The organism is Billgrantia antri (genome assembly GCF_019430905.1).
GTDB lineage: Bacteria > Pseudomonadota > Gammaproteobacteria > Pseudomonadales > Halomonadaceae > Halomonas > Halomonas antri.
In genome coordinates this window covers 622899-679453 of record NZ_JAHYCA010000003.1, presented here as the reverse complement: position 1 = coordinate 679453, position 56555 = coordinate 622899, and the positions used below count along the sequence as shown (strand labels likewise).

Below are 56555 nucleotides of genomic sequence, written 5' to 3'. Positions count from 1 at the left end.
CAGATCGAGGAGTTGCTGTGGTTCGCCAAGGCTGCCGAGTCGTTCCGCGGCATGGAGATCAATACCGTCGCCGAGGGGCTTACCACCCACGTCTGGGAGCGCGACGTGCTGGCGCCGGCCTTCGAGGAGCTGACCGGCATTCGGGTCACCCACAACATCATCGGCGAGGGTGATGTGGTGGACAACATGCAGACCCAGATGCAGACCGGGCGCAACATCTACGACGCCTACGTCAACGACTCGGACGCCATCGGTACGCACATCCGCTACGGCACCACGATCAACCTGTCCGAGGCGATGGAGAACGAGTGGGCCGACTATACCCTGCCGACCCTGGATCTCGATGACTTCATCGGTCTGCAGTACGGCACCGGTCCCGACGGCAACCTCTACCAGTTACCCGACCAGCAGTTCGCCAATCTCTACTGGTTCCGCTACGACTGGTTCCAGCGCGAGGACCTGCAGGAGCAGTTCCGCGAGATCTATGGTTACGACCTCGGCGTACCGACCAACTGGACCGCGTACGAGGACATCGCCGAGTTCTTCACCGAGCACGTCGGCGAGATCGACGGTGAGCGGGTCTATGGCCACATGGACTACGGGCGCCGCGATCCGTCACTGGGCTGGCGCTTCCACGACTCCTGGCTCTCCATGGCCGGCATGGGCAGCCCCGGCGTGCCGTTCGGCAACCCGGTGGACGACTGGGGCATTCGCGTCGACGAACAGAGCCGTCCGGTGGGCGCCAGCGTCAGCCGCGGCGGAGCGACCAACTCACCGGCCTCGGTGTTCGCCGTGACCAAGATGGTCGAGTGGCTGGACAAGTACGCGCCGCCCGAGGCGCAGGGCATGACCTTCGGCGAGGCCGGCCCGGTGCCTGCGCAGGGCAACATCGCCCAGCAGATCTTCTGGTATACCGCCTTCACCGCCGACATGACCGACCCTGGCCTGCCGGTTACCGATGACGAGGGCAATCCCAAGTGGCGCATGGCGCCGTCGCCGACCGGGCCGTACTGGCAAGAGGGCATGAAGGTGGGTTATCAGGACGTGGGCTCCTGGACCTTCTTCGACTCCACCCCGGAGGACCGGCGCACCGCGGCCTGGCTGTTCGCCCAGTTTGCCGTGTCCAAGAGCGTGTCACTGGAGAAGCTGATGGCCGGTCTCACGCCGATTCGCGAGTCCGATATCTTCTCCGACCAGATGAGCGAGATGGCCCCCAAGCTGGGCGGTCTGGTGGAATTCTACCGTAGTCCCAACGAGTCCAACTGGACGCCGTCCTCCACCAACGTGCCCGATTACCCGCGCATGGCGCCGCTGTGGTGGCAGAACCTGGCCCCTGCGGTCAGCGGCGAGATCACGCCTCAGGAAGCGCTCGACAACCTGGCTGGTGAGATCGACAACATCATGATGCGACTGGCCCGGGCCAACGTTTTCGAAGCCTATCCGCCGGCATTGAACGAGGAGCGCGACCCGCAGGAGTGGCTGTCTCAGGAAGGCGCGCCCAAGGCGAAGCTGGATGACGAGATGCCGCAGGGAACCACCGTACCCTACGACGAGATGATGGAGGAGTGGATGGCTGCCGGTACACGTCAGTAGAGTACCCGGTCGGACTTCGCGTCCGACCCGGTCGAGGCCCGGCGTGTGCCGGGCCACGACACACCACGTGTCTCCGGTAGCCCGTCCGGGTCATTCCAGCCCCGTTCGGTGCTCGCCGAGCGGGGCTTTTGCATGCAAAAGGTCCGTACATGGAACTGCGCAGCAGCAACATCGACAAACTCGACGGTGAGGTGTTCGACGTCCTGATCGTCGGCGGCGGCATCAACGGCGCGGCCTCGGCGGCCGCTTTGGCCGGGAAGGGCGTGCGGGTCGCACTGATCGACCGAGGCGACTTCGCCGGCAGCACCAGCATGCACTCCTCCAACCTTGTGTGGGGCGGAATCAAGTACATGGAGAGCCGCGACTTCGCGCTGGTAAGAAAGCTCTGCATGAGTCGCAATCACCTGATCAGGAGCTATCCCGCCACGGTGCAGGAGATTCGCTTCCTGACCACGATCACACGAGGCTTCCGCTACCACCCACGCTACCTCTGGGCGGGCGCCTGGCTCTACTGGTTGATCGGCAATGGTTTCACCCGTATCCCGCGCTTCCTCTCGCCGGGTGCAATTCGCGATAGCGAAGCGATCATCGACACGCGCGACGCCATCGGTGGTTTCGAGTATTCCGATGCCTACCTGCATGACAACGATGCCCGCTTCGTCTTCAACTTCGTACGCGGGGCGCTCAACTACGGTGCCGTGGCGGCGAATTACGTGGAGTCGCTGGGGGCGCGACGCGAGAGCGGCGGCTGGGTGACGCAGGCACGCGATGTCGTCAGCGGACGTGAATTCGCCGTACGCTCCAAGGTCTTGATCAATGCCGCCGGCCCCTGGGTCGACGAACACAATGCGCTGACCGGTCAGGCTACGCATCACCGACACGTCTACTCCAAGGGCATCCACCTGATCGTGCCGAGACTGACCGACAACCAACGTGTACTGGCGTTCTTCGCCGACGATGGCCGGCTGTTCTTCGTCATTCCCATGGGGCCGCGCACCTGCATCGGTACCACCGATACCCGTGTCGAGCGACCCGAGGTAGTGGCCACGGAAGACGACATTCGCTTCGTGCTGGACAACATCAACAAGCGTCTAAGGCTCGACAAGCCGCTGGGCAAGGAAGACATCATCTCCATCCGCTGCGGGGTGAGGCCTCTCGCCATCCGGGCCGAAGGCGGTGGTGGGCGCGATTTTCTCCAGCTCTCGCGCAAGCATGCCATCGACCTCAACCGGCACGATGCCCACCTGAGCATCTTTGGCGGCAAACTGACCGACTGCCTCAATGTGGGCGAAGAGATCGTCGCTGCGGTGGGTGACATGGGGATCGGGGTGCCCTATCCGAAGCATCGCTGGTACGGCGAACCGCCGGAACAGGTGCGCCGTGAGTTCATGCATCAAGCGAAGTTGATGCACCTCGACGAGCTGACCGCAAGCGATGCCTCCGAGCCGCTGTCGAGCCGATTGTGGCGGCGCTACGGCACTCATGCGCTGGAAATGCTCGAGGAGATCCGCGAAGACCCGCGGCAGGCCGAGGTACTGATCGAGGGGACCGAGTACCTGCGCTGCGAGCTGTACTATGCCAAGCGGCGCGAGATGATCACGCGCCTGGAGGACTTCCTGCGGCGACGCTCCAAGATTGCGCTGGTGGTGCACGAGGAGGCGATGCGACAGTCTCCCGGTCTGCGCGAGGCCTGCAATATCCTGTTCGGTGATCAAGCCGATGCCCGGCTCGACGAATACTTTGCCACCACGCGACGCGAGAGGAGCGAGGCAGCGGCCGCCGAGGGAGCCGACCTGCCCGAGGCTTGTCCCTCGTCCGCAGCCGGGGCGCGGCAGCGAGAGTCGCATTGATGCTCGGTGGCATGGCGGTATAATCGCCCGTCAACCCAAACTGAAGGAAGACGTTAACCGTGAGCTATCTCATCGGCGTCACCGTGCTCTGGGCCTTCTCGTTCTCGCTGATCGGTGTCTATCTCGCCGGCCAGGTGGACAGCTACTTCGCGGTGCTTATGCGCGTCGGCCTGGCGGCCCTGGTGTTCCTGCCCTTCCTGCGGCCGCAGCTGCTCAAGGGGCGCCAGCGGCTGGCCCTGATGGGCCTGGGGGCCGTGCAGCTCGGCGTGATGTACATTTTCTTCTACCAGTCCTTCCTGCTGCTGTCGGTACCCGAGGTACTGCTGTTCACCATTTTCACGCCGCTCTACGTGACGCTGCTCGACGATGCCCTGTTCGGACGCTTCACGCCGTTCTACCTGCTCACTGCCGCCCTGGCGGTCATGGGAGCGGCTGTGATCCGCTACGACGGCATCGACAGTGGCTTCTGGCTGGGCTTCCTCGTGGTCCAGGGGGCCAACCTGTGCTTCGCACTGGGCCAGGTGGGCTACCGCCGCTTCTCCGTGACGCTGCCTGCCGAACTGCCACGCCATAGCGTCTTCGCCTGGTTCTATCTCGGTGCGCTGGTGGTGGTACTGCCGGCCTTTGCGCTGCTGGGCAACAGCGCCATGCTGCCGACCACGGGCGTGCACTGGGGCGTGCTCATGTGGCTGGGCCTGGTGGCCTCGGGCCTCGGTTACTTCTTCTGGAACTTGGGGGCCACCCGGGTCGATGCCGGGGCGCTGGCGATCATGAACAATGCCCTGATTCCCGCCGGGCTTCTGGTCAATCTGGTGATCTGGAACCGCGATGCCGACCTGGTGCGGTTGGCGATGGGCGGAGCGATCATCGTCGGTTCGCTGGTGCTCAACGAGTGGTGGCTGCGCCGCCGCGCACCTGCCGCTGCCTGAGTCGAGTTTGCCCGCCCTGCACCCAGCCTCCATAATGAGCGCCCATGATCCGAGAGAGCAGGGCATGCAGAAAGAGCACGACGGGTTCAAGAACATCGGCCTGATCGGCCGCCTGGGCAGCACCAAGGTGGTCGAGACCCTCAAGCGCCTGCTGCGCTTCCTCGACGAGCGCGGCTTACACGTCATCGTCGAGGACCGCACTGCCACCGTGCTGCTCGACCATGGCCATCCCGAGGCCAGCCGGCGTACCCTCGGCGAGCTCTGCGATCTGGTCATCGTGGTGGGCGGGGATGGCAGCCTGCTGGGTGCCGCCCGCACACTGTGCCATAGCGGTACATTGGTATTGGGCGTCAATCGCGGGCGACTGGGCTTCTTGACCGACATCTCCCCCGATGAGCTCGAGGAGCGTGTCGGCCAGGTGCTCGCCGGCCAGTATGAGGTCGAGGAGCGCTTCCTGCTGGATGCCGAGCTGTACCGCGACGGTACCCTGGTCGGTAATGGCGATGCCCTCAACGAAGTCGTGCTGCATCCCGGAAAGGCCGTGCGCATGATCGAATTCGAGCTGTTCATCGACAAGCAGTTCGTCTGCAGCCAGCGCAGCGACGGGCTGATCATGGCCACACCCACCGGTTCCACCGCCTATGCGCTGTCGGGGGGCGGCTCGATCATGCACCCCAAGCTGGATGTGATCGAACTGGTACCGATGTTCCCGCATACCCTTTCCAGCCGTCCCATCGTGATCGATGCCGCCAGCGAGATTCACGTACACATCGGCGAGACCAACCAGACCTATCCCCACATCAGCTGCGATGGCCAGACGCGTGCGGTGGCCAAGCCGGACGACGTGCTGGTGGTGAAGCGGAAGCCCCAGCGGGTGCAGTTGGTGCATCCTCTCGGTCATAACTTCTACGAGGTCCTGCGCAGCAAGCTGGGCTGGAGCAACCGGCTAGGGGATTGACGTGAGGCAGGCGGCGATAGAAGGCTACGATCTGATCGGCGACGTGCATGGCTGCGGCGCGACTCTCGGTGCGCTGCTAGAGAAGCTCGGATACCACCAGCGCGGTGGCGTCTACCGTCATCCACGACGCAAGGCGATCTTCCTCGGTGACCTGATCGACCGCGGTCCGCGTATTCGCCTGGCCGTTTCCATCGCCCGGCGCATGGTGGAAGAGGGCGAGGCCCACATCGTCATGGGCAACCATGAATACAATGCGCTGGCCTACTGCCATCGCGCGCCCCGCCAGCATGGGCGCGAGTGGCTGCGCGATCACTCGCCGCGACACAACCGCATTATCAAGGAAACCCTCGACCAGTACCGTGATCATCCCGCCGAGTGGGACGAGATCCTGGCCTGGTTCATGGAGATTCCGCTCTACCTGGATTTCGGCGGGTTCCGCGTGGTCCATGCCTGCTGGGACCAATCGCTGATCGATGCGCTGGAGCGCGAATGCCCGGGCGGCGTCATCGATGAGCCGTTCCTGCAACAGTCCGTGGCACCGGACACTCTGGCCTATCGTGTGCTCGATCGCTTGACCCGGGGCGTGCACCTGTCGCTGCCGAAAGGCGTGGAGATCCACTCCGGCGATGGTTTTACCCGGCATAGCTTCCGTGCCCACTTCTGGGCCCGCGACCCGCGCACCTGGGGCGATGTGATTTTCCAGCCCGACAACCTGCCCGACGATCTCGAGCAGCGCGAGCTGAGTTCGGCCGAGCGTGCGCGATTGTCGCATTACGGGCTCGACCAGCCGCCGCTGTTCATCGGTCACTACTGGTGCGAGGGCATCCCGGCGCTGCCCACGTCCAATATTGCCTGCCTCGACTACAGCGCGGTGAAGTTCGGCCGTCTGGTGGCCTACCGCTGGAGCGGCGAGCGGCGGCTAGATGCCAATCATTTCGTCTGGGTGAGGGTGCCGCAGGAAGAAGCGGCGAGGCCCAGGCCGTGGGAAATTGACTTCGATTGAAATGGATACAAAGTTTTACAACATTTTTTCCCGCCACCCTGAACTTCCTTTCGATTCGTCCATCTGAATAGGTGTTCCCTTGAATGATCCCTTGCTCTTGTCCGGCGGCCCCCCTTCCGCCGGATTTTTTATGGGCGCCCGTCGGCCGATTTGAGAAAAGGGGCACTGCAGCGCAAGATGCTCCCTAACGATCGATTCAGGAAAATTTCATGTACCGCATCATGCTGTTTCCCCACGAAACGGACACCAGCGAACTGCGCCGAGCGCTGTGGGCCCATCGCATCGGGCACCGCTTCACCGAGGAAACGGAGGGGCAGGTGCTGTGGCTAGCCGACCCCACCCAGCATGATGCCTTGATCCGGCTGATCTCCCGCTGGCAGCGCGGCGAGCGAATCATGCCTGAACGTCGGCGCCGGTCGACGGGAGGGGCCGCTCTCACGCTGGCCTTGCGCCGAGTGCCGGTCACCTCCGCCGCGCTGGGTATCTCGCTGCTGGTATTTGCCGTCATGGCCGTGCTCGGGGATATCGTGGTGGCCATGCTGACCATCGTGCCGGTTGCCGTCGTGGGCGGCGGGCTTGCCTTCGGCAACCTCGCCGATGCACTGGCCTCGGGGCAGGTGTGGCGGCTGCTGTCGCCGGCCTTCCTGCACTTCGGCTGGATGCACCTGATCTTCAACATGATGTGGCTGTGGTACTTCGGGCGCCAGGTCGAAACGCTGCAGGGAAGTGGGCGCATGCTGATGCTCCTGCTGGTGGCGGGCATCGGCGCCAACCTGGCCCAGTATGCCACGGGTACCGTGCTGTTCGGCGGCATGTCGGGCGTCGACTTCGCCCTGCTCGGCTATGTCTGGCTGATGTCGCGCCGGGCGCCGGCGAGCGGCTTCTTCGTGCCGCAGATGCTGGTGGTGTTCATGCTCGGCTGGATGGTGTTCACCATGACCGATATGGCGGAGGCAGTCGGCTTCGGCAACGTGGCCAACGAGGCGCACCTGGGCGGGCTGGTCGTGGGGCTGCTGTTCGGGTGGTATTATTCCGGCCGTGCACGCCGTCTTTGATCGAGAGAGTTCCCATGAGCGATATGACCTTCGAGCGCATGATCCGGCAGATGACGCCGGCCATCTACGACAGCCTCAAGCAGGCGGTGGCGCTGCGCAAGTGGCCCGACGGACGCACGTTGACAGCGGAGCAGACCGAGCTTTGCCTCGAGGCGGTGATTCGCTACGAGCACGAGAACAACGTGCCCGAGGAACTGCGGGTCGGGTATCTGCAGCAGCGCACCTGTGGCAGTGGCAGCAGCGGCACCGATGTGCCGCCCGAACTCGCGGGGCTGGCCCGGGATGCCTCCCGTGATTGAAGGTGGGCGGATAGAGGCGGCCCCTGTCGTACAGGGCTGCCTGAGCAAGATGGCCATCGTACCCGGCGAGCAGGGAGGGCCGGCAAGGTATACGCTGCGTGCCGGCGAGCATCGCCTGGATCTCAACGCGCGCCTGGGCCAGTCGCTCGAGTTGCACTGGACGGGCGCCATCGCCTGCACCCACTGCGGCCGGGCGACGAAGAAGAGCTTCGCCCAAGGTTACTGCTACCCCTGTTTCAAGAAGCTGGCCCAGTGCGATACCTGCATCGTCAAGCCAGAGACCTGCCACTTTGATGCCGGTACCTGCCGCGAGCCCGAGTGGGCCGAAAGGCACTGTTTCCAGCCTCATGTGGTCTACCTGGCCAACTCCTCGGGGCTCAAGGTGGGCATCACCCGCGGCACTCAGGTGCCGACGCGCTGGCTCGACCAAGGGGCGATTCAGGCGCTGCCGATCCTGGCAGTGGAGACGCGGCAGCAGTCCGGATTGGTCGAGGTGCTGTTCAAGGAAGAGGTGGCCGACCGCACCAACTGGCGGGCCATGCTCAAGGGCGAGGTGGAGACGCTCGATCTCATGGCCGAGCGCGACCGCCTTCTGGCCCGGCTTGACAGCGGGCTCGGCCAGCTGCGCGAACGCTTCGGTGTCGATACCTTGCGGGTACTCGACGAAGCGCCGGTCGCCTTCGACTATCCGGTGCTGGAATTTCCGCGCAAGGTCGTCTCGCACAACTTCGACAAGCAGGCGCGGGTGAGCGGCACGCTGCTGGGTCTCAAGGGACAGTACCTGATCCTCGACACGGGCGTGATCAACCTGCGCAAGTTCACCGGCTACGAGGTCTCGGTGAGCTGATTCACCTGCCTGGCTGCGCTATGCTCCCGCAGAGAGACCAAGGTCATTCAGGAGCCAGCCATGAGCCTGATGCGCGCCATGCGACTGCATGCCCTGGGCCAGCCGCTGCAGCTGGACGTCGTGCCCCGTCCTGAACCCCAGGCAGGGCAGGTGCAATATCGTGTACTGGCCTGCGGAGTGTGCCGCACCGATCTGCATGTCGTGGATGGCGAGCTGTCTTCGCCCAGCCTACCGCTGGTGCCGGGCCATGAGATCGTTGGCGAGGTCACGGCGGTGGGGCAAGGCGTCGGAGATCTGACGCCCGGCATGCGTATAGGCGTGCCCTGGCTGGGCTGGACTTGTGGCGAGTGCGACGCTTGCCTGGCCGACCGAGAAAACCTCTGCGAGCGTGCGCGCTTTACCGGTTATACCCTTGATGGCGGCTATGCCGAGTACGGCGTGGCCGATGCTCGCTACTGCTTTCCGCTGATGGCAGAGGATGCCCAGGCCGCCGCGCCGCTGCTTTGCGCGGGGTTGATTGGCTATCGCACCTGGCGCCTGGCGGGCGGTGAGGAGAATCGCCGCCTGGGAATCTACGGTTTCGGCGCCGCGGCGCATATCCTCGTGCAGTTGGCCGTGGCGCGCGGCCAGCGGGTCTATGCCTTCACACGGCCGGGCGACGACGCTGCCCAGGCCTTCGCGTTGCGGCTCGGTGCCGTATGGGCCGGAAGCTCCGACCAGTCACCGCCCGAGCCGCTCGACGCCGCGCTGCTATTTGCCCCGGTGGGCGAGCTCGTGCCGCTGGCATTGGCCCAGGTGCGCCCGGGTGGGGCGGTCGTATCCGGCGGTATCCATATGTCCGACATCCCCGCCTTCCCCTATCGCCTGCTGTGGCAGGAGCGCAGCGTCAAGTCGGTAGCCAACCTCACGCGTCAGGATGGCGAAGAGTTTCTTGCGTTGGCCCCCACGGTACCCATTCTCACCGAGACCCGTGCCTATCCGCTGGAGCAGGCCAACCAGGCCCTGGCCGACCTGCGAGAAGGGGCTCTGACCGGGGCGGCGGTGCTGATTCCCTGATTCGGCTTGCATGTTCAGAAGGGTTGCCTGATTTCGTGCGGGCTGCATGGCAGGCAGCGTCGTTGGCAGGCTATGCTGTCATTTCTCCTCTCCTGAGATGGGTTCTGACATGTATCGCCTGCATATTGCCAACAAGAACTACTCTTCCTGGTCGCTACGCCCCTGGGTGCTGATGCGCCATCTGGACATCTCGTTCGAGGAGCGCCTGACCCCCTTCGAGGCTGGCTCGAACTGGACCCCCTTTCGCACATTCTCCCCTTCAGGGATGGTGCCCTGCCTGGAGGATGGCGAACGCACGGTATGGGAGTCGCTGGCGATCGTCGAATACCTGGCCGAGCGTCACCCGGGGATATGGCCCGCCGATGAGGAGGCGCGCGCCTGGGCGCGCTGTGCCAGCAGCGAGATGCACGCCGGTTTTTCCACGCTGCGCAGTCTGTGCCCGATGAACTGCGGCGTCAGGGTGAAACTGCACCATATGCCGGATGCCTTGGCAGGCAACCTGGCTCGCCTCGATGAACTCTGGCAGCAGGGCCTCACGCGTTTTGGCGGCCCCTTCCTGGCCGGGGAGTCCTTTACGGCAGTGGATGCCTTCTTCGCTCCCGTGGCCTTCCGCGTGCAGAGTTTTGGCCTCGAACTCGGTGTGCTCTCTAGGGAGTACGTCGAACGAATGCTGGCCCTACCTGCCATGCAGCAGTGGTACGAGGAGGCGCTGGCCGAGCCGTGGCGCGAAGCGGGCCATGAGGCCGAAGTCCAGGAGAACGGCACCGTCATCGAGGACAGGCGGCTGTCTTCCTGATTCTCCACGAGCTGCTTTCTTCCGCCGGAGCATGCCTCACTCGTTGTCAGCTGAACAGGTCGCCCTGAGCCCGGGGCGGCCGGAAGGCCGTGGTGTCCAGCTGGCGCGGGTCTCGCTTCCCCGGATCGTTGAGGTCTAGGCGTCGGCAGGCCTTGTCGAAGCGCTGGGCGATGAGCTGGGCGAAAATGCCCTCGCCGCGCATGCGTTTGCCGAAGCGACTGTCGTATTCGGCGCCTCCCCGGCACTGGCGCATCAGGCTCATCACCTTGTCGGCACGCAGCGGATAATACGCCTGCAGCCACTCATCGAAGAGCGGGGCCACTTCCCGCGGCAAGCGCAGCAGCGTCCATCCGGCCGTTTCCGCTCCGGCATCGCGCGCCGCTTCGAGCAGGCGCTCCAGCTCGTGGTCGGTCAAGCCCGGAATAATCGGTGCGACCATGACTCCTACCGGGATGCCGGCATCCTTCAAGCGTTCAATGGTACGCAGGCGTGCGGCAGGCGAGGCGGCGCGTGGTTCCAGGCTGCGCTTGAGCTCGGTATCCAGGCTGGTGAGGCTGATTGAAACCCTGACCAGACGCAGGCGCGCCAGCTCGGCCAGCAGGTCCAGGTCGCGCAGGACCAACGCGCTCTTGGTGATGATCGAGACCGGATGACGGCATTCGAGCAGGAAGGCCAGTATCTTGCGGGTGGAACCACGCTCCGCTTCCAGCGGCTGATAGCAGTCGGTATTGCCGGAGAGGGCGATGGGCCGGCATACGTAGCTGCGCTTGCAGAACTCTTCGTGCAGCCGCTCCACCAGGCCGGTGCGAGCGATCAGTCGGGTTTCGAAGTCGATGCCCGGCGACATGTCCCAGTAGGCGTGACTGGGCCGCGCGTAGCAGTAGATGCAGCCGTGCTCGCAGCCTCGGTACGGATTCAGCGAGCGATCGAAGCCGAGGTCGGGTGAGTCGTTCCACGCCAGCGCGCTGCGGGCTCGCTCCTCGCTGACCACCGTAGCCAGGCGCGTCGGCATCTCTTCCTGCCACCAGCCGTCGTCCTCCGTTTCGCTGTGTGTCGGAGAGAAGCGGTTATCGGGGTTGTAGGTGGCGCCGCGCCCCTTGCGCGGCTGCTGCTGGTCGAACTGCGGCATGACGGCGGCTCTCTATACATGTATTTATATACAGTATATCGGTGCGCTCACGAAGTGCCAACGCTGGATAAATGGCCGCGGCTCATTACGCTGATGAGCATGACGCCAACTTCCAAAATGTCTTTCACCAGTCGTACCGAAGCGTTGTATTCGGTACAGGGACTCTGGTGTTCCAGCTGCGCGCTGGCTGTCGAGGCCCAATTGATGCGGCTGCCCGGGGTCGCCACCGCCAGCGTGCACTACCCCAGCGCGACCCTGCTGGTGGAAGGTGCGCCGGAAGCTCTCGGCGAGCCCCGTCTGGCGGCTGCCGTACGCCGTCTCGGCTATCGCCTCGGCCCGCCCGAGGCGGCAGAAGATGCCGAGGCGCGGCTCGGTGCCGAGAGCCGTTATCTCACCCTGCGGCTGCTGATGGCCGTGGCCTTCGGCATGTGGACCATGCTCGCTTCGCTGCTGATCTATGTTGGCGCCATGCCAAGTCCGCGACTGGAGTTGGTCATGGCCTGGGTGTCCGGCGCCTTTGCGCTGCCGGTGGTCAGCTACGTGGCCTTGCCGTTCTACCGTGCCGGGTGGCGCACGGCGCGGGCGGGACGACCCGGCATGGATGCGCTGGTGGCGCTGGGCACGCTGACGGCGGTGGGAGTTTCGCTGTGGCTGTTGATGCGCGGTTCGCCCGAGGTCTATTTCGATACCGCTGTGATGCTGATTGCGCTGTTGCTGGTTGGCCGGCTGGTGGAAACCTTGTGTCGTCACCGCGGGTTGCGCGCGCTCCAGTCGCTGCATCAGCCGCCGGCGCGAGTGCAGTGCTGGGTGCAGAGCGCCTGGCAGGACTGCTCGCTCGACGCCGTCGCGGTGGGGGAGCGGCTACGCGTCGAGTCCGGCGAGACGCTGCCGCTGGACGGAACCCTCAGGGATTCCGAGGCGTTACTCGATCTCTCGCCGCTGACCGGCGAAAGCGCCCCGCGGCGCTGCCTGCCGGGTGATGCCGTGGCGGCCGGCTGCCGCAACCTCGGCACGGCGCTGGTGTTCGAGGTCACCGCCCCCGCCGGTGAGTGTCGTCTGGACCGGCTGCGCGAGCAGATGTGGTGGCAGCAGGCCCGCAAGGGCGAACTGCAGCGCCTGGCCGATCGTTTTGCCGCCTGGCTCAGCCCCGTGGCAGTGGCCCTTGCACTGCTCACCCTGGCGGCGACCTGGCTGGCGGGCGCGCCGGCCGAGGCGGCCTGGGTGAGGGCGCTGTCGGTCCTGGTGGTGGCCTGTCCCTGTGCCGTAGGGCTGGCCATTCCCTTGGCCGGCTTGGCGGGTAGCACCCAGGCGCTCGAGCGTGGCGTGATAGTGCGCGACCCGGGTGCCTTCGAGGCGTTGGCACGAATTCGCAGCGCCGCGTTCGACAAGACCGGCACGCTCACCGCCGGCGAGCCCCAGGTGCGAGCCATGCACTCGACGGCCAACCTTTCTGAGCCGGAGCTGCTGGCACTGGCCTCTGTGGCGGCGCGCGGCAGCGATCATCCTCTGGCGCGAGCCGTACACAGGTACGCCAGGCAGGCTGGCCAACATAAGGCCCAGGAAGTGGCTGAAAGCGAGGAGATCGGGTGGCTGGGTCGCCGCGTACGCCTTGCCGACGGTCGTGGCCTGCTGCTGGGCAGCCGTGCCTGGTTCGTCGAGCAGGGCGTTGCCACCGAGCAGGCCGGTGACTCGGGGGAGAGCGAAGTGCTGCTGGCCTGCGATGGCGTACTGATGGCTCGCTTCATCCTGGGCGAGGCGGTCCTGCCCGGTGCGGCCGAGACGCTGGCCGAACTGCGTCGTCAGGGCTTTACCCTGGCGCTGATCAGCGGCGACAGGGAGCCGGCGGTGAGGCGGCTGGGCAAACGGGTCGGCATGAAGCCGGCAGAGTGCTATGCCGGGCGCAGCCCCGAGGCAAAGGGCAAGCTGCTCGCCGCCATGCCGCAGCCGTCGCTCTACGTGGGCGACGGGCTCAACGACGTGGTGGGGCTGGCGACCGCCAGCGTCGGCGTGGCGCCGCTGGGTGCCAACGCCATGGCGCAGGAGGGCGCCAGCGTGGCGCTGTTGACACCTGGGATCGCCGGGGTCGAGGTGGCCTGGCGCCTGGCGCGTCGCACGCGTCGGGTGATGCGCCAGAATCTGATGCTTTCCGGCCTCTACAACCTGCTGGCCCTGACACTGGCGCTGGCCATGCCGATTCCGCCCCTGGTGGCGGTGCTGGCCATGGTGGTCAGCTCGCTCAGCGTGGTGGCGAATTCGGCGCGACTGGCGTGGAGTGAAGACGGGAACGCCGTGAGAGTGGACCGTGCAATGCCGGAGGCAGTCGGTACGGTGCCGTGACAGGCCGAGCCAGGCTGTTAAGATGGCGGCTGCCCACGCCCTGTCAGGACGCTCTCATGCTTGCCGATACTCTGGCCGCCATCGCCCCGGTCGACGACACGCTCGCCGCCACCGCGCAGACTCGCCTCGACAATCTCACCAAGCCCCCCGGCAGCCTGGGACGCCTCGAGTCCCTGGTCCAGTCGCTGATCTGCATGAGCGGCGACATCGTGCCGAGGGTATCGCCACCAGGCGTGATCGTGTTCGCCGCCGATCATGGCGTGGCCGAGGAGGGCGTCTCGGCCTTTCCCCAGGAGGTCACCGCGCAGATGGTGACTAACTTCGCGGCCGGCGGCGCCGCCATCAACGTCTTCGCTCGCCAGATCGGCGCGCGGCTCGAGGTCGTCGATGTCGGCGTTAACGGCGATGTCGAAGGGGAAGGTGTCGTGTGCGACAAGGTGCGTCGCGGCACGGCCAACTTCTGCCGCGAGGATGCCATGAGCCTGGCCGAGGCCAAGCGCGCCATCGAGGTCGGCATTCGCGCCGCCGGGCGCAGTCACGACGCCGGCTGCCGTTGCCTGATCGTCGGCGAGATGGGCATCGCCAACACCACCTCCAGCAGCGCACTGCTGGCTGCCCTGAGTGGCCTGTCGGTGAGTCGCCTGGTGGGGCAAGGGACGGGCATCGATATCTCACGACTGTCCCATAAGGCCGAAGTGATCGAAGGGGCGCTGGTGGCGCGCAAGCCGGACCCAGCCCAGCCGCTGGAAGTGCTGGCCAAGCTCGGCGGGCTGGAGATCGCCGCCATGGCCGGCGCCTACCTGGGCGCGGCAGCCCGACGCATGCCGATCCTGGTCGACGGTTTCATCGCCACCGTGGCGGCGCTGGTGGCCTGCCGGCTCGCACCTGCGGTGCGCGGCTACCTGCTGTTCGCTCACCGCTCCTGCGAGCCGGGCCACGACGCCGCTCTCGAGCTGCTCGAGGCCAGGCCGTTGCTCGATCTTCAACTGCGCCTGGGCGAGGGCACCGGGGCGGCGCTCGCCTTCCCGCTGCTCGAAGCCGCCTGCCGCATGCTGAGCGAGATGGCCACCTTCGCTTCGGCCGGGGTGGCTTCGGGTGACAAGGCAGAATGAGTGTCGAGCCGTTGAGTCTAGCTCTGCTGGCGCTGCTGCTTGGCGCCGTGGTGCTGGATCTGCTCATCGGCGATCCGCGCTGGCTGCCGCATCCGGTGGTCGCCATGGGGCGGCTGATCGACGCGCTGGAGCGTCGCTGGAACCGTGGCAGCCCGAAGGCTCGTCGCCTGAGGGGCTTTCTGCTCACCGGCTGCGTGGTGGCGCTCGTCTATGCGCTGGCCTGGAGCGTGCTGACGCTGCTCGCCGGGCTGCACCCCTGGCTGGGGCTTGGCGGCGAACTGCTGCTGCTGGCCAGCGCGCTGGCGATCAAGGGGCTGCACGATGCCGCCTTCGCGGTGGCCGGCCCACTGGTCAGGGGTGACCTCGCAGGTGCGCGCCGTGCGGTGGCGATGATCGTCGGGCGCGACACCGATACCCTTGACGAGGCCGAGATCACCCGCGCCACGGTGGAAACCGTGGCCGAGAACACGGTCGACGGCATCACCGCGTCGCTGTTCTGGGCGCTGCTCGGCGGGGCGCCGCTGGCGCTGGCCTACAAGGCGGTCAATACGCTGGACTCCATGGTGGGCCATCGCAGCGAGCGCTACGCCGACTTCGGCTACGCCTCGGCCAGGCTCGACGACCTGGCCAACTGGGTACCGGCCCGGCTCACCGCGCTGAGCATGTGGTTGGCCGCCCTGGCGCTGCCGGAGGCGCGCTGGCAGGGGGTGCGTAGACAGGGTGCGCTGGCCGGCGCCTGGCGCGACGCGCCGGGCCACCCCAGCCCCAACGCCGGCTGGCCCGAGGCGATGATGGCCCATCTGCTCGGCGTGCAGCTCGGCGGCATCAACCACTATCACGGTCAGGTCTCCGAGCGGGCACGGATGGGCGAGCCGTATGAACCGCTGCGGGTTGCCCATATCGAGCTTGCCGTACGCCACATGCACGGCGCCTGGGTCGTCTTTTTCCTGTCGATGGCGGGCGTGGCCTGGGCATGGAGCGCCACGACATGAACGAACCGGGAGGGCACATGAGCGATTGGCCAAGCCACGGCGGGCGCCCGGAGCAGGTATTGCCGCGCCTCGGCCTGGCGGCCGAGCGTTCCGTTACCGATTTCAGCGCCAATCTCAACCCGCTGGGGCCGCCGTCGTGGCTGGCACAATGGATTGCCGCTGGCGTGGCGGAGCTTGCCGTCTATCCCGACCCCGACTACCGCGAGGCGCGAGAGGCCATCGCCCGGCACGAAGGGCTCGCACCTGAGCAGGTGCGTCTGACCAACGGCGGGGCCGAGGCGATCTTCCTCGCCGCCGCGCTGCTGGCCAGGCGTGGTGTGGGTCGGGCCCTGATCGTGCAGCCGACTTTCGGCGAGTACCAGCGGGCCTGTCACCACTACGGCATCGAGGTGGCGAACTTCGCCCTGGTGGAAGAGTGCTTCGTACTGGACGAAGCGCGTGCTTGTGAGGCCATGCGCGAGGCCGGCGCGCTGTTCCTGTGCCGCCCCAACAACCCTACCGGAACGCTGGTCGAGCGCGAGCTGATCGAACGTCTGCTGGCGGAGGGCCAGCGGCAGGGTACCACCCTGGTGGTGGACGAAGCCTTCGTCGATTTCGTCATTCGCGACGAGCGGCTCACGCCGCTGCTGGCGCGCTACGACAACCTGCTGCTGTTGCGTTCCATGACCAAGCTGTACGCCATTCCCGGGCTGCGGCTGGGCTACCTGTTGGGCTCTGCAGAGGCGGTAGGAAGTATCGCCCAGCTGCAGCCGCCGTGGAGCGTCAATGCCCTGGCGGCGGGGCTGGTCGCGCCGCTGTTGTCAGATCATGACTATCTGACACAGACCCGCGCCTGGCTCGACGCCGAGCGTCCCTGGCTGCAGGGCGAGCTCGAGGCGCTGGGGCTGAGCGTCGTCCCTTCCCACGCCAACTTTCTGCTGCTTCGGCATGGGGGGGCGCGCTCCATGACGGCGCTGCTCGAGCACCTGGCGCGCTGCGGCATTCTCGTTCGCCATACCCACAATTTCATCGGCCTCGAGGGCGCCTGGCTGCGAGTGGCGGTGCGCTCACGGCCGGAGAACCGGACGCTGGTCGAGGCCGTTGCCCGTTGGAGTGCGCCATGATCGCCTTCATCAGCGGTGGCGCGCGCTCCGGCAAGAGTACTCATGCCGAAGCCTTGGCGAGGCGCTGGCAGACCGAGCGGGGCGGGGCGTGCTACTACCTGGCGACCGCCAGGCGCAGCGATGACGGTGAGTGGCAGGCCCGCATCGACCGCCATCGGCAAGCCCGAGGCGAAGGCTGGATTACCTTGGAGGAGCCGATAGATCTCGTCGCCGCCCTCGAGCGGGTGGAGCCCGGCGGCACGCTGCTGCTCGACTGCCTGACGCTTTGGGCCAGCCAGCTGCTCTATTTCAGCGACTTCGACGAAGCGCAGGGGGTGGCCATGATCGAGCGCCTGCTGGTCGAGGCCCGGCGGCGCGACGTGGCATTGGTGATCGTCTCCAACGACGTCAACGAGGGCATGCCCCCCGAGGACGCCGAGGTGTGGCGCTACCTGGCTTTCCTGCAGCGAGCCCACCGCCTGTTGGCGCAGGAGGCGGACGAGGTGATCCAGGTGATGGCCGGGCTGTCGCAGGTGTGGAAACGCCGCGGTGAGGAGCGCTCATGAAAGACGCCGCCTTTGGCCTGGTGCTGGCGCTGCAGTTCCTCACCCGCCTGCCGTTGCCGCTCGCCTGTCCCTGGACGCCGCCTACCCGGCGCTGGGCGGTACGCTGCTATCCGTTGGTGGGCCTGCTGCTCGGCGGCCTGGTGGTGGCGGCGGCCGCGCTGCTGGAGAGCCTGCTGCCCACGCCGCTGCTGGCGCTGGCACTGCTCACGCTGTGGGTGGCGCTCTCCGGCGGGCTGCACCTGGACGGCCTGATGGACGTCGCCGACGCCTTGGGCAGCAACGCGCCGCTGACGCGCAAATGGGAGATCATGAAGGATCCCCATGTGGGCAGCTTCGGCATCCTGGCGCTGGTGTTCCTGCTGCTGTGGAAAGCCGCGCTGCTGTTCGTGCTGCTCGACGTCGGCGCCAGCCTGCTGCTGCTGGTGATGATCCTGGGGCTGGGGCGACTGGCAGCCGTGGCGCTGCTGGTGCTGGCCCCGGCGGCACGGCCCGAGGGCATGGCCGCCAGTTGGCAGCGTGACCTGGCACCGCGCGATCTCTGGCTCGCGGCGCTGCCGCTGCTGCCGCTGGCCGTGCTGGTGCCGGGAGGAGTGTGGCTGTGCCTTGCCCTGGCGCCGTTCCTGGCGCTCTATGCCTGGGGCATGCTGCGTGCCTTCAAGGGCATCAATGGCGATATCGTCGGAACCGCAATCGAGGGAGGAGAGCTATGGCTGCTGCTGGTCGCCTGGAGCTGGTGGTCGTTCGCCACGGCTTGACGCAGTGGAATCGCGAACGACGCTACCAGGGACAGCGCGATATCCCGCTGCTGCTGCCCGACGCTCTGCCGGGCCTCGATCGGCTGCGCGAGGTGCTGGAGACGCAAACCTTCGATGCCGTGCATTGCAGCGACCTGACCCGCTGCCGGCAGACCCTGGCGCATGTGACCGAAGGGCGCGAGCGCGCCTGGCCGACGCACTTCGATGCGCGCCTGCGCGAGCTCGACTTCGGCGACTACGAGGGGCGCACCTACGATGAGCTGAAATCGCAACCCTTCTATCGCGCCTGGATCGACAGCGAAGGCCAGCAGGCCCCACCCGGCGGCGAATCCACCACCGACCTGCGCCGACGGCTCGACGCCTGGTTCGCCGATGTCGTCAACGGCTGCGCACCCCACGACCGGCATCGCGCTCTGGTGGTTGCCCATGGCGGGGTGATTCGGGAGCTGCGTCGCCGCTTCGAGGGCATCGGCTTCTGGGAGGGCGGCGTCAGCCAGGCCGAGGGGCGCCGGTTCGTGTTCACTCTTGACGCTCGGGAGCGCTGGCAATGCAGCTCTTCATCGGCGGTGCCTGCGCCGGCAAGCGCCACGCCGTAAGGCAGCGCTTCGACGCTCCCCGCTGGCACTCCGCGTATGTCGGAAGCCGGCTCGAAACCTGGCCTGCATTCGGCGAGGCACGCTGTCTGGTACTGGAGGGCTGGGAGTGCTGGATCGGCCAGCGGCTCGCCGCCGAGCCCGACGACGATCGGCTGCGGCGGGCCATGACACGGGAGCTCGATGCACTGCGGGCATGGGAGGCCGAACAGGGCAGCGAGGCGGTGCTGATCCTGCTCGAGATGGGCCGCGGTATCGTGCCGCTCGGCCTGGAGAAAAGGCGCCTGCGCGACCTCAACGGCTGGCTGGCCCAGGACGCCGCGGCACGTTGCGAGCGGGTGTGGTACGTATGGAATGGATTGGTGAAATCGCTAACGCTTTGATCTGTCTCAATACACGCCTAACCCTGCGTTGACGCCTGGCGCTGCGATTGCTAGCTTACGCCCACTCTCAGGCGCCTCATTGTCCTATCGAGGTTAAACGGGAAGTCGGTGGTCCTCTTCAAGATGAAGAGGCGTATTCCGACGCTGCCCCCGCAACGGTGATCGAGTGCAGGTTCATCATCACGCCACTGTGCTTTGCATGGGAAGGCGATGGACCCGAAGCGTGCAGTCGGCGCTTCGCTCGTCAGCCCGGAGACCGGCCTGAGGTAATCTGTCGGGTTGCGGCGGGCAACTTCGAGGCAGGGCCGCGCCTCTCCCTTTCTCGATCCCCTTCACGCCGCCCCGGCTTCGCCTAGAAGACCGTGCGGGTAGGCACGGCGAGCAAGGGAATCAAAATGAAAACCAAGCATCATCTGGCCGCGCTCCCTATGGCTGCGCAGAGCCTGGCTGCCTTCGGCCTGGCTGTGCTTCCGCTGGCCGTTCAGGCCCAGGTCACCACCCCCGCCGAAGAAGACGACGCTGTCGCCCTCAACCCGCTGGTGATCACCGCCACCCTGGCGCCGCGCACCGCCGACGAGACGCTCTCCTCGGTAACCGTGCTCGACGAGGCCACCCTGCGTCGGCAGGACCCCACCAGCGTTACCGATATGCTGCGCGGCCAGCCGGGGGTGGATGTCACCACCAACGGCAGTTTCGGCAAGAACAGCAGCGTTTACCTGCGGGGTACCGGCAACGAATCGGCGCTGCTGATGATCGACGGCATCCGCCTGCGCTCGGCGACGGCGGGTGGCGCGGCCTGGCAGTTCCTCGACCCGCGCATGTTCCAGCGCGCCGAGATCGTGCGCGGCCCTCGTGGCAGCCTGTACGGGGCCGATGCGGTAGGCGGCGTGGTACAGCTCTTCACTCACGAGGCCGAAGAGGGCGGCCCGCATCCTCGTGTTTCCGTGGGCGGCGGCTCCTTCGATACCCAGCGCTATAGCGCCGGCCTCTCCGGCGAGAGCGGCGGCACCCGCTACAGCTTTGCCGGCAGCCACTTGAATACCGATGGTGTACCTGTGCGCCGTGATGGCGAAGACATGGGCTACGACAACACCACGGCGCTGACGCGCATGTCACATACCTTTGAGAGTGGCGCGGAAGTCGGATTTTTGGCGCTGCGTGCACGTGGAGCTACCGAATATGACGAGAGCGGCTCGCCGGCAACAACTGATTATGTGCAGCAGGTAGCGGGGATTTATGGAGAACTGCCGGTAGCTGCCAACTGGCGCAGTCGTTTGACGCTCAGCGAGGCACGTGATGAAAGCGCCAACCACTTTTGGGGGTCCATTCTCGATACGCAGACGCGTACGGCCCGCTGGGAGAACACGCTTCGCGCCGAGGCACATGAAGTTGTCATTGGCATGGAATATATGAATGACAGCGTGGCTGGTAGTATCACAGGGGACTCGCCCTGGGATGGCCCTTATGATGTAGAAGATCGCGATAACAAGGCTGTCTTTACCCAGGCGTTGCTTGATTTTTCCCCCTTGGCAGTGCAAGCCAGTCTGCGCTTCGACGACAACGAAGCTTATGGCGAGGAAGTGACGGGTAGCTTGGCACTCGGGTATGACATCAATTCTCAGCATACGCTGCGGGCCAGCTATGGCACGGCTTTCAAGGCACCCTCCTTCAACGACCTCTATTGGCCGGGATTTGGCAATCCCGATCTGGAAGCGGAAACTTCCGAAACAGTGGAGCTTGGTGTACGTGGTCAATTTACGCGCTGGTTTTGGGATGCTGCACTCTACCAAACCGATGTTGATAACTTGATTGTCTGGCAACAAATGGGGCGACCGACGATGAACGTGCCCACCACGCGTATCCGTGGCGTCGAACTCTCCCTAGGCGCTGAGGTAGGTGCATGGACGCTGGCTGCCGCCGCGACCTACACCGACCCTGAAAACCGTCAAACGGGTAATCGCATTCAGCGCCGTGCCAGCCAGAGTGCGCGCTTCGACGTGGATCGCGAGCTGGGCGAGTGGTCGTTGGGCGGCTCCTGGGTCGTTCAGGGCCATCGCTACAATGATGCGGCCAACGAAGATCGCATCGGTGGCTTCGGCCTGCTCAACTTGCGTGCCGGGTGGCAGTTTGCCCCGCTATGGTCGGTCCGCTTGAACATCGAGAATGCTCTGGACAAGGAGTATGTCACTACGCGCTTCTTTGATGGCGATGACTACCTCAACGCCGGTCGTGCGGCCTTCGTCAGTGTGCACTTCGGCCAGTAACGGCCAGTTCGGCGGGGCCCTTGGCCCCGCTGCGTTTTTCGGCGCCTTGCTGGCGCTGGCCCTGGCGGGGCCGGCGGCCGGCGAGGCGCATGCCGGTTCGCTGTGCGCCATCGACGACCGCGAGCGTGAGGTGTGTCTCGACCAGCCTGCCGAGCGCATCGCCGCGCTCTCGCCCGGCGCCACCGAGCTGGTCTACGCCGCCGGGGCGGGAGAGAAGGTAGTGGCGGTAGTGGCCTTCAGCGACTATCCGCCCGAAGCCAGGGATGTGCCGTCGGTGGGCAGCCACACCCGCATGGATATGGAAACCCTGGTGACGTTGAATCCCGACCTGGTGATCGGCTGGATGACCGGCAACCCGCCCGAGCAGCTCGAGACCATCGAGGCGCTGGGCGTGCCGGTGTTCTACATCGAGCCGCGGGACTTCGAGGACGTTTCCAGCGCCATCGAGCGCCTGGCGCTGCTGGCCGATACTCGCGAGGAGGGCGAGCGGGTCGCCGCCGAGTTCCGCCATGGCATGGCGGCACTGGCCGAGCGCTACGTCGATGCCGAGCCGGTGTCGGTGTTCTATCAGGTGTGGGACGAGCCGCTGATGACCATCAACGACGAGCATCTGATCGGCAAGGTGCTGACCCTGTGCGGTGGGGTCAACGTCTACGGCGAGCTGTCGCGGCTGGTGCCGCGCATCGATGACGAGTCGGTGCTGGCCGCCGACCCCGAGGCAATACTCGCCGGCGGCATGGGCGAGGAGAACCGCGGCTGGCTGACCCATTGGCAGCAGTACCCGAGCCTGACCGCCGTCGAGCGCGACAATCTCTACTTCGTGCCGCCGTCGCTGATTCAGCGCCCCACGCCGCGGCTGCTCGAGGGCAGCCGCCTGTTCTGCGAGCAGCTCGACCGTGCCCGTGCCAAGCGCTGAGGCCGGCATGACTATGCCTCGGCGCTCACTGTGGCCGCCGCTGGCCGTGCTCACGCTGCTGGGGCTGGCGGCGCTACTTCTGTCGGTCACCCTGGGCAGCGCCGCGCTGTCGCTCGCCGACGTATGGGCGTTGGCTCGTGGAGAGGGTAGCCCCCTGGCGCGCACGCTGATCTTCGAGCTGCGCATTCCGCGTTCCCTCTCGGCCTTCGCCGTGGGCGGCCTGCTCGCCGTGGCGGGGGCATTGATGCAGGTACTGCTGCGCAATCCCCTGGCCGATCCCTACGTGCTGGGCCTCTCCGGCGGGGCCTCGGTGGGGGCGCTGGCGGCGATGCTGGCGGGGCTGGGTGGGGCGATGATCACCGGCTCCGCCTTCGCCGGGGCCTTTCTCTCGACGCTGCTGGTGTTCGGCCTGGCCCACGGTACCGGTAGCTGGACACCGTCGCGGCTGCTGCTCACCGGCGTGGTGGTGGCCGCCGGCTGGGGCGCCGTGATCACCCTGATGCTGGCGATCAGCCCCGCCGAGCGGCTGCCCGGCATGCTCTACTGGCTGATGGGTGATCTCTCCTACTCGCACTCTCCTTGGCCGCCGCTGGCGCTGCTGTTGCTCATCTGCCTGCTGCTGATGCCGCTGGGGCGCAGCCTCAACGTCATGGCGCGCGGCCCGCTGCAGGCGGCGGCCCTTGGGGTCAACGTGCGCCCGCTGGAGTGGTCGATCTATCTTGCCGCCAGCGTGCTCACCGCCACTGCGGTGACAACCGCCGGCAGCATCGGCTTCGTCGGTCTGGTGGTGCCGCACATGCTGCGTATGGTGCTGGGTAACGATCAGCGCCTGATCCTGCCGGCCTGCGCCCTGGCCGGCGGCACCCTGCTGGTGCTGGCCGATACCCTGGCGCGTACCCTGATCGCCCCGGAGCAGTTACCGGTGGGGGTGATCACCGCGCTGCTCGGCGTACCCACCTTCCTCTACCTGCTTTACCGGAGTCGCTGATGAACCGCCTCGAGATTCGCGAGCTGGTGGTCGACGTGCCGGGGCGGCGCGACGGCCAAGCGCTCACGCTCAACGTCGAGCCGGGGCAGGTGTGGGGCGTGCTCGGTCCCAACGGCGCCGGCAAGACCACCCTGCTGCACACCCTGGCCGGGCTGCGCGGGCCACGGGCAGGGCAGGTGCTGATCGACGGCCGCCCGCTGGCGGCGCTGGGGCGGCGCCAGGTGGCGCGCAGCCTGGGGCTGGTGTTTCAGGAGCGTCACGACGGCTTTCCCGCCACGGTGCGCGAGACGGCGCTGATCGGTCGCCATCCGTGGCTCTCGGCATGGCAGATGGAGGGCGGCGAGGACCTGCGCCTGGCCGATGCGGCGCTCGAGCGGCTCGACGTCGCGCATCTGGCCGAGCGCCTGGTCAGCACGCTCTCGGGAGGCGAACGCCAGCGCCTGGCGCTTGCCACGGTGCTGACCCAGGCGCCGCATATATGGCTCGCCGACGAACCCACCAACCATCTCGACCTGCATCACCAGAGCGCGGTGATGGCGCTGCTCGCCGAGCAGGCCGCCGAGGGCCGTGCGGTGATGATGTGCCTGCATGATCTCAACCTGGCGGCGCGCTGGTGCGATCACCTGCTGCTGCTCTATCCCGACGGCGATGCCTGCTGGGGGCCGGTCAGAAACATGCTGGTGCCCGCCGCCCTGGAGCGGCTCTACAGCCAGCGTCTGGCCACCGCCGAGATCGACGGCGCCCCGGTGTTCGTGCCCGTTAGATGAGAAGCGCTGACGGAACCTGAATCGGGCTCCTCGGTGGGGCTCACAGTGCGCAGCGAAAGCGCATGATCCGGCTTCTATCGACGGGATCTTCGAGGATGTCGGCCTGCACGCCGAAGGTACGGCGCAGCCTGGCGGCGGTGAGGACCTGTTCGGGCGTGCCGAGGTCGACCAGCCGGCCGGCTTCCATCACGCCGATACGCTCGCAGTCCATGGCCTGGTTGAGGTCGTGCAGGGCGATGACCACCGTGACCGGCAGCTGCTTGACCAGCCGCAGGATCGAGAGCTGGTGGCGGATGTCGAGGTGGTTGGTGGGCTCGTCGAGCAGCAGAATGCGTGGCTGCTGAGCCAGGGCACGGGCAATCTGCACACGCTGGCGTTCGCCGCCGGAGAGGGTATGCCAGAGGCGCTCCGCCAGGGGCAGCATGCCGACGTCTTCGAGGGCGCGGTGAACGATTTTGTCATCCTGCTCGGTCCAGGGGCGTAGCGGCGAGAGGAAGGGGGTGCGGCCCAGCTCCACCACCTCCCTGGCGCCGATGCGCTCGTGCGTGTCCGCCTGCTGTTCGACGAAGGCGATGCTGCGGGCGATGTCGCGCTGGGGCATTGCCTGCATCGGCCGGTCGTCCAGCAACACGCGCCCACGCTTCGGGCGTTGCAGCCCGGCCAGGACGCGCAGCAGCGTGGTCTTGCCCGAGCCGTTCGGGCCGATCAGGCCGAAGGTCTCGCCGGGCGCAATGCCGAGGCTGACGTCATCCAGCAGCTTGTGCCCGTGGATCGTCCAGCCGACGCCTTCCGCTGTCAGTCTCATCGTGTTCTCGTCCCGCGAATCAGAATGACGGCGAAGGCCGGTGCCCCGACCAGGGCCGTGACCACGCCGATCGGCAGCACCTGCCCCGGCACTATGACGCGCGAGACAATGTCGGCGCCGATCAGGAACACGGCGCCGGCCAACGCCGATGCCGGTATCAGCCGGGTGTGGCGGTTGCCCACCAGAAAGCGCATGGCATGAGGAATCACCAGCCCCACGAAGCCGATGGCGCCGACCATCGACACCATCGTTGCCGTCACCAGGGCCATGACGGCGATCAGGATCGCCCGCACGCGGCGCACGGCGATGCCCATCGAGGCGGCACTGTCGGCACCGAAGGTGAAGGCGTCCAGGGCGCGTCGATGCCACAGGCACACCAACAGGCCGCCCAAGGCGGCGGGCAGGCCCAGGGTGACGTCGTCCCAGCGCACTCCGGAAAGATTGCCCATCAGCCAGAACATGATGCCCCGGGCCTGTTCGGCGTTCGCCGACTTGGCAATGATGAAGGCGGTGAGCGCATTGAACAGCTGCGATCCGGCGATACCGGCCAGAATGATGGCGCCTGCGGCCTGGGCGCTGCGGCCACCCCCGGTACCGCTGCCGGCGGCACGGGCGAGCAGTACCACCAGGGAGAAGGCCAGCCCCGCGCCGGCAAAGGCACCGAGCGAGAGTGTCACGGCGCCGGCACCGAGCCCGGCGATGGTGACCGCCACGGCGCCGGTCGAGGCGCCGGCGGAAATCCCCATCAGGAAGGGGTCGGCCAGCGGGTTGCGCAGCAAGGCTTGCAGGACGACGCCGGACAAGGCCAGCCCGGCACCGCAGCAGGCGGCGAGGATGGCTCGGCTGAGCCGGTAGTTCCAGATGATGCCGGCGTCGATTCGGTCGACGACATGCTCCGCCCCCCACAGCCGGTTCGCCAATACCTTGAGAATGGTCTCCAGCGGAATCGCCGTTTCGCCGATCGCTGTGCCGGCTATCACGGCCACGAACAGCGTCGATGGCGCGAGCCAGACCCAGCGCCATCGGAGAACCACGGGTAAGTGCAATGTCGCGGCCAGGTTCATCGTCAGAAGGAGAGCGTCGTCAAGGCATCGGCCAGCGATTCCAAGCCGATTATCGTGCGCATGGTGGCACTCATTGCGTGGGCGTCCATCTCTACGATGTTGCCATTCTGGACCGCCGTCATCTCCCGAGTCACCGGGTCGCTGTGCAGAAAGTTCAGCTTTTCTTCGATGTCGTCGGCGGGAAAGCGCCGACGGTCCATGCGCGCTATCACGATCAGGTCGGGGTCGGAACGGGCGATGGATTCCCAGCCGACGATAGGCCACTCCTCATCGGATTGAATGACGTTGCGAATGCCGAGTTTCTCCATCATGTAGCCGGGTGCGCCAAGCCGACCGGCAACGTAAGGGTCCACCGAGCTGTCGGGTGAAGAGAACCAGAATACTGCCGACAGATCCTGCGGAAGCTCCAGGCTTTCGGCCTTGGCAATGGCGTCGGCCTGGCGAGCCTCGAGGTCGGCCACCAGCGCCTCGCCGGCCTCCTGCACGTCGAAAATGGCAGCGAGTTCGGTGATGCCCTTGTAGACGTGCGCGGGGGAGAAGGCGGCGGTTCGGGTGCCGTCGCCTCCGGTGCTGTTGTCCTTGGTGTCGCAGTCGGCCGGCATGATGTAGGTGGTAATGCCCAGCTCGTGAAACTGCTCACGGCTCGCCACGCTGCCGGTGGGTCCCACATGCCACTCGTACTGGGCCGCGACGAGTCCCGGTCGACGATTCACCACGGATTCGAAGCTAGGGTCGTTGTCGGCCAGCCGTTCAATGCCGGCGTTGACCTCGTTGAACTCAGGCAGCACGGGATTGAACCAGACCGAGGTGCCGACTACCCGGTCGGAAAGGCCCAGGGAATAGAGAATCTCGGTAGCGGATTGCCCAACGGTAACGGCGCTTTCAGGTGCGGAAGAGAAGCGAATTTCCGTGCCGCAATTGTTCAGTGACAATGGATAATCGGTAGTGTCTGCCATGAGAAATGAAGAAGGAAAAAAGGCAAGAATGGCCAACAAGCGTTGTGCGTTTATCATGGAATCTGTCCAGATTATCGTTGGTTAATGGTCGGTTTGTCTTGAAGTTGGCGGGGCTCAGCACAGCTCTTTGGCCGTTGCGGCGAAGATTGCCAGGACCTGGGGATGAAAAGCAATTGTTATATTATAACTTTTATTTTTCTGCGTTGCGCCGGTCGCGTCAGTTCCTTTACGATGGGCCGATCGACATGGGTGCCCCTGTGCCTAGGGGATAATCGGGAAGTATGGTGAGGCCTAGGCCAATTCCATCGCTGCCCCCGCAACGGTAATGAGAGAGTCGCCTGCAGGAACCACTGGCATTGTGCTGGGAAGGTGCAGGCTTCGACGTCGTTCTGACGTCCTCCTCGAGCCCGGAGACCGGCCCATCAATCCATCATCATCCCGTAACGGTGCGGTGGGCACCGAGGAGATGCCGTGTCTGCGTTCGTTCCATTTACCCCTTCCGCGGGGGTGTCGCCGATTACGACCGATGCCTCGTCGGCCGTGTGCCGCTGCGAGTCCGGCCGGTGCATGGCGAGGCTGCCGTGAGCGAGTTTCCCTTCGCCGCCGTGGTCGGCCTGGCAGAACTCAAGACCGCGCTGCTGCTCAACGCCATCCATCCCCGCATCGGCGGGGTGTTGATCAGCGGGCCGCGTGGCAGTGCGAAATCCACCCTGGCGCGGGCTCTGGCGGCGATCCTGCCTGACGACGGCGAAGAGCGCTGGCCGCCCTTCGTCACCCTGCCCCTGGGGGCCAGCGAGGAGCGCCTGACCGGCAGCCTGGACCTGCAGCGGGTACTCGCAGAACGTGAGGCGGCCTTCCAGCCGGGGCTGCTGGCCAAGGCGCACGGCGGCGTGCTCTACGTCGACGAAGTCAACCTGCTGCCGGACTCCCTGGTGGACCTGCTGCTCGATGTGGCCGCCAGCGGTACCAACGTCGTCGAACGCGACGGTGTCAGCCACTCCCATCCCGCGCGTTTCCGCCTGATCGGCACCATGAACCCGGACGAGGGCGAACTGCGCCCGCAGCTACTCGATCGCTTTGGCCTCTGCCTCGAACAGCACACTTCGGTCAGCGTGGAAGAGCGCATCGCCATCGTGCAGCAGCGCGAAGCCTTCGACCGCGACCCCCAGGGCTACGTGGCACGCCACGCCGAGGCCCAGGCAGCGCTGACCCAGCGCATCCGGCGTGCCCAGTCGGCGCTGCCGGAGATCGTCAGCGAGGCGTGGGTTTACGAGCACATCGCGCTGGGTTGTCAGGAGGCCGGCGTCGAAGGGCTGCGGGCGGACGTGACCTGGCATCGTGCGGCCCAGGCCCACGCCGCCTGGCGCGGCGTCGCTGCCGTGGCCAGGGAGGATCTGGATATCGTCGAGCCTTGGGTGCTGGCGCATCGGAGGACCTCGCCGTCTGACCAGGCGCCCGGCAGGCACTCGGGCCATAATCCGCCCCCGCCGCCGCCAGGCTCCGGTACGCCACCTGCGTCGAGCGGGCCGGCAGGCTCCGGTAGCGACACGGCTGGCTCAGGCGGCCAGGGGCAGTGGGGTGCCATGCCGCCGGTAGCGCAGAAAAGCGTCAGTGTGCCGGCCCCGAGCCTGTCGGACATGGTCGCGCATGAGCGTGGATCCGGTTGCGCCAGGGCTTCCCAGGCGCCTGCTGTGGTCAGGCGTCGGGGCCATCAGCGTCGCTCCTATCGGGTATCGCCCCGGCCGGACTGGTTCGCCACTGTGGCCGCCAATCATGGCCGCTGGCCCTGGCGCCGGCTGCAGTATCGCAAGACGCAAGCCGCTCCGCCGACGGTTCATCTGGTGCTGTTGGATACTTCCGCCTCGACCCTGGGGCGGCAGCTGCTGGGACGGGCCAAGGGGCTGGTCGAGCAGCTGGCCCGGCAGGCCTATGCCGCCCGCGAGCAAATGGCCGTGCTCGGCTTCGGCAATGACGGTGTTACGCCGGTCCTGCTGCGCCGCCGTGCGCCCAAGGCGTTGCGTGAGCGGCTCGACAGCGCCGACGGGGGTGGCGGCACGCCGCTGCGCCAGGCCATCCTGCAGGCGGCGCGGTTGATTCGCCAGTGGCGGCGGCAGGAGGCCGACCTGCAAATACGCACCTACCTGATTACCGACGGCCGCACCCGGCAATCCCTGGCCGGCCTGCCGGCGCTGGGCGATTGCCTGGTGGTCGATACCGAGCAGGCCGCCGTCAGGCGGGGGCGGAGCGAGATCATCGCCGAGCAGCTCGGTGCCCGCTATTGTCGCCTGCCGCTGTCGGTGGGCCGTTCATGGGCAGGAGGCCAGGCGTGATGAAGGAACCCGTCGAGCGGACCAGCGCCGCCTGTCCAGCACTGTTCATTGCCGCACCGGCCTCCGGCCAGGGCAAAACCACGCTGACCGCGGCGCTGGCCCGGCTGCTGCGCAACCGCGGCAAGGTGGTGAGGGTGTTCAAGACGGGGCCGGACTATCTCGACCCCCAGATCCTGGCCCAGGCTTCGGGCCGGCCGGTGGATCAGCTCGACCTGTGGATGGCGGGGGAGAGCTACTGCCGCCAGCGCTTCTTCGAGGCGGCCTGCGAGGCGGATCTGATCCTGGTGGAGGGCGCCATGGGGCTGTTCGACGGCGAGCCCTCCAGCGCCGACCTGGCCGCCCTGTTCGGCCTGCCGCTGGTCATCGTCATGGACGTCAAGGGCATGGCTCAGACCGCCGCGGCGCTGGTGGCCGGCCTGGCGGGCTTTCGCGACGACATCCGCATCGCCGGGCTGATCGCCAACGCCTGCGCCTCGCAGCGCCACCGTGAGCTGATCGAGTCCGCGCTGCCTGCCGAGATTCCGCTGCTGGCCGCGGTGGCGAGGGATGGTGCGCTGACCCTGCCCGAGCGCCACCTGGGACTGGTGCAGGCCGACGAAATTCGCACCGAGCTGGAGCAGCGCTTCGAGGCCGGCGCCAGGGCGCTGGACTCCGGGGGGCTGACGGAGGCGCTGCTGCAGCTGCCGCCGGTCACCTTCGAGGCGCCGTGCCAGGCCGCCGAGCCGCCCATGCCGTCGCTGCGGGGGCGGGTCATCGGCGTGGCCCGGGACGCGGCCTTCAGTTTCATCTACCAGGCCAACCTGGATCTGCTGGAGTGCATGGGGGCGACCCTGCGCTTCTTCTCGCCCCTGGCCGACCGCCAATTGCCCCCCTGCGATGCGCTGTGGCTGCCCGGCGGTTACCCCGAGCTGCACGCCGCCCAGCTGGCGGCGAACGTGTCGCTGCGCGACGAGCTGCGCCGCTTCTTTGCTGCGGACAAGCCGATCCTCGCCGAGTGCGGTGGACTGCTCTACTGCCTGGAGAGTCTGACCGATATCGATGGCGAGACCCACACCATGCTGGGACTGCTGCCGGGCCACGGCGCCATGCGCGGGCGCCGCGGCTGCCAGGGCATGCAGACCGCCGAGCTGCCGGAGGGGTCGGTGCGTGGCCACGCGCATCACCGCTCGATGGCGGAGGGCACGCCTGCGCCCATCGCCTTCTGCAGGCGTCAGCGCCACCCCGCGCCGGGCGAGGCGATCTACCGTCAGCGCGGCCTCACGGCCAGCTACCTGCATCTGTTCTTTCCCGACAATCCCGACGCCCTGGCCCGGCTGTTCACGGCGAGCGGGCAGTCGGCGGGCGCTATAGAGACGCTTTCCAAAACTTCACTGGAGTCCCAAGGATGAACCTGACCAAGATCCCCGCCACGGTGGTGACCGGCTTCCTGGGTAGCGGCAAGACCACTCTGCTGGCCGCCATGCTGCGCCAGGTCACCGGCAAGCGCATCGCCGTCATCGTCAACGAGTTCGGCGAGCAGGACATCGATTCCAGCCTGCTGCGCGGCTGTGCCTTGCGCTGTGACGAGGGCAATGAAGAAGGCCGTGACGAGGCGGGCGCCCCGGTGGAAGTCGAAAACGGCATCTATGAGCTGGCCAACGGCTGTATCTGCTGCACCGTGGAGGAGGAGTTTCTGCCGGTGATGAAACAGCTGATGGCCCGCCGCGACACGATCGACCATATCCTGATCGAGACCAGCGGCCTGGCCTTGCCCAAGCCGCTGGTGCAGGCGTTCAACTGGCCGGAGGTGCGCCGGCACTGCACGGTGGATGCGATCATCACCGTGGTCGATGGCCCTGCGGTGGCCGCCGGTCGCTACGCCCACGACGTGGAGAGGGTGGAGGCCCAGCGCCGCGCCGACCAGTCCCTCGATCACGACCCCAGCCTGCGCGAGCTGCTCGACGACCAGCTCAGCGCGGCGGATCTGGTACTGGTCAGCAAGACCGACCTGCTCGAACCAGCCGAACGGGCCCGGGTGGAAGCGCTGGTCGCCCAGCGGGTACCGGCCTCGGTGAAGACCCTGTTAATCGACCAGGGGCTGGCCGAGGACCGCACCCAACTGGAGGCGTTGATGGGCATTGGCGCGGCCAGTGAGGAGGGCATCGACCTTATCGACAACCACCACGATCGCCACCACGCCGAGGGCGCCCACCACGATCACGCCCACGATCACTTCGACTCCTGCGTGATCCGCCTGGGCGAGGTCGACGGCGAGGCCCTGGCAGCGCGCCTGCAGCAGCTGCTGAAGCACCACGAGATCTATCGCGTCAAGGGCTTCGCGGCGATTCCCGGCAAGCCCATGCGGCGGGTGATCCAGGCCGTGGGCGAACGTCAGGACGGCTACTTCGACCGGCTGTGGGGGCAGGACGAGCCGCGCGCCACCCAGCTTGTCTTCATCGGCAAGGGGCTGGATACCGCGGCCCTGCACGCCGCCCTGTCGGATACCGAGATCGCGACGAGCGCCTGATGCATCTCTTCGCCGCCAAGCCGGGGGGCTTCGTCGACGACGAGGGTATCGTCGATCTGCAGCAGAGCCCCGCCGAGATCGTCTTCCTGTCGGCCGCCGACAGCAGCCTGTCGGCCCTGGCCCAGGCGGCGGAGCGCTTGGCCGAGGCGAGCGGCGAGGGGTTTCCCTCGCTGCGCCTGGCCAACTGGATGAACCTGATCAAGCCGGCCGCCTTTGATCTCTACGAGGATCGGTTACTGGAGCAGGCGCGACTGGTGATCGTCTCGCTGCTGGGCGGCAGCGGCTACTGGCGCTACGGCCACGAGCGCCTGCTGGCCTGGGCCGCCGGCGACCGGCGCCGCCAGTTGATCTTGGTGCCGGGCTGTGATGCCCCGGACGACGCTCTGCTGGCGGACTCCAGCGTGCCCTTTGCGCTGGCCCACCGGGTATGGCGCTACCTGCGCGAGGGCGGGGTCGACAACGCCGAGCAGCTGCTGCGCTGTATCGGCAGCGAGTGCCTTGGGCTGCCGCTGACCTGGCGCGAGCCTCAGGGGCTTCCCGCGGCGCTGCTCTATTTTCCCGCAATATTTGATCGAAAATCACCGCACGGCCAGCCGGCGGTGACGCTCAACGAGTGGCGAAAGCAGCAGGACGCGACGCGTCCGGTCTGCCTGCTGCTGTTCTATCGCAGCCATCTACAGGGCGCCAACACGGCGGTGCTGGATGGCCTGCTCGAGGTGCTCGAGGCCCAGGGGTTCGCGCCCCTGGCGGTGGCGGTGGCCTCGCTCAAGGAGCCCGCCTGCCTGGCCTTCGTCAACCACCTGATCGAGCAGACCGGGGCCGGCATCGTGATCAACACCACCGGTTTCTCGGTCAATCGTCATGTAGACGAGAGCGAGGCGCCGGATGAAGCGGATCTCGAGCAGGACCTCGCGGGGCTCTTCGTCGGCCGGCCGGTGGTATTGCAGGCGATCCTCTCCAGCAGCACCGAAGAGGACTGGCAGGCCGAGGCCGGCGGCCTGCGCAGCCGCGACATGGCCATGCAAGTGGTGCTGCCTGAGATGGACGGCCGCATCCTGACCCGGGCGGTGGGCTTCAAGAGCGAGGCCCACTACAGCGAGCTCTGCCAGCTGCCGGTGATCCGCCACACCCTGCACCCAGAGCGCGCCGCCTTTGTCGCCCGGCTGGCGCGACGCTTCAGCGACCTGCAGCGCACGTCGAACCGGCACAAGCGCCTGGCGCTGGTGCTGGCCAACTACCCCAACCGCGACGGACGCATCGGCAACGGCGTCGGCCTCGATACGCCGGCCTCGACCCTGGCGATCCTGCGCGCCCTGGCGGCGGCGGGCTATCCGGTCGACGACCTGCCGGCGGATGGCGATGCCCTGGTACGGCAGCTGCAGGCGGGGGTGACCAACGACCCTCGCGGGCTGGAGCAGCGCGGCTGCTGGCAGAGCATCGCCCTCGACGACTACCTGGCCTGGTTCCGGACCCTGCCGCAAGCCCTTCAAGAGGCGGTGTGGCAGCGCTGGGGAGCGCCCAGCGAGGACCCCAAGCATCGCCAGGGCCGGCTGATGATCGCCGGCATTCGCCTGGGCGAAACCTTCGTCGGCATCCAGCCGCTACGCGACCTGGGTGACGATCCGCTCCAGAGCTACCACGACAGCGAGCTGGTGCCGCCCCACAGCTACCTGGCCTTCTATCTCTGGCTGCGCGAGCACTACCGGGTGGATGCGCTGATCCACGTCGGCAAGCACGGCAACCTGGAGTGGCTGCCGGGCAAGAGCGCGGCACTCTGTGCCGAGTGCTGGCCGGATGTCGCCCTGGGGCCGCTGCCGCACTTCTATCCCTTCATCGTCAACGACCCGGGCGAGGGCGCCCAGGCCAAGCGTCGCAGCCAGGCGGTGATCGTCGACCACCTGATGCCGCCGCTGGCCCGTGCCGAACTCTACGGCGCCATGGCCGAACTCGAAGCGCTCGCCGACGAGTACTACCAGGCCCTGGGCATGGACCCGCGACGCGAGACCCTGCTGCGCGAGCGCATCCTCGCCCACCTGCGCGACACCGGCATCGACTGCGAGCTGGCGCAGGGCAGAACAGGCGGGGAAGCGGCCGGGGAGACGGATGACGAGCGCCTGCTCAACGAGCTGGACACCTACCTGTGCGACATCAAGGAGTCGCAGATCCGCCACGGCCTGCACGTGCTGGGCAGCCTGCCGCCGCGGGACAAGCTGGCCGGGACCTTGGTCGCCATCCTGCGGCTGCCACGGGGCGATACGTCGACCCAGCGCGGCCTGCTGCACAACCTGGCCGCCGACCTTGGGCTGCCGCCGGCGTTCGACCCCCTGGTGGCCGGGGCCGAGCCCTGGCACGGACCGCGGCCTCCCGCGCTGGCCGCGCTGGACGATGCCCCCTGGCGCAGTGCCGCCGATACCCGCGAGCGCCTGGAGCGGCTCGCCCACCGCCTGGTGGAGACGCACGTCGTGGAGGAGGGCTGTCTGGTCAGCCTGGCCCATGACTATCCGGTCACCGCCGAGCAGCTGCGCCATGTGCGCGGCGGGCTCTGGGCGGCCATGCAGCGCGGCGTCGAGATGGAGATCCAGTCGCTGCTGGCCGGCCTCGAAGGGCGTTTCGTCCCGCCCGGGCCGAGCGGCGCGCCCAGTCGCGGGCGCCTGGACGTGCTGCCCACCGGGCGCAACTTCTTCAGCGTCGACAACCGCTCGATTCCGTCGCCGGCTGCCTGGTCGCTGGGCGAAAAATCTGCCCAGGCCTTCGTCGAGCGCTATTTGCAGGATCACGGCGACTATCCGCGGCGGCTGGGCCTATCGATCTGGGGTACCGCCACCATGCGCACCGGCGGCGACGACATCGCCCAGGCCTTCGCCCTGATGGGCGTGCGGCCGGTGTGGTCGCTGGGCTCGCGGCGGGTGATCGACATCGAGGTGATTCCCGCCATGCTGTTGGGGCGGCCGCGGGTGGACGTCACTCTGCGGGTCTCCGGCTTCTTCCGTGATGCCTTCGCCAACGTCATTCGCCTGTTCGACCGGGCGGTACGGGCGGTGGCCGAATACCAGGAGCCGGGGGAGGCCAACACCATCCGTGCGGCGGTCGTGGCGCGCCGGCAGGAGCTCGAAGCGCTGGGCCGATCCCCGGTGCAGGCGGAGCGGGAGGCCGGCTACCGGGTCTTCGGCAGCCGGCCCGGCGAGTACGGCACCGGCCTCAACCGGCTGCTCGACGAGCGCGCCTGGCGGCACGCCGATGATCTGGCCGAGGCCTACCTGGCGAGCGGGGCCTACGCCTACGGCCAGTTCCCCGACTCGGGGGTGGCGGCCCGGGCGGCCTTCGAGCACCAGCTCGAAGGACTGGAGGTGGTGATGCACAACCAGGACAACCGCGAGCACGACATCCTCGACTCCAACGGTTACTACGCCTTCCAGGGCGGCATGGCCAACGCCAGCCGCACGCTCAGCGGCCAGGCGCCGAGTATCTATCACGCCGACCACGCAAATCCGGCTCGGCCGCGCATGCGTAGCCTCGAGCAGGAGCTGGCCCGAGTGATCCGCTCCCGGGTGCTCAACCCCAAGTGGATCGAGGCCATGCGCGAACACGGCTACAAGGGCGCCGCGGAGATGGCGGCGACGGTGGACTACCTGTTCGCCTACGATGCCACTACCGATCTGGTGGCCGACTACCAGTATGCCCAGGTCAGCCAGGCGCTGGTGCTGGATGGCGAGAACCAGGCATTCCTGTGCGAGCACAATCCGGCGGCCATGGAGGAGATGGCCGAACGCCTGCTCGAAGCCATCCAGCGCGGCCTGTGGCGGGAGCCCGGCGAACAGGGCCCGGCCCTGCAGGACCTGCTGCTGGAGATCGACGAAACCCGGGAGGTGGCGGCGCCATGACGAATCGGGCGAATGAGCCGGCGAGCGCGCCGCGCATCAAGGGCTGGTGTCCCGGCGCCTGGCGCCCCATGGCCTCCGGCGATGGGTTGCTGGTGCGCGTGCGCCCCCCACTGGGGCGGCTCAGCCGGCAGCAGATACTGGCCCTGTGCGAGGCGGCCGAGACCTTCGGCAGTGGCCTGATCGAACTCACCAATCGGGCCAACCTGCAGCTGCGTGGCGTGTCCGACGCCAACTGGCCCGGGCTGATGGCCTTTCTGGTCGAGCACGGCCTGGTGGCGGCGGACCCGCAGGACGAGCGTCGGCTGCCGCTGCTGCTGGCGCCCGACTGGCAGCCGGGCGACGTCACCCATGAGGTGGCGCAACGCTTGGAAGCCCGGCTCGATGCGCTGCCGGCACTGCCGGCCAAGATGGGCGTGGCCATCGATGCCGGCGCCGCGCCGCTGCTGGGCGAAGTCTCGGCGGATTTCCGTATTGAGCGCTCGGTGGAAGGGGGCTTGCCGGCGCGGGCTTCGGGCGCCTTGTCGGCGCAGTCTTCGGGCGCCTTATTAGTCCGTGCCGACGGGCGGGAAAAGGGCACCCCGGTGGACTCGCCCGCGGCCGCCGTCGAGCTGCTGATAAGGCTGCTGCACTGGTTCGTCGACAGCGGTGGGTTCGATGCCGGACGCATGCGTCGGCACCTGGCGCCGCTGCCGCCTTGGGCGCCTGCCACGCAGCGGCCCGCTGCCGCCGGCCCCGGGCCGGCCCTGGGCCAGCACGCCTGGGGCCGCGCGCTGGGCCTGCCGTTCGGCCGGGCACCGGCGGCGATGCTGCGGGCCGCGGTCGCCGCGGATTCGATCAGCGGTGTGCGGGTCACCCCTTGGCGGCGGCTGCTGATCGAGGGCTTTCCCGTCGGGGCGCCTTCGCCGCCGGGGCTGCTGGAGAGCGAGAGCGATCCGCGCCTGGCCATGCAGGCCTGCCCGGGCGCGCCCTACTGCGAGCAGGCCAGCGTGGCGACCCTGGGGCTGGCCCAGGAGTTGGCCGAACGGCTGAACGGACAGGTAGCGGGGAGCATGCACCTGTCCGGCTGCGTCAAGGGCTGCGCCTGCCAGGCGCCGACGGACCTCTGCCTGACCGGCCGGGAGGGGCGCTTCGACCTGATCGTCGGCGGTCGCGCCGATGGGACGCCGGTGGCCACCGGCCTGGATGAATCCGATGTTATCGAACACCTAGAGAAGAATCGCGATGCCTTACGTCTATGAAACGGACGGCCCGGCCATCTACCGGGAGTCCTTTTCCATCATCCGGCGCGAGGCCGAGTTGGCGCGCTTCGCGCCGGAGGAGGAGCCGGTGGCGGTGCGCATGATCCATGCCGCCGGGCTGGTGGAGCTCGCCGCGCATATCCATTTCCGCGGCGATGCGGTGAACCGGGCCCGCACGGCGTTGGAGCAGGGCGCTCCCATCCTGTGCGATGCGCGCATGGTCTCCGAGGGCATCACCCGCAAGCGCCTGCCGGCGGACAACACCGTCATCTGCACCCTGCACGACGAGTGCGTGCCCGAACTGGCCCGGGAGCTGGCCACCACCCGCTCGGCGGCGGCGCTGGAGCTGTGGCGGCCCCATCTCGACGGGGCGGTGGTGGCGATTGGCAACGCGCCCACCGCGCTGTTCCACCTGCTCAACATGCTGGAAGATCCAGCGTGCCCGCGTCCGGCAGCGATCATCGGCTGCCCGGTGGGCTTCGTGGGGGCCGCCGAATCCAAGCAGGCTCTTTGGGAAAGCGCCGTGGCCCCTTGCGTGATCGTCGAGGGGCGCCTCGGCGGCAGCGCGGTGACGGTGGCCGCCCTCAATGCCATGGCGGATCGCAGCGAATGAGCCAAGCATCCATCACACCGGGCACCATCCATGGCGTCGGCCTCGGCCCCGGCAGCCAGGACCTGATGAGCGTGCGCGCCGACCGGCTGATTCGCGGGGCCAGCCACGTCGTCTACTTCCGCAAGAAGGGACGTCGCGGCCATGCTCGCAGCATCGTCGAGGGCCTGCTGGCGCCCGACGCGATCGAGATCGCGCTGGAGTATCCGGTCACCACCGAGATCCCGTTCGACGACCCGCTCTACAACGAACTGCTGGCGGCCTTCTACGAGAACAGCGTCGCTCAGCTCCGCGAGATCGCCGAAGCCGGGTGTGATGCGGTGGTGCTGTGTGAGGGCGATCCGTTCTTCTACGGCTCCTTCATGCACCTCTATACCCGCCTGCAGGGGCGGGTGCCGGTGGCAGTGGTGCCCGGCATCACCGGCATGTCCGCCGCCTGGACCGCCACCGGGCAGCCGGTGACCTGGGGCGACGACATCATGACCGTGCTGATGGGTACCCTGCCCGAAGCGACGCTGGTCGAGCACATCGCGCGGACCGATGCCCTGGTGGTGATGAAGATCGGTCGCAACCTGGCCAAGCTCCAGCGCGCGCTGACCGAGGCCGGCCGGGAGCGGGAAGCCTGGCTGATCGAGTACGCCGCCATGCCGCAGCAGCGGATACGACCGTTCCGCGAGGTCGGCGACAGCGTGCCCTACTTCTCCATCGTGGTGATCCATGGCAACGGGAGGCGGCCATGAGAGATCCTGAGTGGGTGAAGGAAGGGTGGCTGAAAGTGGTCGGACTCGGTCCGGGCGATGCTGCGCTGATCACCCCGGAAGTCGCCGCCGTCCTGAGCGAGGCCACTGACGTGGTGGGCTACGTGCCCTACGTCGAACGGGTGGCGCCGAGGCCAGGGCTCACGCGCCATGGCTCGGACAACCGCGAGGAGATCCGCCGCGCAGAGCAGGCGCTGCGGCTGGCCGCCGAAGGGCGGCGGGTGGTGGTGGTCTCCTCGGGGGACCCCGGGGTCTTCGCCATGGCCGCGGCGCTGTTCGAGGCGCTCGAGGCCGGCGAGGCACAATGGCGCGAGCTGGACATCCAGGTGCTGCCGGGCATCTCCGCCATGCTGGCCGCCAGTGCACGTCTGGGGGCGCCACTGGGCCACGACTTCTGCTGCGTCAACCTCTCCGACAACCTCAAGCCCTGGGCGTTGATCGAACGGCGCCTGCGGCTGGCCGCCGAGGCCGATTTCGCCATGGCCTTCTACAACCCACGCTCCCGCGCCCGGCCGGAAGGCTTCGTCCGCACCCTCGAGGTGCTGCGCGAAGCCTGCGGGGCGGAGCGCCCGATCATGTTCGCCCGGGCCGTCTCCACGTCGGAAGAGCAACTGACGGTCACCACGCTGGGCGAGGCCACGGCGGAGATGGCCGATATGCGCACCCTGGTGATGGTGGGCTCCAGCCAGACGCGGCTGATCCGGCGTGAAGGCGTTCCGTGGGTCTACACCCCGCGCTCGGCCCTGGGGTCTGACTCAAGGGCCGACTCGGAGTCTGACTCAGGAGCCGAGCCGTGATGCAGCCAGGCCAACACCGCATCGACCGAGTGCACCTCGTGGCGGGGCGGCGACACCGGCCGCTCGATCATCACCACCGTCAGGTCCAGCCGGCGGGCGGCGTCGAGCTTGGCGATGGCGCCTGCTCCGCCGGCGTTCTTGCACACGACGCGCTGGATGCCGTGCTCACGCAGCAGTGCCAGGTCGCCATCCAGCGTGAAGGGGCCGCGGTCGAGGACGAGGTGGTGGCGGGGCAGGGGCGGCGGTGCCTCGGGGGCTTCGACCAGGCGCAGCAGATAGTGGTGCTGGGGCTGGGCCGCGAAGGCGGCGAGCTGCTGGCGGCCGATGGCCAGCAGGATGCGCTGGGGCGGACCGGCCAGGGCGCTCACCGCCGCTTCGACGCTGGCGACCGGTTCCCAGCGGTCCCCGGCCTGGGGCACCCAGGGCGAGCGGGTCAGGGCAATCAGCGGGATGCCGCTGTGGCTTGCCGCGGTTACGGCGTTGCGGCTCATCTGCTCGGCGAAGGGGTGGGTGGCATCGACCAGATGGGTGATGCGCTGCTCCGTCAGGAAGGCGGCCAGGCCCGCCACGCCGCCGAACCCGCCGATCCGGGTGGGCAGCGGCTGTGGCTTGGGCTGCTGGACCCGGCCGGCGTAGCTGAACAGGGCCGGAATCGAGAGTTCAGCCAAGGCAGCCGCCAGGGCGCTGGCTTCAGTGGTTCCCCCTAGAATCAGGATTTTCATATGACGGACCTTGACGACGCTCCCTGGCTGACCCTGCTTGGCTGGGGGGAAGGTGGCACAGAAGGGCTGACCGCGGCAAGCCGTCAGGCACTCGAGGCCGCCGAGCTGGTGTTCGGCGCGCGGCGCCATCTGCGCCTGTTGCCGCCGCTGGCCGCCGAGGTGCGGGAGTGGCCGGTGCCCTTCGTCGAGGGCATTCCTCGACTGCTGGCCGAGCGGGGCCGGCGGGTGGTCATGCTGGTCTCCGGCGATCCCTTCTGGTTCGGTGCTGGAGCCACGCTGGCGCGCCATCTGCCCGCCGCGGAGTGGCGGGCGCTGCCAACGCCTTCCACTTTCAGTCTGGCGGCATCGCGCCTGGGCTGGTCGCTGGAGGCGTGTACCTGTCTCGGTCTGCACGCCAAGCCGCTGACGCGCATCCGGCCCTACCTGCAGCAGAACCGACACGTATTGGTACTGCTGCGGGACGGGGACGCCGTCCATGAATTGGCCGACCTGTTGGCACAACTCGGATTCGGCGCGTCGCGGCTGCACCTGCTGGAAGCGCTGGGGGGAGAAGACGAGTGCATTCGCTCCGTGCGGGCCGGCGCCGGCCTGCCTAGCGATATCGCCCACCCGGTGGCGGTGGGACTGGAAGTCGCTGGAGAGGGCCCGGCATTGCCGCTCACGCCCGGCCTGCCGGACGCGCTGTTCGAGCACGATGGCCAGCTCACCAAGCAGGCCGTGCGCGCCATGACCCTGTCCGCCCTGGCCCCGAGGGCGGGGGAGCGGCTGTGGGATATCGGTGCGGGGTCGGGCTCGATCGCCATCGAGTGGCTGCTGGTTCATCCAGAGAACAAGGCGGTGGCCTTCGAGTGCCACGCTGAGCGTGCAGTGCGGGCGCGGCGCAATGCCGACAACCTCGGTGTCGACTGGCTCGAGGTGGTGGAAGGCGATGCCCTCGACGTTCTGGAGAATCAGGCACAGGGAGACCTGCCGCCGCCGGATGCGGTCTTTATCGGGGGCGGACTATCAGAAGCCTTGCTGGAGGCGCTGTGGCAACGCCTGCCGCCCGGGGTGCGGCTGGTGGCCAATGCGGTAACCCTGGAGTCCGAGGCCCTGCTGAGCGAGTGGCAGCGGCGGGCCGGCGGCGAGCTGCTGCGCATCGAGCTGGCCAGCGCCGCGCCCCTCGGCAACCGTCGCGGCTGGAAGGCTAGCTACCCCATCGTGCAGTGGCGGGTGACCCGATGAGAGCGCCGCCGGACGCCATGCGCGTGGTCGGCTTCGGCTTTCGCCGTGCGGCACCGCTGGCCTCGCTTGCCGATCTGTTGGCGCAGCTGGAGGCCCGTTATGGCCCCGTCGACCGCCTGGCGGCGGCAGCATCCAAGCAGGCGCTGGCGCAGGCGCTGGGCGGCGTGCGGGGGATTGAGGTGATCGCCGTGGACGACGAGGCGCTGCCATCGGTCGTTACTCTCACGTACTCATGCCATAGCCTGAAGGCCCGGGGCACGGGTAGCGTTGCCGAGGCAGTCGCCCTGCTGGCGGCGGGGCCGGGGGCAAGCCTGCTCGAGCCCCGGCTGGTCTCGGCGGATCGCATGGCCACCGCAGCGCTGTCAAGAGGAGTTTTCTCATGACCATACACTTCATCGGTGCCGGCCCAGGTGCGCCGGATCTGCTGACGCTGCGCGGGCGCGATCTCATCGCGGCCTGCCCCGTATGCCTCTACGCGGGCTCGCTGGTGCCCGAGCAGATCCTGGCCCACTGCCCGGAGGGCGCCCGTATCGTCAATACAGCGCCGCTCTCCCTCGACGAGATCGTCGCCGAGATGCGCGCCGCCCATGCCGCGGGCCTGGATGTGGCCCGGCTGCACTCCGGTGACCTGTCGATATGGTCGGCCCTGGGCGAGCAGCTGCGCCGGCTGCGCGAGCTAGCGATTCCCTACACCATAACCCCGGGGGTGCCGGCCTTCGCTGCGGCCGCCGCCAGCCTGGGCCAAGAGCTGACCCTGCCGGGCGTGGCGCAGTCGCTGGTACTGACCCGCACCCCGGGACGGGCCAGCGCCATGCCGGACGGCGAGACCCTGGCCAATTTCGCCGGCAGCGGCACCACCCTGGCGATCCACCTCTCCATTCATAACCTGTCCCAGGTCGTCGCCGAGCTGCTGCCCTACTACGGTGCCGAGTGCCCGGTAGCCATCGTCTGGCGGGCCAGCTGGCCCGACGAGCGGGTGGTGCGGGGGCGCCTGGCGACGGTGGAAGCCCTGGTCGATGACGCCCTGCAGCGCACGGCACTGATCCTGGTGGGGCCGGTGCTGGAGAGCGAGGATTTTGCCGAGAGCTGTCTCTATTCAGTCGGCTATGACCGTCGCTTTCGGCCGCAGTCGGCATCGTCGCCCTTTGCCGGCACCGCACCCAGCGATGAGAGGGTCGACAAGAGTGTGGATAAGAGGGGCGAGCCATGATCCATCTCACGCTGATCGGCATCGGCACCGGTAACCCGGAGCATGTCACCCTGGCCGCGGTGCGGGCGCTCAACCAGGCGGACCTGATCCTGCTGCCGCGCAAGGGGGAGGCCAAGTCGGACCTGGTGGATCTGCGCCGGCTGCTGTGTCGCGATCTGCTGGAAGCGTCATCCCGCACCCGGGTCGTGGAGTTCGATCTGCCGCGCCGCGAGGCCCGTGCCGACTACCTGGGCGCGGTGGACGAGTGGCACGGCGCCATTGCCGGGGTGTGGGCGGAACTGATGGCGACGCGCCTGCCCCGGGGCGGGCGGGTCGGCATGCTGATCTGGGGCGACCCCTCGCTCTACGACAGCAGCCTGCGGATTGCCCAGCGTCTAGGTGACAAGGGGCAAGCGGTCGAAATCCGCGTGGAGCCCGGGATCACCAGCTTGCAGGCGCTCACCGCCGCGCACCGCATCCCCCTGAATGCGCTGGCCGAACCGGTGCTGATCACCACGGGGCGGAGGCTGCGGGAGCGCGGCTGGCCCTGCGATGCCGAGAGCGTGGCAGTGATGCTCGACAGCGGCGGTGCCTTCCAGGCGCTTTCTCCGGAAGGCCTCTCCATCTGGTGGGGGGCCTATCTCGGCATGGACAAGCAGTGCCTGATCGACGGCCCGCTGGTGGACGTGGCCGCGACGATCCTCGAACGGCGTGCCACCCTGCGCGAACGGCACGGCTGGATCATGGATGTCTATCTATTACGGCGGATGTAAGGATGGAGAGTGCAATGAAAAAGGTCGACCCCCAGCGCCATGCCGAACGCATGGCCCACAAGCAGAAGATCATGAACGAGCGCATCGCCCGCGCCGACAAGGAGCAGGGTGTGCTGCTGGTGCTCACCGGCCCCGGCAAGGGCAAGAGCAGCTCCGGCTTCGGCATGCTGGCACGTGCCTTGGGCCATGGCATGAAAGTGGGCGTGGTGCAGTTCATCAAGGGCAAGTTTCAGACCGGCGAGGAAGCCTTCTTTCGCCAGCAGCCGAACGTCGACTACCACATGATGGGCGAGGGCTACACCTGGGATACCCAGGATCGTGACAAGGACGTCCAAGCCGCCGAGGCCGCCTGGGAGGTGGCACGCGGCATGCTAGTGGATCCTGCGGTCGATCTGGTACTGCTCGACGAGCTAAACATCGCGCTGCGCCACGGCTACCTGGAGCTTGATCGCGTACTTGACGACCTGCAGGTCCGCCCGCCCATGCAGCACGTGGTCGTAACCGGCCGGCACGCCCCGGAGGCGCTGATCGAGCTGGCCGACACCGTCACCGAGATGCGCGTGGTCAAGCACGCGTTCAAGGAGCAGGGGGTCAAGGCGCAGAAGGGCATTGAACTCTAGCTGATGACTCGGCCGGAGCGGATGATGAGCTTCTCCGGCGACAAGCCATCGCGAGGGCGCTGTGAACCCATCCCTGGGCGCTACTTTTGCCCTGCTTCGCTCTCGCATCCTGCTTCGCTAGCAGGACCGGTGCTGGCCATCCATGGCCAGCCCGTTCGGAGCAGTGCTCCTCACCCATGGCAAAAGACCCTCGCTTAGGCTTGTCCCCGGCGCTCATCCTGCCGAGCTCACGCATCATCAGCTTTTCCCTGGCAGTCATCCTGCCGACTCGATCCCTCATGACTTTTTGGAGAGCTGCATGGCAGAACGAAGCGGGCGAGCCGATCACGCCTTTCCCCCGTCACATCGGGAGGGGCTCTACCGGGCCATCCACGAGCGCCGCGACGTACGTGCCCAGTTCCTGCCGGACCCGGTGCCGCCCGAGGTGCTGGCCCGGCTGCTGGACTCCGCACATCATGCGCCGTCGGTGGGCTTCATGCAGCCCTGGGACTTCCTGGTGATCGACAGCCTGGAGGTGCGCGAGCGGGTGCATCGGCTGTTCCTGCGGGAGAACGAGCGGGGAGCGCAGCAGTTTTCCGCTGAGCGGCAGCAGGCTTACCGCCGCCTCAAGCTCGAAGGCATCCTGGAGAGCCCGCTCAACCTCTGCATCACCTGCGACCGCAGCCGTGGCGACGGCCCGGTGCTGGGACGCACCAGCATCGTCGACACGGACCTGTTCAGTACCTGCCTGGCAGTGCAAAACCTGTGGCTGGCGGCCCGCGCCGAGGGCATCGGCGTGGGCTGGGTCAGCATCCTCGATCAGCAAGAGTTGGCGTCGATCCTCGACCTGCCAGAACAGGTCTTCCCGTTGGCGTACCTGTGCCTGGGCTACGTCAGCGAGTTTCTGGAACAGCCCGAGCTGGCCCGCTCCGGGTGGCGTCAGCGCCTGCCCCTCACCGAGCTGGTGCATGGCAATGGTTGGGGGCAGGCGCTGGCGGACGAGGCCCTTCACGAGGCGCTGCGAGAGGTGGCCAGGCCATGCCTACCCTGATGATCCAGGGCACCACTTCGGACGCCGGCAAGAGTACGGTGGTGGCCGGGCTGTGCCGGGTGCTGGCGCGGCACGGGGTATCGGTGGCGCCGTTCAAGCCGCAGAACATGGCGCTCAACAGCGCGGTGACGGTGGACGGCGGCGAGATCGGCCGCTCCACTGCGCTGCAGGCGCTGGCGGCCGGTGTCGAGCCGCATAGCGACATGAACCCGGTGCTGCTCAAGCCGGAGAGCGACCGCGGCGCCCAGGTGATCCTGCGCGGACAGGTACACGGTCACATGGATGCGCTGGACTATCACGCCTACAAGCGCATCGCGCGGGAGAGCGTGCTGGCGGCGTGGCAGGCGCTGTCGGCGCGCTTCGATGTGATCGTCGCCGAGGGGGCGGGCAGCCCGGCGGAGATCAATCTGCGGGCCAACGACATTGCCAACATGGGCTTCGCCGAGATGGTCGACTGCCCGGTGGTGCTGGTCGGCGACATCGACAGCGGCGGCGTCTTCGCCCAACTGGTCGGCACCCTGGAGCTGCTCAGCGAGAGCGAGCGCTCACGTACCCATGGCTTCATCGTCAACCGCTTTCGCGGCGACATCGCCCTGCTCGAGCCGGGCCTTGACTGGCTCAGCGAGTACACCGGCAAGCCGGTGTTCGGCACGCTGCCTTATCTTCAGGGGCTGCTGCTCGACGCCGAGGACAGCATCGGTCGCAGCGGTCGGGTAGGGCCGGGGGCCACGCTCAAGGTTGTGATCCCGGCGCTGCCGCGCATCAGCAACCACAACGACTTCGACCCGTTGCGCCTGCATCCGCGGGTCGACCTGACCTTCGTCGGGCCCGGCCGAGCGATCCCGCCGGCGGATCTGATCATCTTGCCGGGCAGCAAGAGCACCAGAGCCGATCTCGCCTGGCTGCGCGCTCAGGGCTGGGAGGAAGCGATACAGCGCCATCTACGCTACGGCGGCCGTGTGCTCGGCATCTGCGGCGGCTTCCAGATGCTGGGCCGGGAGGTCCACGACCCGGATGGCCTGGAGGGCCCGGCAGGCTCCAGTGATGGACTCGGCCTGCTCGAGTTCGAGACACGCATGGTAGCGGGCAAGCAGCTGCGCAACGTGAATGGGCGCTTGCTAGCCGAGGGCGTAGCGATCAGCGGCTACGAGATTCACAACGGCGTGAGTGAAGGCCCTGACCTGGAGCGGCCTCTGTGTGAGTTGGAGGGAAGGCCCGACGGTGCCGCCAGCGCCGACGGCCAGATCATGGGGACCTACCTGCACGGTCTGTTCGACCGGCCCGAGGCGTGCGCGGCACTGCTGGCCCGCTGCGGGCTCGGTGCGCAGGGTGCCGCGGTGGATTACCAGCTGCATCGCCAGCAGGAACTCGACCGGCTGGCCGACTGCCTGGAAGCGCATCTGGACATGGCGGCCATCGAGCACCTGCTGGAGCTCTGAGAGTATCGTCGGAGCAGCTTGGCTGCCGTGCGGGCCCACACCCTGGTGTCGGCCCGCTTGGTGACAGGCGCAGGGGTTCAGTCCGGGGTGATGGGCAACCGGCGTTTGTGCTCGGTGCGCCGGTAGGTGGTGACGATGGTGTCGAAGGCGCTTGCGGAGACCTCTCGGGCTTCCAGGAAGGCGTCGATCTCCTCGTACGTGACGCCGAGGGCCACCTCGTCGAGCTTCTGCGGCGCCAGCGACTCGAGGTCGGCAGTGGGGGCCTTGTCCACCAGCGCTGCGGGGGCGCCGAGCTGCTGGCCGAGCAGGCGCACCTGGCGCTTGCTCAGACCGGTCAAGGGGGCGACATCGCAGGCGCCATCACCGTACTTGGTAAAGAAGCCCATCAGTGCCTCGGCGGCCTGGTCGGTGCCGATGACCAGGCCGCTGCGGGTGCCGGCCACGGCGTACTGGGCGACCATGCGCTGGCGCGCCTTGATATTGCCCAGCACGAAGTCGCGCTGGTGGGCATCCGTGAACGTCAGCCCTCCGCTCTCCAGCGCCTCCAGCAGGGCGTCGCTGGCGCCCTGGATGTTCACGTCGAGCACTTCATCGGGCTGGATGAAGGCCAGCGCCCTGTCCGCATCGTCGGCATCCTGCTGCACGCCGTAGGGCAGGCGCATGGCAACGAAGGCGGCCTGCTCGCCCTGTTCACGGCGCTTTTCCACGGCGAGCTGTGCCAGGCGACCCGCCACGGTGGAGTCGACACCGCCGCTGATGCCCAGTACCAGTGTCGTCTGACGGCTCTCATGCATGGCGTCGCAGAGAAAATCGCGGCGACGTTCCAGCTCTTGCCGGGGGTCGACCTCCGGGCTGGCCTGTAGTTGCACGCCGATAGCGCGTTGCACGGCCCGGCGTGAGCGTGTCTGCTCTTCGCTCTTCGCCGTGCTCTCTAGGCACAGTCGATGGTAATGGGGCAAGCGCTCCAGGGCATAGTGGGCGGCGGCCAGGCGCACTTCGTTGCGTTCGCCGTCGAAGCGACGCGTTTCGCAATAATGGTGGTGGCCGCCGTTGTGGCAGAAGGCCCAGGCGAAGCAGACCGTGCCGATAGGGGTATCATCGTCGCCGGGGTTGGGGCCGGCGATGCCGGTATTGGCCAGGGCCACGTCGGCATCGTTGTTGTTCAGCGCCCCGGCAGCCATTTCGCTGGCTACGGCCTCGCTGGTCAGCCCGTAGCGTTCAATGGTGTCGAAGCTGACCCCGAGGTAACGATGCTTCGATTGGGGCGAGTAGACGCCGAGGCCGCAGTCGATGCTCTGACCGCGCCTGGCACCCGGGCCAGCTCCGAGACGATTAGCCCGGCGGTACATGACTCGGCGGTGGCAAGCTTGAGTTCGTTGTCGATCAAGTAATCCGTGATTCTGTCGAGCAGTTCCATTGCACGCTCTCCTGTCGTTTCTCTGGCTGCCTACTCAAGCTAGACCACATGAGGCACCGCTGTCCTTATCCGAGCTCTAAGGGGGGCGCTGGAGGCGCGAAGCCCGTGAACAGGGGCGGGTCGTCGCTGATCGCACTGTCGACTCCCCACTCCCAGCGGTTGGCGAAGGCGGCCGGGTCGTTGGGCGTATAGCACAGCAGCCGGTAGCCAGCCGCTTTGATCTCACGAGCGCGGCGGGCAGTGAGCCGGGTCCAGTCCGTGTGAATGCTATAGGCCTCTAGTGCCTCGCAGCGTGAGCGCCATTTCTCGGGTACGCTTTCGGTAAGGACGCCGATGGGCAGCAAGGAGGCGTCGGCGAGGGAACGAGCATGCTGCAGGGCGGGCTGGTCGAAGGAGGAGAGAATCAGCCGTTCCGGCGGCAACGCCTTGAGCAGGCGAGGCACCACTATCTCGGCCAGTTCGGTACCGCTGCGCCTCCGGGTTACCTTGAGCTCCATGTTGACGCCCATGTCCAGTTCCACCAGCAGCGCCAGCATGTCGCTCAGGGTGGCCATGCGTTCGCCACGGAAGTCGTCACTGAACCAGGCGCCGACATCGAGCTTGCGCACCGCGGCGAGATCCAGCGTGGCCAGCCTGCCGTGACCGTCGGAGCAGCGCTTGAGCGTGGCGTCGTGCCAGATCACCGGCGTGCCGTCGCCGAGCAGCTGGACGTCGAGCTCCACCCAGTGAAAGCCGGCGTCATGGGCGGCCCTCACTGCCGAAAGCGTATTCTCCGGCGCGTGGGCGGAGAGCCCGCGATGGGCGATCAGTCTGGGCAATGCAAGAGCGGGAGGCTGTGGCATGTGGAGCTCCGGTGGAGGGCCCTGGCAGGCTAAACGGTGGCGATGACAGGTTGGCGACACCCAGCGCGTGACACGCGTGGAATCGACCGCGACTATGCTAGGCTTGCAGCCTTTGACGATGCAACGAGGCAAGGCATGAAGGTGATGACCCCCGAGCGTGACGAGCAGCGCGATGCCTGGCTCGCCCGTCTGTGCGCCGATATCTATGGTAGGGAAGCGGGGCTGTCGCCGTTGGTCACGTTCACCGGCACGCGGCAATTGCTCTTCGCTCATGAGGCCGCGCGTCTATGGGCGCTGGTGGACGATCAGGGCAGGCCCGGCGCGCTGGCTCTGCTGACGCTCGATGCGTCGGGTTCGGGCATGGCGCTGTGGCTGCACGCCTCGCCTGGCGGCGACCGCGAGAGCCTTCGCCGGTTGATCCGCGAGCTGGCCCAGAAAGCCCCGCTGCGGGTCGATGCGATGGATCAGGACGAAGAAGCGTTCTTTCGCCGCTGTGGTATCAACCGCTGGTTTGCGGCTCCGGGTGGCCGACGCGTCGGTCTCTCTCCCCATCACCCGGCGCAGGGCGTGGGCGAGCTGGAACCGGCGCTGAGCTTCGATGACGAGGCGGTGTTGCGGCGTTTCAAGCACGATCCGCGTTTCTTCGAGCAGGAAAAGCGTCACTTCGTCGACCGGCTGTCGGCCTTCCCCGGCTGAAGACACTGGCGGAAGCCTGTGCTTTACCGTCTGCGTGGACAGCTTTGGTATGAACGCACCTATCATTAGCGGACAAGGAACATGACATGGCCAAGCGTATCCAGTTTTCTCGTACCGGCGGCTCCGAGGTACTCGAACTCGTCGACGTGACGCCGGGCGATCCTGCACCTGGCGAGGTCCGCGTCCGCAACGAGGCCATCGGTCTCAACTTCATCGACATCTACTTCCGCACCGGGCTCTATCCCGTTTCCGGGCTGCCCTCCGGGCTCGGCACCGAAGGGGCCGGGGTGGTTGACGCCGTGGGTGAGGGCGTGAGCCATCTGAAGGAGGGCGACCGAGTCGCCTATGCCCAGGGGCCGCTGGGCGCTTACGCCGAGTACCACGTGCTGCCGGGCGAGAAAGTGGTAGCGCTACCCGACGCGATAACCTCGGAAACTGCCGCCGCCAGCATGCTCAAGGGCCTCACAGTGCAGTACCTGCTGCGTCAGACCGCCCCGCTCGAGGGCGGCGAGACGATCCTGTGGCATGCCGCGGCCGGAGGGGTGGGCTCCATCGCCTGTCAATGGGCCCGTGCCCTGGGCGTGAAGCTGATCGGCACCGTCAGTTCAGAGGAGAAGGCGAAGCTGGCCAAGGCCAACGGTGCCTGGGAAACCATCGACTACACCTGCGAGGACGTGGTCGAGCGGGTGCGCGAGCTGACTAACGGCGAAATGTGCGACGTGGTCTACGACTCGGTGGGCAAGGATACCTGGATCACGTCGCTGGACTGCCTCAAGCCGCGTTCGCTGATGGTCAGTTTCGGCAACGCGTCGGGGCCGGTCGAGGGTGTCAACCTCGGCATACTCAACCAGAAGGGCTCACTGTTCGTGACCCGCCCCAGCCTCAACGGCTATGCCGATACCCGCGAGCGGCTGGAGATGATGTGCAACGACCTGTTCGAGATGCTAGGCAGCGGCAAGGTCAAGGTCGATATCGGCCAGCGCTTCGCCCTGGCCGATGCCGGCAAGGCCCAGGATGCCCTGGCCGGGCGTCGTACCACCGGCTCGACCCTCCTGTTGCCGTAAGCGACAGCGTTTCAGCCAAACACGGCGCCCGCCTCCCTGAGGCGGGCGCCGTCGTTTCGGGCCAGGCTACTCGTTGCTGACGTAGGCGCCCATGGCGCGCATGCGCGACTCGAAGCGTGCCACGTTGTCGACCAGCTCGTCGGGGCCGAAGGCCACGCACTCGGCCAGCAGCACTTCGATCAGCGTGATGGCAGAGAGAATCGAAGGGAAGAAGTGTGGCGTGGCGTTGGCAACGGTGAAGGTCATGGTGGCGCCCGGGACCAGCGGGGAGCGCAGGGTATCGGTGATGACGATGGCCTTGGCCCCGCCCGCGCGGGCGATTTCCAGGGCGCGCATGGTCTCGGCGCAGTAGGGCTCGAAGCCGAAGGCGACCACCACGTCATGCTCGCCATAGGGGGCCAGCTCCGTCAGCAGCCCGCCTTCCTGGCCGCGAATCAACTGGACGTTGGGCATGGCGATGCGTCCCACGTAGGCGAAGTGGTAGGCGCAGGCGAAGGTATCGCGAAAGCCCACCACGGCGATCTTCTCGGCCTCGAGCAGCAGCCTGGCGGCTTCGCGCACCCGGATCTGGTTGTCGGCAGTGAACAGGCGGCCGATATTGTCGAAGGCGGCGTCGCCCACATCGAGAAAGACCTGATCATCGGTCTGGCTGGCCAGGGTACGCAGGTCGCTTGCGCGCCCAGAGAGCTCCACCGGACCGGCCTGCACGGCGGACTGGAACACGTCGCGAAACTGCTCGTAGCTGTCGAAGCCCAGGCGCTTGGCCAGGCGCACCAGGGTCGAGGCGGTTACGCGCGCCGCGGCAGCCGACTTGCGTATCGACTGGAACGCAATCTCGACCGGATGCTCCAGCACGTAGCCGGCGGCAAGCTTCAATTGTGGGCTGAGCTCGGGGTAGGCGGCAGCCAGTTGCTGGTTCACGGCATCGAGCCCCGCTGGCGGGGAATCCTGGCCACTTTCCAGCTCGGCAGTCTGCGGATCATGTTCCAGCACGGCGGTTCTCCTGGTTGGATCATGGCCCAGCAACGGGAGAGGACGGCCGGGGCGAGGCGCATTGTAACGCATGGCAATGGTGAATGAACGAAACGAATGTTTCTAGATTTTTTGTCCAATGGTACATCCGTATTGACGACATGCTGTGCCTTGGCTAGGATGCCGACAAAACAAGCGTACCGCTTGTGTTTTGATAACGACACGTTTGTTTCCATTCGGTGTCGAGCGTGCCGAACGTTATGGAAATCCCAGTCAACGATACGTCGAGAGTGTCCGAACCCGTCATGAGCCCAGCCAGCCCCGAAACCCTAATCATCGATCGCCAGGAGGCGGTCATGGAAATCCGCTTCAACCGGCCGCACCGCCTCAATGCGGTAGTGGAAGCCTTCTATGGGGAGCTGCTCGCTGCTCTGGCCGAGGCCAAGGCCGACCCGGAGGTACGCTGCGTGATCCTCACCGGCGAGGGGCGGGCGTTCTGCGTCGGTGCCGACATGAAGGAGCACGGCGGGGCAAAGCGCACCTTGTACCAGCGTCGCCGGTACTTGCAGCTAGGCAACGACGTTTGCGAGGCGATCCTGCGCCACCCCAAACCGGTCATTGCCGCCGTCAACGGCTATGCCCTGGGGGCCGGGGCGGAAATGGCGGTGGCCTGCGACTTCATCGTGATGGCCGAAGAGGCGCAGATCGGCTTCCCCGAGACCAGTATCGGGACCTGCGTCGGCGGCGGCGTCTCCAAGCTGTTGCCGCAGCTGGTGGGATTGAATATGGCGCGCCAGCTGCTCTACACCGGGCGGCGCATCGACGGGCACGAGGCGGCGCGCATCGGCCTGGCCACCTCCTGCCATGCCGCTGAGCGGCTGATGCAGCAAGCCCATGAGCTGGCCGAAAGCCTTTCCCGGCAGGCGCCGGTATCGATCGCCATGCTCAAGCGGCTGGTCAACCAGGGCAGTGACACCGGACTAGAGAGCCAGCTGCAGCAGGAGCTGGATGCGGTCTTCACCTGCTCCACCACGGCCGACTGGCAGGAGGGGGTCGACGCCTTCGCCGAGAAGCGCACCCCCCGGTTCCAGGGACACTGACAGACTCAAGGATACGAGACATGAACCCGATCGAAGGACATCTTCCGACACGCAGCCCGCTGCACGAGATACTGGCGCCGTCCGGCATCGCCGTGGTCGGTGCTTCGAGCGATCCCACCAAGCGCGGTTACAAGGCAATGGTGGGCCTGATCAAGGACGGCTTCCGTGGCGCTATCTACCCGGTCAACCCCAAGGCCGATCTGATCCTGGGGATCGAGGCCTGGCCCTCGATCGCCGCGATTCCCGGCACTCCTGAGCTGGCGCTGATCTGCACGCCGGCTGCCAGCGTGCCGGGGCTGATTGCCGAGTGTGGCCGCCACGGCATCAAGGGCGCGGTGATACTGGCCAGCGGCTTCGCCGAGACAGGCGCTGAAGGCGCCGAGCTCGAGCGCGAGATGATGGCCCAGGCCGAAGCGCACGGCGTGCGCGTCATCGGACCCAATACCTCTGGGGTGTTCAACCTGCACCATCGCCTCAACCTGCTGGCACTGGACAACGTCAAGTCGGGCGACGTGGGGATCATCTCCCAGTCGGGCAACATGCTGCTGTCACTGGCGCTCGAGGCCCAGTACAACGGCCAGGTCGGTTTCTCCACCTATGTCGGTCCCGGCAACCAGAGCGACATCGGTTTCAACGACTACCTGCGCTATCTGGGCGAGGACGAACACACCCGTGTGGCCACCCTCTACGTGGAGGGCTTTCGCGACGGGCGCAAGTTCCTCGAGGTGGCACGCGACGTCACCGCCATGAAGCCGGTAGTGGTATACAAGTCGGGCTCCACCGAGGCCGGCCAGAAGGCGGCCAGCTCGCATACCGGCGCGCTGGCCGGCAGCTATGCCATGACCGTGGACCTGCTGCGCCAGGCCGGCGTCAGCGTGGTACATCGCTCCGACGAGATCCTGCCGGTGGCCGAGGGGCTCGGCTTGCTGCAGAAGGCGCGCGGCAAGCGGGTGGCGGTGATCTCCGACGGCGGTGGCCAGGCCACCATTGCCTCCGACCGCCTGGCCGAGGCGGGCCTCACGCTGGCCGAGCTCTCCGAGGAGACCCGCCAGAAGCTGCGCGAGGTGCTCTTCCCCCAGGCCTCGACGGTCAACCCGGTGGACGTGGCGGGCTCCACCGACGCCAACCCCTCGCTGCTGGCCACCTGCATGGAGATCGTCGCCGCCGACGACAACGTCGACAGCATCTTTCTCGTCGGCATGTTCGGTGGCTACAGCATTCGCTTCGCCGAATCGCTGCTGGGCGACGAGATGCGCGGCGCCGAGGCGATGGTCGACCTTTCCAAGGCCACCGACAAGCCGCTGGTCATCTACAGCCTCTACACGCCGATCAAGCCGCCTGCCCTGCGCCGGCTGCATGAAGCCGGCATCCCGATCTACTCCTCCATCGAGCAATCGGTACGCGTGCTGCGGGCGCTGGGCGAGCGCGGCGATTACCTCCAGCTCTGTGAACAGTATCCGCGTGAGCCGGCACTCGAGCCGAAACCGGAGCTCGGCGAGACGTTCGCCCGCGCCCGGGCGGAGGGACGCGACCTGTTCGAGTACGAGGCCAAGCAGCTGCTGCGCGAGCACGGCATCGAGGTGCCGCAGGAGAGGGTCGTGCGCAGCGACGCGGAGCTGGCCGAGGCGGTGGCCGCGTTCGGTGAAGCGCCGCTGGCGATGAAGGTGGTGTCCAAGGACATCCTGCACAAGTCGGATGCCGGCGGGGTCAAGCTCAACCTGATGGGCGAGGCCGCGCTGCGTCGCGCGCGCGACGAGATCCTCGCCTCCTGCCGCGCCTACGATGATCAGGCCGAGATCGAGGGCGTGCTGGTCGCGCCGATGGCGAAGAAGGGCGTCGAGGTGATCGTCGGCGTGATTCGCGATCCGATCTTCGGCCCGGTGTTGATGTTCGGCCTGGGCGGGATCTTCGTCGAGATACTGGAGGACGTGGCCTTTCGCTCGATACCTCTGTCGCGCCACGATGCGCGCAGCATGGTGGAGCAGATCAAGGCGCGCAAGGTGCTCGAAGGTGCCCGCGGCGAGCCGGGAATCGACATGGAGGCGCTGGTGGAGCTGTTGCTCACGGTATCGCGCATCGCCGACGCCTATCCCGAGCTCAGCGAGTTGGATCTCAACCCGGTGATTCTCAACGCCGACGGCTATGCCGTGGTGGATGCCCGGGTTATCGTGGAGCGCGAACCCATCGCCAGTCATGACGAGGAGAGCGCGGCATGAGCGAGAGCGTACCCCAGCCCGTCCTGCAGGATGCGCTGCTGACCCTGGAAGAGCGCGTCGCAACCCTGACCCTGGACCGCCACGACGTGCGCAACGCCCTGACCGGAACGGCCCTGGCCGACGACATCGTCGCCGTGGCGGAGTGGGTCAATCGCTGTGACGAGGTCTCGGTGCTGGTCCTCACCGGGGCGGGTTCGGCGTTCTCCGCCGGTGGCAACGTCAAGGACATGGCCAACCGCGGTGGTGATTTCGCCGGCGACGTGGCCGAAGTGGCGGGGCGCTATCGGCGCGGTATCCAGCGCATCCCGCTGGCGCTGCAGGCGGTGGAGGTACCGGTGATCGCCGCGGTCAACGGCCCGGCCATCGGCGCCGGCTTCGATCTGGCCAACATGGCGGATATCCGCATCGCCTCGCGCAAGGCCAAGTTCGGCGAGACCTTCCTCAACCTGGGCATCATCCCCGGCGATGGCGGTGCCTGGTTCATGCAGCGCCTGATCGGCTACCAGCGGGCCTTCGAGCTGACTCTCTCCGGGCGGGTGATCGACGCCGAGGAGGCCAAGGAGTATGGCATCGTGCTCGAGGTTACCGAACCGGAGGCGCTGATGGAGCGGGTAGGCGAAATGACGGCGCGCATCGCCGAGCAGCCACCCAAGGCCACGCGGTTGACCAAGCGGCTGATGAAGATGGCCCAGCGCACCGAGCTCAAGGACTTCCTCGATGTCTGTGCCGTGTTCCAGGGCATGTGTCACAACGAGCCGGAGCATCTAACGGCGGTCAACGCCATGCTCGAGAAGATGGCGAAATAGTCTGCGTTGAGCTCACATGAAACCCGGCTTCGGCCGGGTTTTTTCCTTCTCCCTCGCCCGAAGTGATCGAAAAGGCTGGATTTTTTCTCGTGCGACTGTTGTGCTGAAGCCTGTGCCACGACAGGGAGCGGGTATGGCCGACCATACGCTGGTATTCATCGTGCTGGGACTCACGCTGGCCGCCTTCGTCTGGGGGCGCTTCCGCTACGATCTGGTAGCCCTGTCCGCGCTGCTGGCTTGCGTGATCCTGGGGCTGGTGCCGGGCGAGGAGGCGTTCCATGGCTTCGGTCATCCTGCCGTCATTACCGTGGCGGCGGTGCTGGTGCTCAGTCGCGGTTTCGAGCGCTCCGGCGTGGTCGATGTCATTGCCGAGCAGGTTCTCAAGATCGGCGATCGGCTGTTCCTGCAGCTGGTGGCGCTGACGACCACGGTGGTGGTTCTCTCGGGCTTCATGAACAATGTGGGCGCCCTGGCGCTGCTGCTGCCGGTGGCCATGCGCCTGGCGCGGGAGCACGACACCTCGCCGTCGCTGCTGCTGATGCCGCTGGCCTTTGGCTCGCTGCTCGGTGGCCTGATGACGCTGATCGGCACGCCGCCCAACATCATCATTGCCAGCTATCGCGGCAGCGTGACCGGCGAAACCTTCGGCATGTTCTCGTTCTTTCCCGTAGGGGCCAGCGTGGCCCTGGCGGGGCTTGCGTTCATCGTGCTGCTGGGCTGGCGGCTGGTGCCGAGGCGTGCCGGTAATGCCTCCACCGAGGCCATGTTCGACATCACTCACTACCTGGTCGAAGCCAGGGTAGGCGCGGAATCCAAGGCGCTTGGCTGGACCTTGCGCGAGCTGCACCACGAGCTCGAGGAGCCCGTTCCCGTGCTGGCGGTGCTGCGCGAGGAGCGTCGCTATGCCGGGCACGCCTTTCTTGGCGTATTGAAGGAGGATGACGTACTGCTGGTGGAGGCCGGCCCCGAGGAGATGAAGCTGCTCGAGGACAAGGCCGGCCTGCAGGTGGGGCTCGATCCGCAGGAGGAGAGTGAGGAAGAGGCGCCAGTCCAGGATGAGGGCGGCCAGTTGGAGCGCGACGCCGATCATCAGCAGCAACAGGTGGAGAAGGGAACACCGCGCAAGACGAACGGCTTTGATACCGAGGGGTTGGAGCTGGTCGAGGCGGTGGTGCGCAATGACTCGGTGATGGTCAACCGCACCGTGACCCAACTGCGCCTGCATAACCA

The 56555-nt window shown here is 67.2% G+C and carries 51 protein-coding genes, 1 pseudogene and 2 riboswitches (2 of these 54 cut by a window edge); of the genes and pseudogenes, 43 read left to right on the top strand and 9 right to left on the bottom strand.

What is annotated here, in order from left to right:
- From KPL81_RS11155 to KPL81_RS11110, 10 genes are all read left to right on the top strand, one after another.
- On the top strand, positions 1-1593 hold the 3' portion of the coding sequence (locus KPL81_RS11155; protein ID WP_209473223.1) for an ABC transporter substrate-binding protein. 150 nt of this gene lie to the left of the window's left edge; 1593 of the gene's 1743 nt are visible here — the last part of the coding sequence; its start codon lies beyond the left edge, outside the window; its stop codon occupies positions 1591-1593.
- Positions 1594-1742: 149 nt separating this feature from the next.
- Positions 1743-3443 (top strand): glycerol-3-phosphate dehydrogenase/oxidase, encoded by a 1701-nt coding sequence (locus tag KPL81_RS11150; RefSeq protein WP_219792097.1) that lies wholly within the window; start codon positions 1743-1745, stop codon positions 3441-3443.
- Between the two features lie 59 nt (positions 3444-3502).
- Positions 3503-4372 carry a carboxylate/amino acid/amine transporter gene (locus KPL81_RS11145; RefSeq protein WP_219792095.1) on the top strand — a complete coding sequence of 290 codons (870 nt, stop codon included), beginning with the start codon at positions 3503-3505 and terminating at the stop codon, positions 4370-4372.
- Positions 4373-4436: 64 nt separating this feature from the next.
- On the top strand, positions 4437-5330 hold the full coding sequence (locus tag KPL81_RS11140) for an NAD(+) kinase (RefSeq protein ID WP_209473217.1): 894 nt from the start codon (positions 4437-4439) through the stop codon (positions 5328-5330).
- A gap of 16 nt (positions 5331-5346) precedes the next feature.
- The gene (locus KPL81_RS11135) at positions 5347-6333 is read left to right on the top strand and encodes a metallophosphoesterase (RefSeq protein ID WP_209478661.1); all 987 of its coding nucleotides are present in this window, start codon (positions 5347-5349) and stop codon (positions 6331-6333) included.
- Positions 6334-6542: 209 nt separating this feature from the next.
- Positions 6543-7388: a rhomboid family intramembrane serine protease gene (locus KPL81_RS11130; protein ID WP_219792093.1), complete on the top strand. Its 846-nt coding sequence runs from the start codon at positions 6543-6545 to the stop codon at positions 7386-7388.
- Positions 7389-7402: 14 nt separating this feature from the next.
- A complete protein-coding gene (locus KPL81_RS11125) occupies positions 7403-7687 on the top strand; it encodes a YeaC family protein (RefSeq protein WP_219792092.1) in 285 nt (94 codons plus the stop codon).
- A 49-nt stretch (positions 7688-7736) separates the two neighbouring features.
- On the top strand, positions 7737-8534 hold the full coding sequence (locus KPL81_RS11120) for a DUF2797 domain-containing protein (RefSeq protein ID WP_240549212.1): 798 nt from the start codon (positions 7737-7739) through the stop codon (positions 8532-8534).
- Between the two features lie 60 nt (positions 8535-8594).
- Positions 8595-9590: a zinc-dependent alcohol dehydrogenase family protein gene (locus KPL81_RS11115; RefSeq protein WP_219792088.1), complete on the top strand. Its 996-nt coding sequence runs from the start codon at positions 8595-8597 to the stop codon at positions 9588-9590.
- 109 nt (positions 9591-9699) lie between these two features.
- Positions 9700-10386 (top strand): glutathione S-transferase family protein, encoded by a 687-nt coding sequence (locus KPL81_RS11110; protein ID WP_219792086.1) that lies wholly within the window; start codon positions 9700-9702, stop codon positions 10384-10386.
- 46 nt (positions 10387-10432) lie between these two features.
- Here the strand turns inward: KPL81_RS11110 and KPL81_RS11105 are convergent, their stop codons facing one another.
- Positions 10433-11515 (bottom strand): PA0069 family radical SAM protein, encoded by a 1083-nt coding sequence (locus tag KPL81_RS11105; protein ID WP_219792084.1) that lies wholly within the window; start codon positions 11513-11515, stop codon positions 10433-10435.
- A gap of 117 nt (positions 11516-11632) precedes the next feature.
- On the opposite strand from KPL81_RS11105, the gene KPL81_RS11100 reads away from it, so the two are divergent.
- The 12 genes from KPL81_RS11100 to KPL81_RS11045 all read left to right on the top strand — a co-directional run bounded on the left by KPL81_RS11100 (position 11633) and on the right by KPL81_RS11045 (position 24270).
- The gene (locus tag KPL81_RS11100; protein WP_219792082.1) at positions 11633-13852 is read left to right on the top strand and encodes a heavy metal translocating P-type ATPase; all 2220 of its coding nucleotides are present in this window, start codon (positions 11633-11635) and stop codon (positions 13850-13852) included.
- Positions 13853-13908: 56 nt separating this feature from the next.
- Positions 13909-14964, top strand: a complete 1056-nt coding sequence (cobT, locus tag KPL81_RS11095) for a nicotinate-nucleotide--dimethylbenzimidazole phosphoribosyltransferase (protein ID WP_219792080.1) — start codon at positions 13909-13911, stop codon at positions 14962-14964.
- Positions 14961-15956, top strand: coding sequence for an adenosylcobinamide-phosphate synthase CbiB (gene cbiB / locus KPL81_RS11090; RefSeq protein ID WP_219792078.1), 996 nt, complete (start codon positions 14961-14963; stop codon positions 15954-15956). The genes cobT and cbiB overlap by 4 nt, the downstream gene beginning before the upstream one ends.
- Before the next feature lie 17 nt (positions 15957-15973).
- Positions 15974-17059, top strand: coding sequence for a threonine-phosphate decarboxylase CobD (gene cobD, locus KPL81_RS11085; protein WP_219792076.1), 1086 nt, complete (start codon positions 15974-15976; stop codon positions 17057-17059).
- On the top strand, positions 17056-17604 hold the full coding sequence (locus tag KPL81_RS11080) for a bifunctional adenosylcobinamide kinase/adenosylcobinamide-phosphate guanylyltransferase (RefSeq protein WP_219792074.1): 549 nt from the start codon (positions 17056-17058) through the stop codon (positions 17602-17604). The genes cobD and KPL81_RS11080 overlap by 4 nt, the downstream gene beginning before the upstream one ends.
- A complete protein-coding gene (gene cobS / locus KPL81_RS11075; protein WP_219792072.1) occupies positions 17601-18359 on the top strand; it encodes an adenosylcobinamide-GDP ribazoletransferase in 759 nt (252 codons plus the stop codon). The genes KPL81_RS11080 and cobS overlap by 4 nt, the downstream gene beginning before the upstream one ends.
- Positions 18311-18955, top strand: coding sequence for a histidine phosphatase family protein (locus tag KPL81_RS11070; protein WP_219792070.1), 645 nt, complete (start codon positions 18311-18313; stop codon positions 18953-18955). The genes cobS and KPL81_RS11070 overlap by 49 nt, the downstream gene beginning before the upstream one ends.
- Positions 18907-19335 carry a bifunctional adenosylcobinamide kinase/adenosylcobinamide-phosphate guanylyltransferase gene (locus KPL81_RS11065; RefSeq protein WP_219792068.1) on the top strand — a complete coding sequence of 143 codons (429 nt, stop codon included), beginning with the start codon at positions 18907-18909 and terminating at the stop codon, positions 19333-19335. Before KPL81_RS11070 ends, KPL81_RS11065 begins: the two co-directional genes overlap by 49 nt.
- Positions 19336-19387: 52 nt before the next feature.
- Positions 19388-19614: riboswitch (cobalamin riboswitch) on the top strand.
- Positions 19615-19730: 116 nt separating this feature from the next.
- Positions 19731-21599 (top strand): TonB-dependent receptor domain-containing protein, encoded by a 1869-nt coding sequence (locus KPL81_RS11060; protein WP_219792066.1) that lies wholly within the window; start codon positions 19731-19733, stop codon positions 21597-21599.
- Positions 21580-22515 carry a cobalamin-binding protein gene (locus KPL81_RS11055; RefSeq protein WP_479688649.1) on the top strand — a complete coding sequence of 312 codons (936 nt, stop codon included), beginning with the start codon at positions 21580-21582 and terminating at the stop codon, positions 22513-22515. Before KPL81_RS11060 ends, KPL81_RS11055 begins: the two co-directional genes overlap by 20 nt.
- 7 nt (positions 22516-22522) lie before the next feature.
- A complete protein-coding gene (locus KPL81_RS11050) occupies positions 22523-23503 on the top strand; it encodes a FecCD family ABC transporter permease (RefSeq protein ID WP_240549173.1) in 981 nt (326 codons plus the stop codon).
- Positions 23503-24270, top strand: coding sequence for an ABC transporter ATP-binding protein (locus tag KPL81_RS11045; RefSeq protein ID WP_219792063.1), 768 nt, complete (start codon positions 23503-23505; stop codon positions 24268-24270). The genes KPL81_RS11050 and KPL81_RS11045 overlap by 1 nt, the downstream gene beginning before the upstream one ends.
- Positions 24271-24310: 40 nt before the next feature.
- Here the strand turns inward: KPL81_RS11045 and KPL81_RS11040 are convergent, their stop codons facing one another.
- The 3 genes from KPL81_RS11040 to KPL81_RS11030 are packed head-to-tail and all read right to left on the bottom strand — an operon-like array spanning position 24311 to position 27071.
- Positions 24311-25075, bottom strand: a complete 765-nt coding sequence (locus KPL81_RS11040) for an ABC transporter ATP-binding protein (RefSeq protein ID WP_219792061.1) — start codon at positions 25073-25075, stop codon at positions 24311-24313.
- Positions 25072-26139 (bottom strand): FecCD family ABC transporter permease, encoded by a 1068-nt coding sequence (locus KPL81_RS11035; RefSeq protein WP_219792059.1) that lies wholly within the window; start codon positions 26137-26139, stop codon positions 25072-25074. The genes KPL81_RS11040 and KPL81_RS11035 overlap by 4 nt, the downstream gene beginning before the upstream one ends.
- A gap of 2 nt (positions 26140-26141) precedes the next feature.
- On the bottom strand, positions 26142-27071 hold the full coding sequence (locus KPL81_RS11030; protein WP_240549172.1) for an ABC transporter substrate-binding protein: 930 nt from the start codon (positions 27069-27071) through the stop codon (positions 26142-26144).
- Positions 27072-27327: 256 nt separating this feature from the next.
- A riboswitch (cobalamin riboswitch) is annotated at positions 27328-27532 on the top strand.
- A gap of 144 nt (positions 27533-27676) precedes the next feature.
- Here KPL81_RS11030 and KPL81_RS11025 point away from each other — a divergent pair.
- From KPL81_RS11025 to cobJ, 8 genes are read left to right on the top strand one after another with little or no spacing between them, the layout of a single operon-like run.
- Positions 27677-29425 carry an AAA family ATPase gene (locus KPL81_RS11025; RefSeq protein WP_219792055.1) on the top strand — a complete coding sequence of 583 codons (1749 nt, stop codon included), beginning with the start codon at positions 27677-27679 and terminating at the stop codon, positions 29423-29425.
- A complete protein-coding gene (locus KPL81_RS11020) occupies positions 29425-30813 on the top strand; it encodes a cobyrinic acid a,c-diamide synthase CobB (RefSeq protein WP_219792218.1) in 1389 nt (462 codons plus the stop codon). The genes KPL81_RS11025 and KPL81_RS11020 overlap by 1 nt, the downstream gene beginning before the upstream one ends.
- A complete protein-coding gene (gene cobW, locus KPL81_RS11015) occupies positions 30810-31931 on the top strand; it encodes a cobalamin biosynthesis protein CobW (RefSeq protein WP_219792053.1) in 1122 nt (373 codons plus the stop codon). The genes KPL81_RS11020 and cobW overlap by 4 nt, the downstream gene beginning before the upstream one ends.
- Positions 31931-35812 carry a cobaltochelatase subunit CobN gene (gene cobN / locus KPL81_RS11010; protein ID WP_219792051.1) on the top strand — a complete coding sequence of 1294 codons (3882 nt, stop codon included), beginning with the start codon at positions 31931-31933 and terminating at the stop codon, positions 35810-35812. The genes cobW and cobN overlap by 1 nt, the downstream gene beginning before the upstream one ends.
- Positions 35809-37050: a cobalamin biosynthesis protein CobG gene (locus tag KPL81_RS11005; protein ID WP_219792048.1), complete on the top strand. Its 1242-nt coding sequence runs from the start codon at positions 35809-35811 to the stop codon at positions 37048-37050. Before cobN ends, KPL81_RS11005 begins: the two co-directional genes overlap by 4 nt.
- Positions 37034-37663 carry a precorrin-8X methylmutase gene (locus KPL81_RS11000; RefSeq protein ID WP_219792046.1) on the top strand — a complete coding sequence of 210 codons (630 nt, stop codon included), beginning with the start codon at positions 37034-37036 and terminating at the stop codon, positions 37661-37663. The genes KPL81_RS11005 and KPL81_RS11000 overlap by 17 nt, the downstream gene beginning before the upstream one ends.
- 11 nt (positions 37664-37674) lie before the next feature.
- Positions 37675-38400: a precorrin-2 C(20)-methyltransferase gene (gene cobI, locus KPL81_RS10995; protein WP_219792216.1), complete on the top strand. Its 726-nt coding sequence runs from the start codon at positions 37675-37677 to the stop codon at positions 38398-38400.
- Positions 38397-39215, top strand: coding sequence for a precorrin-3B C(17)-methyltransferase (cobJ, locus tag KPL81_RS10990; protein WP_219792044.1), 819 nt, complete (start codon positions 38397-38399; stop codon positions 39213-39215). Before cobI ends, cobJ begins: the two co-directional genes overlap by 4 nt.
- Here the strand turns inward: cobJ and KPL81_RS10985 are convergent.
- The gene (locus KPL81_RS10985) at positions 39143-39937 is read right to left on the bottom strand and encodes a cobalt-precorrin-6A reductase (protein WP_219792042.1); all 795 of its coding nucleotides are present in this window, start codon (positions 39935-39937) and stop codon (positions 39143-39145) included. The genes cobJ and KPL81_RS10985 overlap by 73 nt on opposite strands.
- On the opposite strand from KPL81_RS10985, the gene cbiE reads away from it, so the two are divergent.
- From cbiE to KPL81_RS10950, 7 genes are all read left to right on the top strand, one after another.
- Positions 39938-41161, top strand: a complete 1224-nt coding sequence (gene cbiE, locus KPL81_RS10980; RefSeq protein ID WP_219792040.1) for a precorrin-6y C5,15-methyltransferase (decarboxylating) subunit CbiE — start codon at positions 39938-39940, stop codon at positions 41159-41161.
- Positions 41158-41544, top strand: coding sequence for a cobalamin biosynthesis protein (locus tag KPL81_RS10975; protein WP_240549170.1), 387 nt, complete (start codon positions 41158-41160; stop codon positions 41542-41544). The genes cbiE and KPL81_RS10975 overlap by 4 nt, the downstream gene beginning before the upstream one ends.
- Entirely contained in the window at positions 41541-42371 is an 831-nt protein-coding gene (cobM, locus tag KPL81_RS10970; RefSeq protein WP_219792038.1) for a precorrin-4 C(11)-methyltransferase, read from the top strand. The genes KPL81_RS10975 and cobM overlap by 4 nt, the downstream gene beginning before the upstream one ends.
- The gene (gene cobF / locus KPL81_RS10965) at positions 42368-43123 is read left to right on the top strand and encodes a precorrin-6A synthase (deacetylating) (RefSeq protein ID WP_219792036.1); all 756 of its coding nucleotides are present in this window, start codon (positions 42368-42370) and stop codon (positions 43121-43123) included. Before cobM ends, cobF begins: the two co-directional genes overlap by 4 nt.
- Before the next feature lie 14 nt (positions 43124-43137).
- The gene (gene cobO, locus KPL81_RS10960) at positions 43138-43743 is read left to right on the top strand and encodes a cob(I)yrinic acid a,c-diamide adenosyltransferase (RefSeq protein WP_219792034.1); all 606 of its coding nucleotides are present in this window, start codon (positions 43138-43140) and stop codon (positions 43741-43743) included.
- Positions 43744-44041: 298 nt separating this feature from the next.
- On the top strand, positions 44042-44773 hold the full coding sequence (gene bluB, locus KPL81_RS10955) for a 5,6-dimethylbenzimidazole synthase (RefSeq protein WP_219792032.1): 732 nt from the start codon (positions 44042-44044) through the stop codon (positions 44771-44773).
- Positions 44761-46212, top strand: coding sequence for a cobyric acid synthase (locus KPL81_RS10950; protein ID WP_219792030.1), 1452 nt, complete (start codon positions 44761-44763; stop codon positions 46210-46212). The genes bluB and KPL81_RS10950 overlap by 13 nt, the downstream gene beginning before the upstream one ends.
- Before the next feature lie 77 nt (positions 46213-46289).
- Here KPL81_RS10950 and nadE read toward each other — a convergent pair whose 3' ends face one another.
- From nadE to KPL81_RS10935, 3 genes and pseudogenes are all read right to left on the bottom strand, one after another.
- On the bottom strand, positions 46290-47561 hold the full coding sequence (gene nadE / locus KPL81_RS10945) for an ammonia-dependent NAD(+) synthetase (RefSeq protein WP_338035607.1): 1272 nt from the start codon (positions 47559-47561) through the stop codon (positions 46290-46292).
- Between the two features lie 2 nt (positions 47562-47563).
- Positions 47564-47629 (bottom strand): annotated as a pseudogene (locus KPL81_RS20840) (hypothetical protein); the annotation flags it as partial.
- Positions 47630-47694: 65 nt separating this feature from the next.
- On the bottom strand, positions 47695-48471 hold the full coding sequence (locus KPL81_RS10935) for a glycerophosphoryl diester phosphodiesterase (RefSeq protein ID WP_219792028.1): 777 nt from the start codon (positions 48469-48471) through the stop codon (positions 47695-47697).
- Between the two features lie 135 nt (positions 48472-48606).
- Here KPL81_RS10935 and KPL81_RS10930 point away from each other — a divergent pair, with 135 nt between their 5' ends.
- On the top strand, positions 48607-49167 hold the full coding sequence (locus KPL81_RS10930) for a hypothetical protein (protein WP_219792026.1): 561 nt from the start codon (positions 48607-48609) through the stop codon (positions 49165-49167).
- Positions 49168-49253: 86 nt separating this feature from the next.
- Positions 49254-50231, top strand: a complete 978-nt coding sequence (locus KPL81_RS10925; protein WP_219792024.1) for an NADPH:quinone reductase — start codon at positions 49254-49256, stop codon at positions 50229-50231.
- A 66-nt stretch (positions 50232-50297) separates the two neighbouring features.
- Here KPL81_RS10925 and KPL81_RS10920 read toward each other — a convergent pair whose 3' ends face one another.
- Positions 50298-51224 carry a MurR/RpiR family transcriptional regulator gene (locus tag KPL81_RS10920; protein WP_338035606.1) on the bottom strand — a complete coding sequence of 309 codons (927 nt, stop codon included), beginning with the start codon at positions 51222-51224 and terminating at the stop codon, positions 50298-50300.
- 284 nt (positions 51225-51508) lie between these two features.
- Here KPL81_RS10920 and KPL81_RS10915 point away from each other — a divergent pair, with 284 nt between their 5' ends.
- From KPL81_RS10915 to KPL81_RS10900, 4 genes are all read left to right on the top strand, one after another.
- Positions 51509-52303: an enoyl-CoA hydratase/isomerase family protein gene (locus KPL81_RS10915; protein WP_219792020.1), complete on the top strand. Its 795-nt coding sequence runs from the start codon at positions 51509-51511 to the stop codon at positions 52301-52303.
- Positions 52304-52323: 20 nt separating this feature from the next.
- Positions 52324-54519, top strand: coding sequence for an acetate--CoA ligase family protein (locus KPL81_RS10910; protein WP_219792018.1), 2196 nt, complete (start codon positions 52324-52326; stop codon positions 54517-54519).
- A complete protein-coding gene (locus KPL81_RS10905) occupies positions 54516-55325 on the top strand; it encodes an enoyl-CoA hydratase-related protein (RefSeq protein ID WP_219792016.1) in 810 nt (269 codons plus the stop codon). The genes KPL81_RS10910 and KPL81_RS10905 overlap by 4 nt, the downstream gene beginning before the upstream one ends.
- A gap of 133 nt (positions 55326-55458) precedes the next feature.
- On the top strand, positions 55459-56555 hold the 5' portion of the coding sequence (locus tag KPL81_RS10900; protein WP_219792014.1) for an SLC13 family permease. It continues 772 nt past the right edge of the window; 1097 of the gene's 1869 nt are visible here — the first part of the coding sequence; its start codon is at positions 55459-55461; the stop codon falls past the right edge of the window.

Coding starts and splice junctions, on each gene's coding strand:
- KPL81_RS11150 (WP_219792097.1), top strand. CDS start 1,743: ATGGAACTGCGCAGCAGCAACATCGACAAACTCGACGGTGAGGTGTTC.
- KPL81_RS11140 (WP_209473217.1), top strand. CDS start 4,437: ATGCAGAAAGAGCACGACGGGTTCAAGAACATCGGCCTGATCGGCCGC.
- KPL81_RS11130 (WP_219792093.1), top strand. CDS start 6,543: ATGTACCGCATCATGCTGTTTCCCCACGAAACGGACACCAGCGAACTG.
- KPL81_RS11125 (WP_219792092.1), top strand. CDS start 7,403: ATGAGCGATATGACCTTCGAGCGCATGATCCGGCAGATGACGCCGGCC.
- KPL81_RS11120 (WP_240549212.1), top strand. CDS start 7,737: ATGGCCATCGTACCCGGCGAGCAGGGAGGGCCGGCAAGGTATACGCTG.
- KPL81_RS11115 (WP_219792088.1), top strand. CDS start 8,595: ATGAGCCTGATGCGCGCCATGCGACTGCATGCCCTGGGCCAGCCGCTG.
- KPL81_RS11110 (WP_219792086.1), top strand. CDS start 9,700: ATGTATCGCCTGCATATTGCCAACAAGAACTACTCTTCCTGGTCGCTA.
- KPL81_RS11105 (WP_219792084.1), bottom strand. CDS start 11,515: ATGCCGCAGTTCGACCAGCAGCAGCCGCGCAAGGGGCGCGGCGCCACC.
- KPL81_RS11100 (WP_219792082.1), top strand. CDS start 11,633: ATGTCTTTCACCAGTCGTACCGAAGCGTTGTATTCGGTACAGGGACTC.
- cobT (WP_219792080.1), top strand. CDS start 13,909: ATGCTTGCCGATACTCTGGCCGCCATCGCCCCGGTCGACGACACGCTC.
- cbiB (WP_219792078.1), top strand. CDS start 14,961: ATGAGTGTCGAGCCGTTGAGTCTAGCTCTGCTGGCGCTGCTGCTTGGC.
- cobD (WP_219792076.1), top strand. CDS start 15,974: ATGAGCGATTGGCCAAGCCACGGCGGGCGCCCGGAGCAGGTATTGCCG.
- KPL81_RS11080 (WP_219792074.1), top strand. CDS start 17,056: ATGATCGCCTTCATCAGCGGTGGCGCGCGCTCCGGCAAGAGTACTCAT.
- cobS (WP_219792072.1), top strand. CDS start 17,601: ATGAAAGACGCCGCCTTTGGCCTGGTGCTGGCGCTGCAGTTCCTCACC.
- KPL81_RS11070 (WP_219792070.1), top strand. CDS start 18,311: ATGGCTGCTGCTGGTCGCCTGGAGCTGGTGGTCGTTCGCCACGGCTTG.
- KPL81_RS11065 (WP_219792068.1), top strand. CDS start 18,907: ATGCAGCTCTTCATCGGCGGTGCCTGCGCCGGCAAGCGCCACGCCGTA.
- KPL81_RS11060 (WP_219792066.1), top strand. CDS start 19,731: ATGAAAACCAAGCATCATCTGGCCGCGCTCCCTATGGCTGCGCAGAGC.
- KPL81_RS11050 (WP_240549173.1), top strand. CDS start 22,523: ATGACTATGCCTCGGCGCTCACTGTGGCCGCCGCTGGCCGTGCTCACG.
- KPL81_RS11045 (WP_219792063.1), top strand. CDS start 23,503: ATGAACCGCCTCGAGATTCGCGAGCTGGTGGTCGACGTGCCGGGGCGG.
- KPL81_RS11040 (WP_219792061.1), bottom strand. CDS start 25,075: ATGAGACTGACAGCGGAAGGCGTCGGCTGGACGATCCACGGGCACAAG.
- KPL81_RS11035 (WP_219792059.1), bottom strand. CDS start 26,139: ATGAACCTGGCCGCGACATTGCACTTACCCGTGGTTCTCCGATGGCGC.
- KPL81_RS11020 (WP_219792218.1), top strand. CDS start 29,425: ATGAAGGAACCCGTCGAGCGGACCAGCGCCGCCTGTCCAGCACTGTTC.
- cobW (WP_219792053.1), top strand. CDS start 30,810: ATGAACCTGACCAAGATCCCCGCCACGGTGGTGACCGGCTTCCTGGGT.
- cobN (WP_219792051.1), top strand. CDS start 31,931: ATGCATCTCTTCGCCGCCAAGCCGGGGGGCTTCGTCGACGACGAGGGT.
- KPL81_RS11005 (WP_219792048.1), top strand. CDS start 35,809: ATGACGAATCGGGCGAATGAGCCGGCGAGCGCGCCGCGCATCAAGGGC.
- KPL81_RS11000 (WP_219792046.1), top strand. CDS start 37,034: ATGCCTTACGTCTATGAAACGGACGGCCCGGCCATCTACCGGGAGTCC.
- cobJ (WP_219792044.1), top strand. CDS start 38,397: ATGAGAGATCCTGAGTGGGTGAAGGAAGGGTGGCTGAAAGTGGTCGGA.
- KPL81_RS10985 (WP_219792042.1), bottom strand. CDS start 39,937: ATGAAAATCCTGATTCTAGGGGGAACCACTGAAGCCAGCGCCCTGGCG.
- cbiE (WP_219792040.1), top strand. CDS start 39,938: ATGACGGACCTTGACGACGCTCCCTGGCTGACCCTGCTTGGCTGGGGG.
- KPL81_RS10975 (WP_240549170.1), top strand. CDS start 41,158: ATGAGAGCGCCGCCGGACGCCATGCGCGTGGTCGGCTTCGGCTTTCGC.
- cobM (WP_219792038.1), top strand. CDS start 41,541: ATGACCATACACTTCATCGGTGCCGGCCCAGGTGCGCCGGATCTGCTG.
- cobF (WP_219792036.1), top strand. CDS start 42,368: ATGATCCATCTCACGCTGATCGGCATCGGCACCGGTAACCCGGAGCAT.
- cobO (WP_219792034.1), top strand. CDS start 43,138: ATGAAAAAGGTCGACCCCCAGCGCCATGCCGAACGCATGGCCCACAAG.
- bluB (WP_219792032.1), top strand. CDS start 44,042: ATGGCAGAACGAAGCGGGCGAGCCGATCACGCCTTTCCCCCGTCACAT.
- KPL81_RS10950 (WP_219792030.1), top strand. CDS start 44,761: ATGCCTACCCTGATGATCCAGGGCACCACTTCGGACGCCGGCAAGAGT.
- nadE (WP_338035607.1), bottom strand. CDS start 47,561: ATGTACCGCCGGGCTAATCGTCTCGGAGCTGGCCCGGGTGCCAGGCGC.
- KPL81_RS10935 (WP_219792028.1), bottom strand. CDS start 48,471: ATGCCACAGCCTCCCGCTCTTGCATTGCCCAGACTGATCGCCCATCGC.
- KPL81_RS10930 (WP_219792026.1), top strand. CDS start 48,607: ATGAAGGTGATGACCCCCGAGCGTGACGAGCAGCGCGATGCCTGGCTC.
- KPL81_RS10925 (WP_219792024.1), top strand. CDS start 49,254: ATGGCCAAGCGTATCCAGTTTTCTCGTACCGGCGGCTCCGAGGTACTC.
- KPL81_RS10915 (WP_219792020.1), top strand. CDS start 51,509: ATGAGCCCAGCCAGCCCCGAAACCCTAATCATCGATCGCCAGGAGGCG.
- KPL81_RS10910 (WP_219792018.1), top strand. CDS start 52,324: ATGAACCCGATCGAAGGACATCTTCCGACACGCAGCCCGCTGCACGAG.
- KPL81_RS10905 (WP_219792016.1), top strand. CDS start 54,516: ATGAGCGAGAGCGTACCCCAGCCCGTCCTGCAGGATGCGCTGCTGACC.